Genomic DNA, 57,671 nt, shown 5'->3' on the forward strand with positions numbered 1-57,671 from the left:
TAATGGGACAGTACAGTGCTGCATTAACTGATGCCCTAGATTCAGTGAATCGGTTTTGTGGCGATTCAAATTCACCAGAGTTTCGTAGCACTGAATTAATCGTAGCTAAAGAAAACCTCTTTTTAGATGACACTATGGATATTGATGAACTCTATGATCGTCTTACTCCAACATCGGAACTTTACAAATCTCAAGTCCTTGTACATCCCATACTTATAATGTATGATGACACAACTGTGAAAAATTGTGAACGAGATAACAGTGCAACCCAAAAAGACTTGGAAGATAGTATTCGGAACGGGATAACCAAGAATAAAGATAAGATTGTTAATTTTATAAAATCAAAGGTCGCGACCTATCCTGAAGTGGCGAAAGTTTATGTTGACTTTTTTCTCGTACCCTACAATGATGTAAATAAATTCCGCGATACGATGTACTATCATATCCATGGTATAACTTATCCCCGGAAATAATGAGTGCATCGCAGAATAACTACAATAAAATTTTTAATCATCAATTATTCAATAAGATAATTGATGATCTGACTTATAATCAGTTCTTTTTTCAGTTGAAAAAGGGTAAGACACTATTAACAATTTCTTTTGAAGACTTAAAAAAATGCATTTGGTTAAGTTCAATATTGGCTGATAGTATCGATGAGAATCACCGAAAAAAAGTCCAGCTCTTTGCCAGCCTTGCCTACCTTCAAAATTTGGAAGATGTCAACATTACCAGAGCCTGTTACCTATTGTGTTCCAGGGTAGGTAATCTTACAGCAACACGACTTTTTAAAGGATTAGAAAACGGTCACTATGATGACATCTTCTTTTCTTTCGACGCTTTACTCAATTATGAACTAGCGAATGAATGGAACGACAAGCTGGTGACTTCGGGCAAAGAACATATTGTAACTTCTAAGTTTCAAAAAGGATTATGGAATACATTGAACCTTGGAGAGCGGGTAGCTATCTCTGCACCAACTTCCGCAGGTAAATCCTTTATTCTTAAAAAATATGTAAATAGATTGCTTCTGAAACATGACGCATTCCGAATTTTATATATTGTTCCTTCAAAAGCTTTAATCAACCAGGTTAGTGAAGAATTCAGAAAGGAAGTCAACCTGAAGGAAGTTGATGTAAAGACTGCTTTTATAGATGATGAGAAGAGTGAAGCCAAACAAAAAGAAATTTATGTCCTTACAGCAGAGCGTTGTCTTAGATTAATAAAGGAAGCATCGAAAGGTGAATTTGTACTTAACTTGATCTTTATTGATGAAATTCAAAATATTGAAGATGAAGAAGGAAGAGGGTCGCTTCTTGAATATGTCCTGAAAGAATTATTTACATTATTTTCGAAGGCGCAAATCATTATTGCCGGACCTAATATTGACGATGCTTCAGTCCTTTTCTCTAAAATATTTGATGTTGAGGCAGTTGCCGTTGAGACCAGTGTTTCTCCAGTATTTCAGATAAAGACCATCGTAAGGCCGGCTGAAGGAAACAAACTTAAGGTTACCCTGAAAAGCCAGTTGGGCAGAGAACAAAGCTTTGAACTGGAGACAGAAAGTAACATCTTGAAAATGATTAATAGCAGCTATGCCAGGGGCCTTGCTCCAATCATAGATTACTTTTCTACAAATGAGCAAAATATAATCTATTCGCCAAGAACAGATTATGTAGAGACGTGGGCTTTAGAATATGTTAACGGTTCTGTCCAAGACTTTAAAGGTCAGCCTGAGGAAACACAAACTAAAGAACTCATTGAATTTTTGAAAGAAGAAATCCATCCCAAGTACCATTTGATTCCCTGTTTGGAGAAGAGAGCTGCTTTTCACCATAGCAAGCTACCAGATATCGTCCGCAAAGAGATTGAAGATGGTTTTCTCGAAGGTCGAATAATAAACCTTTTTTGTACCTCTACTTTATTAGAAGGGGTAAATTTACCAGCAAACAATCTTTTTATTGTGGCACCAAATAAAATGAATGACCGTCTTTCAGCCTTTGAATTTGGAAATCTTATCGGAAGAGCCGGCCGGATCAGGGACTGCCTTTATGGTACAATTTATTGTGTGGAGAGAAGTATCAATGATACTTGGGCTGAGGAGTACTATGATAAAGTTTATTCTAAGGAGGTAAAGTCCGTGACTGAAAAATCGCTTGATGTTGTGACAGAACTTGTATCACAGCTTGATAAACCTATTGAGGAAATTGCCGAGGCTAAACACCGGAATACCTCCATATTACTTCGCCATAAATACTTGCAGGGAGAGGAAGCCCTGAATAATTATCTATTCAAGAAAAATGTTGAAGAAAGAGATGTAGAAGAGATTGTAGGAAAGCTAAGGGCACTTTTAGGTAATGTAGAAATCCCTCACGAGGTTTCAAAACTGAACCCTTCAGTTGACCCTATATTGCAAAACACCTTGTATCTTAAAATCAAGGAGGAAGGAATCTCTCAATGGGCAGTAAATCACAACTCAAATTTTTACGGAAAGATTACGAAAGAGGATAAGGATAATTATGCCTTTGATGAGACCAGTTTTTATTGGCAACTAGTAAGCATTATGGAAAGACTCGATACTATTTTTGAAATTTCAAAAGAAGCGTATTTCAGGCATAATATTTCAGCATCTATACGTCAGATATGTTTTTATGGACTTCGCTGGTTAAATAGTTCATCGTTACATGATTTGATACAGAATGATATAAAATTCTACAGCGATCACAGTAACGCAAAGAAAAAAATTGATCCTGAGAATGATGCAGATGTAAATGTCCGAATTAACGAGGTAATCAAAATTAATAGTACACTTGTATCTTATGTATTAGTTAAATATTTAAAACTTGCCAATGATATAATGGAGCCTTTGATGAACGATGACCAAAAAGAAAAATACAAATTCTCCCTTGGCTTGCCAACAATGCTTGAGTTGGGGTCTACAGAAAATGTGGTAAAACTTCTTATTTCCAGGGGGATATCAAGAAGTGTTGCTATAAAAGTTTGGGGTGAGTTTAAAAAAGTACATGGAAATGAGGCTATAGATATTTTTGACTGGTTAAAAACTAAAGATAAGCTCAATCTTAAACCAATTTACAATCGCTATTTAAGACGGTTGAAACTTCTCAAAAGCAATGAAAATGGTTCTGAATTATAACGTTTATACTTTTACTTCAAAAAACCTTCAATATCCTTTTTAGCAACATAAGTTAACTTCCCCTGTGAAAATTTACTTATGTTGTTGCGTTTTATAAGATTGTATAATGCACTACTGGAGATATTAAATTTCTTTTGTATTTCAGAGATAGTGTAACAGTCTTTAATTTCAGCCTGTTTTCTTTGCTCTGTTGGCCGTAAAACTATTTCAAAGCCAATTTGTGGCTTTTCAAATAAAAGATTGATATCACAACGTCTAATCAAGGTTTTTCTTTCTGAAAAGTTATAGGCATTTATTCTTTTGGTATTGATCAGGCGATAGACTGTTTTGACTGAAAAACCTAGAAGCAATGCAAGTTGTTTTACATTTAAAAATTCTTTGTCTTTAAGATCAATAATCGGCTGATTTTTTATTTTGATCGTTTGAAGGTTGGAGTTTTCAATTTTCTGATTTTTTAACCTTCGCTTATAATCTTTGCTCGCACATTTTAAGGAGCAATATTTTGTTGTGGTTTTCTTTGCAAGGAATTCAAAATCACAAAATCCACATATTCTATATACTGAAATATTCGAGCTCATTTTCCAATTTTATTAGTTGGAATCATAGGATAGAAAAGTAGTTAAGAATGTTTAAACAACACGTTCTGATCAAGGGAAGAAATTGTTACAAGAAGACTTTTCGATTATCTGGACTAAATATTTAACTACTCCAGTAAATATAAGGCTTTCCATACTAATAATTATGTTTTCAGGTTTGTTTAAAAAAGTTTAAAACTTGCTAATTTCGGTAAAAGTAATTAGCAAACCAGTGTTTATGGGAGTTTACAGAGTTCAGATGAAAAATTGGTACGTTTTTGAACAAAATAAAACAAAGAAAAAGTCATAAAAACTGTTAATTTCCCAAAAAATTTAATCGTTTTTGATGACTTTAAGTAGATTTAAGAGGATTTAGGTGTCGTTATTTGCCCCAAAAAGACAAAAAAATCAATTTTTCTCTCCTGAGGTACAATTCCGGTACAAAAAGTGGGTTTTTATGTTAAAAAATAGGAGTTTTTGACTTAAATTTTAACATAAAATTGGCTAAATATGTTAAAATTATGTTAATTATTTGCCGATACAGAAATTAGAGTCCAGTATTTACAGGTGTTTCCAGATTATTATGGTACAAAAATGGTACAAATCTGGCCGAAATATCACAAAATAAAACAAAGATATCCTTATTGAGATAACATAACTCATGGGAGTTGTTTAGTGCAAAAATAATATAAATTTTGATATATTTATTTGTATTATTTTCATATAGATATTCTAATAAAATATAAAGCAAAAATGTCACATCTTAGAAATTAAAATGTGAAAGTGGATATGTAAACAAAAAGTTTAGAAGAAGTTGAACTAATTTTTAGTATCCATTTTTAGGAATGAACTCCTGAATATAGGGATAAGAAAATCTTTATTGATTGCTTTTTGTAAATCACGTTATATCAAATGTTGTCTTAAATGATTGAATGGTAAAGTTTTAAATCTATCAGCTTTTAATATTTTGATCCTCAGTCATATTTGCATAAGGAAGCATAGTAAAGTCAAGTTCAAGAAAGTCTTTTATTGACCACACTGTTTTAGAATTCATTTGTTTATCAGTGAGCATTTTGTAACAGTCAATTCCGTTTTTTATTGCAAAATCTTGAATGCTGTTTATGTGCTGTGTATATTTATCTATGAACCTCTCATGTGCGGTGCCGTTTTGGAATAGGGGATCGTATTGTTTTTTTAATCCTTCAAATCCGTACGAATTTAAGGCTTCAAGTATCTTTTCCTTTATTTGGTGTGCAGCTTCATAAAGCCTCGAAAAATGCAGGATCTCAAATTTAAGGACCATGCAGGAAATCATGTTTTCCTTGTACTCCATCGTCCCATATAATTGCCCCAGCCGGTCAAGCGAGGAACATTGCTTTTCCAGCATGTGAACCATTCCTTCATTTACAGGCTGAGACAGGTCAAAATTTCTTCCCTTCCAGCAGGTGAGGTAGTGGGTGTGGAGTGCTTTTTCGTAATTCCATTTTACAGACGTAAGGGTCAGGTTTCCAACGCCTATGTGATGGCCGCATTTATCGGCATATCCGGCAATAGCATCAAGGCGTGCCAGAAATTTCTTTTCAAGTTCCAGCCATTCCAAATAGGCCCTGCTCTGGAGAGGGTCATCTACGCGACCGATGAAAAAGGTAAAATTCATTACCAGGTCATGAAAGAGAATAGTAGATTCGGCATCAACAATTTTATTATAGGCTACGGTGCGTATTACTGCGCTTTTTTCATTTTCTATAATTTTCGCCATGGAGTCGTAAAACTTTATGATGGAGACAGCAGGCGCAGCCGTGTTTGCTGATAGTTCTTCAAAGGCTCTTTCGATTTGGAAAAATGATCCCGAATCCTCCAAACTATTTATTTTGGTCATTTCCAGATCGTACTGCTCTTTGGTTATCATATCCAGTAGATATCTGGCACTTAAGATGGTGTGCGCAATTATGGCCTGTCCCTGATTGTCAAACTCTTCTGAATGCTTTTTTGCATCATTAAGTAGCTCCAGGGCCTTGTAAAGATTTCCCCGCTGAAAATAAGCAATGCCACAGAAAAGATAAAAGCTCGGAGTCGCATTGTCCCGGGGCCAGCTTCTCTTCTCTATTTCTATGATAGTATTAAAATGATGTCTGTTTACAAGATCGGCACCAAATTGATCGATAAATTCAATGTTTTCTGATACGCTATAAACCACATTATCACTATCAATGATTAGTCCCTGAGAGCTTTCCTTAACATTAGGGAATTTAAGGTATTGGTTGATACTTTTAAGTATATCACCATTGGTATATGTTTCATCATAGATTTCTAGAACTGACTGTTTATCAAGTCTTTTGGAAAAATAAAGCTTATGTTTTTCTTTTTTATGCCATTCTGGGTTTTTACTCTGTAATTGTTTTACGAAATTTTTGACATTTTCATAGTAAAATGAATGGGTCGGGTGGTGATAAAAAACATAGTAAGCTGGCATCCCATTGTTAAGAAGATACATAATATTTGAAGAGAAAATCTGCATGCCATAGTTTCCATCAGTGGTCCGCTGGATTCTATTGGTTGCTTTCAACTGTATTGCAAATCTGTAATTGGTGTACACCCACTCGCCGGAGACTAATTCTTTTTTTAACTCGATATGAAAATCAATTCCTTTATCTCTATCTGTTTCGGCTCTAATTTCAAATTTTTCAACTGGAAATAATGATCTAAAGAGATTACCGGAAATTGTTTCAAGATTTTCATTAGTATTTACCCTTGGAAGCTCACCATCCTCAAACTTTTTGTATATCATCACAACTAGATTTAAATAGTAAAGTTAGATAAAATGCAAGAAATTTTTGCAGAACTACAAAATACTTGACGCCTAGGATTTTTTGATTCAGTTTTATCATTGAAAAGAACATGTACAATCTGAAGTTGGTGCTAGATTTCTGAACTTTTTTCAATATCATTTTGGACTTCTAAATAAGTTTTTATCCGACCGGACTTAATCCATTTTATTAACTCATGTCTGAAAAAATAAATGCGTTTACCTTGTTTATTAACTGGAATTTCCCTTTTACATACTTTACTATAGATTGTTGATACCGATAGATTTAAAAGTTTTGATGTTTCTTGAATGTTTAATAATTCATCTTGATTTTCTCCAGTAGGAGAGGTTCTTTCAATAATTTTTTCCAAATGCTCTAATTTATCATAAAGCTTTTTCATCATTATTGGTATCTGGTCAAAAGTAAATGGTTTCATGATAATTTTTATTTAGATCTTAGTTAAAAGTATGTATTACCATTACATTGGTTTAATAAATTAGGTATAAATACGTACTAGGCTATGTTTTTTAATCGATATATTTGAAATTGTTTGTTATATGCTTAAAATACGGTTTTCCATAAATAAAAAATAAATTAAAAGATAATATTTGTCTTAGTGGAAAAGTTTTTAAATTCTGCTTTATCTGAAATTACTTGTGTTGTAGTGACAAGTTAAACAGCATGAGACAATAACAAAAAGGAAAATAATATATATGTATACCGATAAACCTGCATCAATTCAATCAGAAGATTGTTTTCAACGCTATGAATTTTCAAAACGTATCGCTTCGATTGTAGCAAAACCTTCAATAGACAAATCTCTTATAATTGGTTTGTATGGCAGATGGGGAGAAGGTAAGACAACTGTGATGAATTTTATTCAAAAAGAATTACCAAAAGAAACAATTATTGTAAACTTTAATCCTTGGCTTTTTTCAGATGAACAACATCTTTTAAAATCTTTTTTTACTAGTATTTCAGTTTCTTTAGGCGCTTCAGATAAGACTAAGAAAGAAAAGATTGGAGAGCTTTTAAGTGATTATAGTGGGGCTATCGGCTCTGTAACTCAATTGGTAGGTTTTAATACTGAGGGCTTAGAAAAATTAGGTGATAAACTTAAAAGTACATCTGCCGAAGAGTTAAAGAAAAGAATAGATGAATTAATTATTCAATCCGGGAAAAACATCGTAGTATTTGTTGATGATATTGATAGATTAGATATTACAGAAGTTCAATATGTTTTCAAACTAGTAAAATTAGTTGGTGACTTTCCTAGGACTTGTTATGTATTATCATTTGACGATGAGATGGTATCTGCTGCATTATCTCCAAAATATGGAGGAGATAGTAAATCAGCAGGATACAATTTTTTAGAAAAAATTATACAAATCCCTCTTAAGATACCTAAAGCAAGTAAGAAGGCTTTATCTAAATATTCCTTAGATCTTCTCAACAAGGTTTTAGACGATAGTTCCATAGACCTAAATCAGGCAGAATCTAATGAATTTCTAGAAGTCTTTAATAACGCTTTTCTACCCATTATGGACAATCCAAGATTGGGGATAAGATTTGCTAATAGTTTTTCTTTTTCATTACCGCTATTGAATGGAGAGGTTAACATTAGTAATCTAATGATTTTAGAAGGGCTTAAAATTTTCTACCCATCTTTACATGATTTCATAAGAAATAATGGGCAATTATTCTTAGAAAGAACTGATAGAGATCAATCAGATTTTAATAGTAAAAAACAAAAGCAAGATGAAATAAAAAAAGAAATTTCACAAGCGATCGTTATGTATGACGAAAAGAAGCAGAAAATAATTATTGAAATGCTTGAGCAATTATTTCCACAACTTAAAAGTATATATAGTAATTCAGGTTATGCCGATGATATGTATGTGAGATGGACTAAAGAGAAAAGGATATGTTCAAGTAAATATTTTGATCGATATTTTTCGTATTCTGTACAGGAAGGAGATATCCCTGATAATTATTTTGAAAATTTAGTTAAAGATTTTGAAGATGATAGCATTGATGAAGTTATAATAAAACTTAATGAAACCATAGAAAGATATTCTGCATTTGACTTAATTCAAAAATTAAGAATGCAAGAAGGGACATTCAACGAAAAACAATCTTATAATTTATCTTTAGCATTGGTTGAATTTGGGCACACTCTACCAAAAGATAAAGATGTATATTTTTATTCCACTTGTACTCAATCAGCAATTTTAATTACCAGATTGATAGGGATTCAATCTAAGGAAAATCAATTAACACTCTTATTAAAGTTATTTTCAATGAGTAAGTCGTTAGATTATAGTATGGAGATTCATCATTGGCTGATGTTTAAAGAGGAAAAAGATCCGGTAAATGCAATTTTTTCTGAAAAAGAAAAATTAAAAATTAAAGAATTACTAGTATCTATTTTTAAAGATATAATGACAGATGAAAACTTTTTTACTTCATTAGCTGATGGAAATTTGTGGAGAATGCTAAGTTGGTGGATAAATTCGCTTCAGCATAAAAAGACATTGACAGCTTTTTTTGACAAGCACTTAAAAAAGAAGAAAAACCCAATTTTTGCTTTGAAATTATTGAAGGTTTTTACACCGACTATTACAATGACTTCTTCCGCAGATTATATGCCAAGAACTTACAAATCTGGCTTTTTTCAGTTAAATTTTGATGCAATTAAAAGTGTTGTAGATGTAAAGTTATTGAATGATAACCTCTTAAAATTAAAAGGATTAAATATAACTGAAATAAATCCTTCTGAAGTATCAAGTCAAGATCCAATTACTGACGAAACACTTGTTTCTGTATTTCAATGGTTTATAATTAATCAATCGATAAAAGGATGATAGAAATATAAATAAAAACTTATTTTTTAATTAAAATGGATTTTTTAAAAGGAGTAATGAAACATTATACTAAAAGAAATATATATTAATAATTAAACTATTAATTGAAATTATACCCAAATGGTATAAGCATATTTGCAGTTGTTATTTGCTTTATAACTAATAAAAAAAGAAATGATTTTTAGAATTTTAGATAGCTGGGGTGAACATGATCCAAACTCCAAAAATGAAGTTTGTCTTGTTTGGGACAATTGGAATGACTTTAGTTTTTATACTTTATTCGGTATTTTTTATGTAGATGAGAAATCACAAAAGCATGATCTCGGTGGAGTTAAAATTGGTTTTGTAGGACAGGAGGAAAGAGAGAAAGTTTATCATGTTGATTACACATTTAATTATATAGGAGATAATTATTTTTCATTGGGAAATTCAGAAGAGTATTATGAGCAGCTTAATAAACTGTCAGTGGAAATTAGAGATTCGATACTTAATCAGTTAAATGATGTAGCAAAAAAGCCCGATGTTTTTAATAGTGTTAGAGAAGAAAGAGTCGTTCAAGTTTCATTTCTTCGAGATCTACATCCGGATACAATAACTGGTCAATATAGAAGAATGGCTAACGGAGGGGCAAGATTAACCCCTTATAGTTTTCGATTCAATAAAGGAAGTAAAAAAGATCAGGATGGATTAAGTCTCCTGTTTGATGTAATTCCGGAATCGCTTCCTCCAACAAATATTCATGTTTTAATTGGGAGGAATGGAGTAGGTAAAACGACTTTGATTGATAATATGATTAGTTCATTAGTTGTTCATTCCGGCCCCATTCCTGTGCAAGGCAGTTTTCATTTTAATAAAACACATATGTATGATGAAGTAAATTCCTTTGCTAATTTAATTTCCGTTTCATTTAGTGTTTTTGATGAATTGGATTTGCGATCTGATGAGAAATTTATTAATGGTATGAAGTATTCTTATATAGGTTTAAGGAAAACGAATGGACAACAATCTGAATTAGAAATAAAAGATTTAAATACTCTGTCAGCTGAGTTTTATGAGAGTTTAAAAGTTTGTAGATCGAGAGGTTTGATTTCGAGATTAGCAGAAGCTCTAGAAACGTTACAATCAGATCCTAACTTTCGAAGAGAAAGATTTGTTGAATTAATCATGCGTGATGAATTAGACAAGTTAGAAATGGTTATTTCCACGGCCTTTAGAAGACTTAGTTCAGGACATAAAATAATTTTGCTTACAATTACTACATTAGTTGAAAAATTACAGGAAAAGAGTTTACTACTTATGGATGAGCCTGAAGCTCATCTTCATCCACCGCTTTTGGCAGCGTTCATCAGATCAGTATCAGATCTCCTTATCAAAACAAATGGCGTAGCAATTGTTTCAACGCACTCTCCGGTAATTTTGCAGGAAGTACCTAGAAGCTGCGTGTGGAAATTAAGGAGAATTGGAAATATCACAGACTCATATCGGTTAAGTAGGGAATCTTTTGGTGAAAATGTTGGAGTCTTAACTAATGACGTATTTGGTTTAGAAGTTACAAATTCTGGCTTTTATAAAATGTTGGCAGAAATAGTTGAAAATAATGATTATAACTATGATCAGGTTATACACTCCTTTAACAATCAATTGGGATCTGAAGCGAGATCAATTGTAATGGCTTTAATTGCAAATAAAAGATAGAATGCGCAAAATAAATAAACCGACATTAAGGGCAGCGGTGGTATATCCAGACTGTCTTACAACAGTAAGAGATAATGGACTTCGCGGCAGACTTGAACGTTGCCAGACTCTGATAAATGATGCTGAAACAGAGTTTGAAGCTAAAATCGCCAAAGGTCAAATTTACACAATTGCGAGGGAAATTGTAGTTAATGGAAATGTAACATATAAGGAGCTAAAAAATGTTTATACAGCTCAGATGGTGCAAAACCCTAAAGGAAGGGTATATTATGATCAGCTTCTCATGGCTGCGCCAGATGGGCTTTGTCCACTTTGTTCCCATAGGGAGGCAACCACATTGGATCATTATCTGCCAAAATCTAAGTATCCGCGACTTTCAATTGTTCCGATAAACTTAATACCTTCTTGCAAGGATTGTAATACAGGGAAACTGGCAGATTATCCAATAGGACCTAATGATGAGACACTCCATCCTTATTATGATAATATTGAAAATGTAATGTGGCTAAATGCTATCGTTAATAAGACAACACCTGTTTCACTGTCTTTTAATGTTAAGGCTCCTGCAAGCTGGGATAACTTGCTAACAAACAGAGTAACTACACACCTTGATTGTTTTAAATTAAATATCTTATATGCAGCACAAGCAGCCAGGAGACTGTCTGGGATGAAATATAATTTGGAGAAAATTTATTCCAGCGGAGCTGAGCAGGAAGGTATCGAGAAATACCTGGCTGATGAGGCAGCATCAAATGCAGCAGTAAATTTAAATTCGTGGGAGACTGCAATGTTTAGGGCTTTGTCAGAAGATGATTGGTTTTGCTCAACAGGTTTTCGAATGATTGGATAGCAATATCGTTTTATTATTATTATATGAATGTCTTTAAATTTTGTTATTGTTATATTAAAAATAGTATGTTGGTTAAGCTAAACAAATACAAAAAATGATTTATGCATACATTATTGTTAATTTGAAAATATTATAAAATAAAAAAGTTTATTAAAGTACATTTGGTTTATTTTCAGAGTTAAGATTATTTTCCATTTAATCTTTTGACCATTTCATATTCAATGCCCATTTGGTATGTTCGCCAATTTTGTATAGTTGTTTTTGTTCTCTTTTGCAATGTCCTAAAGAATTTATTAATTCAGTATCTGCCCATTTTAGGTATTCAGTATCACCTTTCTCTAAGAGTTTTTCAAGCTCTTTTTCTTGTTTAGGAGTTGGAATCAAATCTAAAATATCATATTGTAATATTTCGTAAGTATCCCAGCCAGGTGTTCTTTTAACAGGAGTAGTGATGGTGCCAACATAATTATAATTCACATATGGAAAATTTTCTCTTGAAAGAATTTCCCCTTTTCCGGCAATAAGTTCTTCATAGAATTCTCGCCAATGGGAAATCTCCCTGTCTTGTTTTGTATTGAACCAATCCAGAAATTTAATTGCATTTTTTGCAGGCACATATAGTGCATAATCATGCTTCATAAGGCCACTTGTTGCCAATTTTGCATCATCTTTAGCTTCAAACTCTTTTTTTAGTAAGCTTTGCGTACCCTTCAACCTTTTGTATTTACCTCCTACAAGTTGATAATGAGGAAAATTTGAGCTTTTCACTAAAAGATACTTATCATTGACCTTGATGCGATACAAATAAGACATTGAAAATCTTATATAATGATCATTAATACTTAAATATTTGCATTTTAGTACTAGAGATACTCTCTTCCAATTAGTAATTAAATCAAAAAAGGCATCCAAAATTAGTAGGTCAACTAATAAAAGAATTCCGGCTCCTATAATTTCCGGTTGTAGATTGTCGGATACAAGATAGCATCCGACGATTATCAATGTTATTGCTAAGAAAAATTTAATTAAATATCGTATCATATTATTTTTGGACTTGGTTGAATCTTGGTTATTGTTTCGCTTAAAATTTCGTAAGTTAAAGCTTTATCAGGAAAAGAATTTGCCAAAGCTTCTGGTAGAACACGTAATCTAATGTCAGAAAAGGAATGTCCTAATCCATTATTTTTTTCTGGACCTGTTAAATTTGATAATGATTCAAGTTGTTCCTTTGAAAAATCTATTCCTTTCAAACCCATTTCAAACAATTCTATTCTTTCTTCTTTATCAGGTCTTTCAAACTCTAAAATTATTGCAGCTCTTCTGAGTATTGCTTCATCAAGAAAATGTAATCTGTTTGTCGACATAAATACAATAGCTCTACCATCCAATTCTCTAATTTCATCAATCTTTTGGATTAGTGTGTTTACAGCCGCTTTCTCTTCTTGGTGCATTTGCATTGTTGACCGTGTTGTTGCAATAGCATCAGCTTCATCGATGAGTAAAAAAGCCAATCTTTTTTTACCTGCTTGAGTTTTTAATTCTGCAAATGCATCATTTACTAGATTTCCCATCTGACCATGTAAACCTTCGCCACGCACTCTAGTACTTAGTTTTAGAAAATGCCCTTCTTTTTTTAACTCTCTAACCATTCTGTCAGCAATAGATTCCGCAGCAATAGTTTTTCCTGTTCCAGCGTCTCCGGCTAAAATAATTAGTGGATATTTATCTTTTATCTGTTCAATTACTGGTAATTGAACATTATGGAATTTTTTACTCCAACTAATTAATCCCTCTTGGTCAAGTAATAACTTAAGGTTTGTATAAATACGGTTGAATTTTTTTTCAAATCCAACTAAATTTTTTGTTTTTTCCTGTACTGATGCACTAGGCAGTACAGTTGCGTTATCAAATATTGAAGCCATTATTTATAATTTGTTTTTTGCAACTCGTACCCTTTACTGGCATATAATTGCGCATTATTACTATTTAAGTGTGGAAAGGTTGTATTTACACTGGATGAAACCCAGCCGATTTTAAATGAATGATTTTTCTGAAAGCTATTTCGGTCACTCGCAGATAAATTATGCCACTTAGAAGTGTATGATAAAATGACGGATAAGTTTGTATTACTTAAATTTTCCCAATCATTATTACTTCCCGCTCTTTCACTTGAGGTAGCGGTACCATTAGAATTAACTGTAAATTTTGCAGCTCTTATTGCTAACCCACTACTTGTATTATTCAAGGTAATTGTAACGGTATCTAAATAGCCGTTTTCAGCAAGTTCAATTATATCATGGAATAAGTCATCAACGTAACTCATCGTCCATTTACCTGTTCTTCTTGCAATTGTTCTAATATCAGCTTCGCAACCTTCAAAGGTCTTTCTGATATCAATTACAGTATAAGTTCCTGTTATTGTATTTGTTCCGTACATATTTTTATTTAATATTAAAAGTTGAACCGAAAACATGTTTCCACTCGGTTAAAGTATCTCCTTCATTTCTTTTTGATTGTGCAATGTTTAAAGAGTCAAAAGCATCGGAAGCTTCTTCAACAATTTCTTTCCACTTACTATCTATCATTCTCTTAGAAACATTATTTTCATTATTAGTGTCATCTGCAACATAAATGCTAGAAGTGTAATAGGATGGTACACTTTTAATTGCATTTTTAAACGAAATGACAGGAAAGTTTGGTCCGCTAACAAATTGAAAAAACCTAATTATTGCTTCTTCAATATTAGTTTCTATACCATAATTTATATCAAGATAAGCTACTATTAATTCTATGACGTATGAAGATAACCCAGGCTCATCATCGGTAGGTTTTATTTCCTTTTCATTTCTCCACCATTTCAATGCTCTGACAATACTCGTGTATGAAGGATTGTTTTTTCTGTTGTTCAGAGAAAAATCAAGTTGCTTGGAAATACTTGTAATGTATTTTGATCCACCTCTTCTTGAAGGCTGCCAAACATATTCGGCAGGAGATGAGATTGGAACCACAGGGACAATATCCACTTCTAATCCAGAGCCGCTAAAAATAATTGTTATAGATTTCGTATTTCCCTTGGCATCAACAACTTTTCGAATATCTTTCTGGGGATAGATTTCTTCTAGATAAGTGATGATGTATTCGAAAAGTTTGTTTAAATCATTTTGAATATTATCGTCACCACCAACGAATAATACCAAATCGATATCTATCGGATAATCTCCGGTTGGTTTTAAAATTGTATGTTTTTTCCAGGATCCAGCTAAAATGTATTTTGTCACTTTTAGACCATGGCTGTCATCGTTTTTGATTTTGCTCTCTAGTTTTTCTTTAAGATTGTTTATCTGAGTTCTGTATTTTGGCATATCCTCAGGCTTTAGTTTGATTTTATCAATAAAAAAACCTAATTCTTCGTTTGTGTATTTCATCTTATTAATTTTATGTTAAAATTTTAATCAAATATTATTCCTTGCACTGTAATGTGACATATTGACATAATAACTGCCATATTAAGGAGCATTTATTTTATCTGTAAGTAATTTATTGATTATTATCATAGTTAGACTTATTTTAATTTATAACTTTGTGTCTACTATTACTACCAAAAGCGTTACCACGGTTTTAGGTAGTATTATACAGAAGCAATACATGGCGTGGCAAGAATTACAAAATGAATCTACCGAAAATCTCATTGAATATATTCAATGGTCAAGCGATCCAGCTTATTCAAGCACGGCTGATGATGCTTTTATGGTATTTTGTTTTAGATTTCAGATTCAGCTATTGAAAAAATTAATTCCAATATGTAAGCAGTGGAATTTAGACAGAGATTATGCAACTCAACTTGGAGAGAAAGTTTTTGATAGATTTAGAAAATACGCCGGTAGTTTTAATAAGGATAAGTGCAATAAAGAGATTGATATTTGTGTTCTGTTTTTTTTGTTCAGAATCGCACAAAATCTACTACCTGGTTTTAAAAATGAAATTCTTGGAAATGATTTAAGCCCATATATAGGTGATGAAGAAATTATAAAAGATTTTCCAGATATGGAACAATCTAATATGCAACCATCAAAACTAAAAGATTTAAAACGAATTCAGGAAATTATACAAAGTGCGCTTGACAGATTATCACCAAAGCATAAAATAATTTATTTGACATATAAGATGCATGAGAAAGACGGTTATAAGCTTCCAAGAAAATTACTTGAAAGTTTAAGAAATGAACTTGATTTATCTCAAGCAACCATTAGAAGCTATAAAAAAGATTCATTTGATATTGTAGATACATATTTGAAATTGTATGGCTCAAAATAAAAAACATATAACCCCTGAGAATGTTACCGAATGGTTAGCATCAACCGGATTTCTTTTTCCAAGAAATGAAGTTGAGTTGTCTAGGTTTGAAAAACTTTTTGGAGATATTGACTTTGGTTTAACAGGATTGGAAATCGACCCTGCCAAAATTATCAGAGGTGGAGAAAGTCCAAAAAGTATTCAGATTCCAGAATCTATAAAACCAGAAGATCTTACTGAATATAGAATGGTTGCCCGTAATGGAAGCAAATTGCCAGAACACATTTTGAACAAAATAAAGAACAATCAAAACAAGTCCAAAAAAAATGGTGATACCGAATCATCGGATTAATGAAATAGAAAAGCTTGCAGAGTTTATTGCTGGAGATTTTTCAAATGGAAATCTAACTCTTTTGGAAGAAATTGCAAAAGACGAAGATATTTCACATTATTTCGACCACTATGAAGATGCTTTTGATGGAATGTTACTTTATGACACTGAAGATTTAAATTTCCATATTCATATAAATATTGATAATGGAAATGATCAATTCTCTAAAAGAGGTCGTTACACTTTTGCACATGAATTAGGGCATTTTTTTATTGAACAGCATAGATTAGGATTAAAATATGGTTTACTTGAACCTCATGCATCTTTTCATAATATTAATCAGAAAAACTTAATGGAGCTTGAGGCTGATTATTTTGCTAGTGTTTTACTGATGCCAAGAGAGAAATTTAGAAGTGTTTCTGGAGGGAAAAACTTTTCATTTGAGACTATTTTTAAACTATCTGAAGCATTTCAAACAAGTATTTTAGCTTCTTTAATTAGATTCAGTAAAATAGGAACTCATGAAATATTTGCGGTTATCTCACAAGATAATATTGCAAAATGGTTTTTAAGGAGTGATGATTTTCCTCAATGGCCCTTTAAATTTAAAGTAGGAAGTGTTTTGCCGAAAACTACTGTAGCCGGTGAATTTTTCACAATAACCGACAGTAAGTATACAGCAATTCAGGAACTTTCCCCAGACGATTGGTTTTATCCATTTGTTAATGATAATCGTGCTAATAGAACAATGTATGAACAATGTTTTTATTCGGATAATTTTAATTATGTGATTAGTTTGTTATGGTTTAAATAAAATGCATCATATAGAATAAGTTTTGTTTTTTTTCTTGTATTTATTTAGGATTAATATAAAACGTAGATACACTACTTCAAAAAACCTTCAATATCCTTTTTAGCAACATAAGTAAACTTACCCTTCGAAAATTTACTTATGTTGTTTCGTTTTATAAGATTGTATAAAGCCCCGCTTGAAATATTAAATTTCTTTTGTATTTCAGTGATCGTATAACAGTCTTTAATTTCAGCCTGTTTTGTTTGCTTTGTTGGCCGTAAAACTACTTCAAATCCAATTTGTGGCTTATCAAATAAAGCATCAATATCACTCCGTCTGATTAAGGTTTTCCTTTCTGAAAAGTTATAGGCATTTATTCTTTTGGTATTGATCAAACGATAGACAGTTTTAACTGAAAAACCTAGAAGTAATGCAAGTTGTTTTACACTTAAAAATTCTTTGTCTTTAAGATCAATAAGCGGCTGGTTTCTTATTTTGATCGTTTGAAGGTTTGAGCTTTCAATTTTCTGATTTCTTAATCTTATCTTATAATCTTTGCTTGCACATTTTAAGGAACAATATTTTGTGGTGGTTTTCTTTGCAAGGAACTCAGAACCACAAAATCCACATATTCTATATACTGAAATATTCGAGCTCATTTTCCAATTTTATTAGTTGGAATTATAGGATAGAAAAGTAGTTAAGAATGCTTAAACAACACGTTTTGATCAAGGGAAGAAATTGTTACAAGGAGACTTTTAGATTATCTGGACTAAATATTTAATTTCTCCAGTAAATATAAGGCTTTCCATGATAATAATTATATTTCTAGGTTTGTTTAAAAAAGTTAAAAACTTGCTAATTTCGGTAAAATAAATTAGCAAACCAGTGTTTATGGGAGTTTACAGAGTTCAGATGAAAAATTGGTACGTTTTTGAACAAAATAAAACAAAGAAAAAGTCATAAAAACTGTTAATTTCCCAAGATATTTAATCGTTTTTGATGACTTTAAGTAGATTTAAGAGGATTTAAGTGTCGTTATTTGCCCCAAAAAGGCAAAAAAATCAATTTTTCTGTCCTGAGGTACAATTTTGGTACAAAAAGTGAGTTTTTAAGTGAAAAAAGTAGGATTTTTGACTTAAATTTTAACATAAAATTAGCTAAAAATGTTAAAATTATGTTAATCATTTGCCAATACAGAAATTAGCGAATATATTACCCAGTAATTCGTCGTTTGAAACCTGACCTGTAATCAACCCGAATTGGTACAAAGCCTCACGAATATCAAGCGCAATAAGATCACTTGAAAGATTGGTTTCAAGACCGTGTTTTACTTTTTGTATTTCATCTAAAGCTTTAAGTAAAGAATCGTAATGCCTTGTATTAGTTACTATAGTTTCATTATTTCGAAGAGCTCCAGTATTAACAAAAGAAAGTAATTCATTCTTTAAATCGTCAACACCAATTTTCTCTTTTGCGGATATTAGTAAAAGTTTTGCATTTAAATTTTCAAGTTTAGTTGTGATATTTGAGACTTCGTCAGCAGATAATATATCTCTTTTATTCACGACAATTACTAAAGGTTTTAGCGGGTATTTATTTTTGATTTGTTCAATTTCAGAAACAAACTCAGAACTTGAAACCTGAAATTTTAATCCATCAAACAAATAGATCACAACTTGCGCCTGATCAATTTTTTCAAAAGTCTTCTTAATTCCAATACTTTCAACGACATCTTTAGTTTCGCGAATTCCTGCTGTATCTATAAAGCGAAAACCAATTCCGCCAATGACCAATTCATCTTCAATAGTATCACGGGTTGTTCCGGCAATATCAGAAACTATGGCACGTTCTTCATTCAATAAAGCATTTAACAAGGTCGATTTTCCCACATTTGGTTCCCCAACAATGGCAACCGGAATTCCGTTTTTTATTACGTTTCCAACAGCAAATGAATCGATTAAGCGCTTTAAAACAAATTCTATTCGATTTAGCAATTCATGAAACTGACCGCGGTCTGCAAATTCAACATCTTCTTCTGCGAAATCCAGTTCCAGTTCTATTAATGAGGCAAAATTTAAAAGTTCTTCTCTCAGCTTAGCAATTTCATTACTAAATCCGCCGCGCATTTGCTGCATGGCAATTTGGTGAGAAGCCTCATTGTCTGACGAAATTAAATCGGCAACAGCTTCTGCCTGTGATAAATCAAGTTTTCCATTCAGGAAAGCCCTTAGTGTAAATTCACCGGCATCCGCCATTCTGCATCCTTTTCGCAATAGCAACTGGATAATCTGCTGTTGAATATAAGTAGAGCCGTGACAGGAAATTTCGATGGTGTCTTCGCCAGTATAAGAATTTGGGCCTTTAAAAACAGATACCAAAACTTCGTCAAGTGTTTTTTCATTATCAACGATATGACCTAAATGCAAAGTGTGTGTCTTTTGTTTCGTTAAATCTTTGTTTTTGATAGATTTAAAAACAGCATTACCAATTGAAATGGCTTCTGCACCCGAAATACGAATTATTGCAATAGCGCCCGCTCCGGATGGAGTAGCCAATGCAACTATAGAATCTTGATTTATCATAATGCAAAGGTATAAAAAAAGCAGAAATCACAGAAAGAGCTTAGTATTTGAATTAAGGTTGAGAATAACTGCTTTTATTTATCCAATTAAGAAATCATTAACTGTTAAATTCCTGATAATTATCAGGTCATTTTGTTTTTATAATGTTTAAATTTGAGTAACAAACCTATAAAACTCAAATAAAATGAAAAAGATATTATTTCCTACGGATTTTTCTGAAGCAGCAACAAATGCGTTTGTACACGCTTTAGAATTTGCTAAAATTGTCAAAGCCGAACTTATTTTACTTCATACATTTGAGATTCCGGTTTATGACAGCCAGTTTTTTCCGGAGAATTACGCCTCGATTTATAGTTCAATAGAATTAGCGAAGTTTGAAATGTTTAAAGATGAAATTCCTAAACTTCGTGCTATCGCTGCCGAACGAAAGTTGGAAGATATTGTGATAAAACACCGTTTAATGGATGGTGATTTAATCTATAATCTAAAAAATGCAGTAGAAGAGGATCATATTGATTTTGTAATTATGGGAACCACAGGAGTTTCAGACTGGACAAAATTTTTCACAGGTTCCAATACAAATTCGGTTATTTCCGGAGTAAATGTGCCAGTATTATGTATTCCTGTTGATGCTGAATATAAGAAAATCAGAACAATTGGTTTTACAACCCGATATCGTGAAAAAGATAAAGACGTCCTTCGTAAAATATTAAAAATTGCAAAAAAAACTGAGGCAAAAGTAAAAAGTTTATACGTTAGAACTTCAAATTCAGATGTCTCTGATGTTGTAATGAAGGAATGGGAGAAAGAATTTGCCGGCGAAAATGTAGAGTTTCTTGTTTTACCGAGTGATGAAGTTAAGGAAACAATTCTTGATTTTATCCTTTATAAAGATGTTGATATTTTAACCACAATAACGCACAAAAGATCTTTCTTTGAATCTATTTTTGAGACAAGTTTTAGTAAAAAAATTACCAAAGAAGTTTCGATACCAGTTTTAATAATGCACGAAAATTGAATTCACTCTTAAACTCAGGTTTTTTGAAAGTGTAAAACCTATATTTGTATTTCATAAATTAAAAAAATGGAAGCATACATAAGTAAGGTTGAGCATTACTCAAAAATTTTTAATAAAATCAGTAAAAGATATAACAGCGTAAGTATTTTAAGAATTTTGAGCGTATTTTTTTGTTTGTTTATGTTGTTTTACTACATCAAAACCAATGAAGCGCTTTATATTCTGTTTGCTTTTCTATCTTTTGCTGGTTTTCTTTTTTTGATGAGAGTGCATTCAAAATTATCATTCAAAAGAGATTTAACAAAAGCAGTTATAAAAATTAATGAAGACGAAATATCTTACTTGAAAAAAGAAAAGCTTTCTTTTGAAAACGGTATAGAGTTCAACGATTTTCATCATCCTTATGCTTATGATCTGGATGTTTTTGGAGAGCATTCCTTGTTTCAGAATTTAAATAGAACAGCCACTTTTATAGGTAAAAAAACACTAGCTAATGCCTTATTGAATCTGTTTTCTACCGAAACGATTTTAGAAAACCAGGAAGCAATAAACGAATTAAAAACTAAAATAGACTGGCGTCAGGATTTTGAATCACTTGCAATTGTCAGTGGTGACAGTAAGAACTCATATGACTCATTAATTCATTGGATATCATTTAAAAATAATCCTTTACCTAAAGTTTTAATTGCACTTTCGATAATTCTTCCCGCATTGTTTTTTGGTTTCGTAATTGCCTATTTTATTACTTCAAAGACAATTCTTTTATCTTATGTTACTTATATATTTATTGCCAATTTAATTGTTTTAGGAAGATCAGTAAAACGAATTCAATCAGAAATCGCTCAAGCGGATAATATTGATAAAACGATTAAATATTACAGTTTATTAGTAGGAAAGATTGAAACTGAAAAATTTGAATCTAAAAAGTTAATTGAATTACAAAAACAGTTAGTTTCTAAAAAAGCATCGGCAAGTTCTCATTTAAAGCAATTATCAGAACTATTTTCGAGAATGGATACCATTAGTAATTTTGTGACAGCTACTTTATTTAATGGATCGTTTTTATTTAATCTGCATGTTTTAAGAGCTCTTTTAAAGTGGAAAGAAGATTATGCGGCTGAACTTGAAAAATGGATTAATATAATTGGAGAATTTGAAGCTTTGAATAGCTTGGCAAATCTTTCGTATAATAATCCTGATTTTGTTTTCCCTGAAATTAATTCAGAATATAAAATTGGATTTGAAAATTTAAGCCATCCATTATTGAATCCGATAAGCAGAGTAGGGAACGATACTCATTTTTATCCTGAATCATTTATGATTCTTACAGGTTCAAATATGTCCGGAAAAAGTACTTTTTTAAGAAGCTTAGGAGTTAATATGGTTCTTGGTGGAATTGGTTCAGCTGTTTGTGCTTCAAAAGCTAATATGCATCCACTTCCAGTTTTAGTTTCAATGCGATTGTCCGATTCTTTAGCGGATAGTGAATCGTATTTTTTTGCCGAAATTAAGCGATTAAAACAAATTATGGATGCTTTGGAAGAGGGCCCAGCATTTGTTTTGCTGGATGAAATTTTAAGAGGCACAAATTCTGATGATAAACGAAACGGAACTATTGAAGTAGTGAAAAAAGTAATTGCAAAAAAAGCCATTGGAGCAATTGCTACACATGATATAGAAGTTTGTTTAACAACAAATGAATATCCTGAGGTTTTGACCAATCAATGTTTTGAAGTTGAAATCAAAGACAATGAACTTCATTTTGATTATAAACTTCGTTCGGGAATTTGCAAGAATAAAAGTGCTACTTTTTTAATGCAGAAAATGGGTGTTATTTAAAGAAAATAATGATAAAAAAGGCCTAAAGAATTACTTTAATTCGATAGGCTTTTTTGCTTTAAATGTGTGCTTTTATGTAAGCAATAATATCATCTATTATTTGGTCTATTGCGTTTTGTTCAGCATTAAAATAAGAACCGTCAAAATATCTGGCCTGGGTGCCTTCGCCCGTAGGAGAACCATGATGAGCATCAATGGATTTTCGCCAGTATTCTGCATGATTCTTCCATTCTTCCTGATTGACTAAAGCTGGCTCAGTAAACCAGAGATTCCAGGATAATATATTTTGAGGTTGAAGCATGTTGCCGGAAGCTAAATTAAAAGCTTTCATGATAAGCTCATTAAAACCATCCACAACAGGATCTTTGGTTGATTTTATATCACCAATTTCTACTGCAATGTATGATGTTGTAAAAGCTTCGGCTGAATGTGTTGCAAAAGGAGGATTTTTGTATTCAGGCGATAGTCCTTTGTTTACCTGAAAAATGGGCTGATTTGGATTACCTGGTAAGTAAGTATTGACTCTAATGGCATTTTCTTTGTCTAATGGGAATTTTGGAAGACTATATCTCAAAAATGGCCAGACCTCATTTATTCTGTCGCCCTGATGTTCGCTTGGTGTAAACCAAATTTTGCCTTCTACAGTCATATCTAAAGCCATTTCTTTTGATTTTTCATCAACCCAGCCCCTTTGTCCGGTTACGGTTACTTCTACATTTAGACAAATTTCATCTTTAAGCCAGATACCTTGTTGAGGACAAATAACAGAATATACTCTTCCTTCATCTGTGTATCCAATTCGGGAAACATAAGGTGCAAATCGTTGGTAACATCTTTTAGTGTCAGAAGAATCTTTTTGTGTTTCCCAACTAAATTCAGGCCATTTTACACCTAGTTGACGTTGCAGGAATTTTATATTATCCATATTGCTCAACATAGGTAAAGAAGAAAGATCTCTTGTTGGATATTTCATCGGAGAGTTCGCTGGCGGGAATCCGCCGATCCAGCCATTAGGGATGCCGGAATTTTCATTGTTTTGCATAGTTTTATTGGTTGTTTATATTGAACCAGTAAATTTAATGCAATGTATAATCTTATAATTAGGTATAATTACCTGTTTTAAGTGTTTGTAAATCAATATAATGTGTTGTTTGTTTTAAAATTAAAATGGCGACAATATATTGTCGCCATTTTTTAATAAACTTTGTTTCCGTTATGAATTAATGATTTTATGGGTGACATTCTGGAGACTGCTTCGGCAGAACAACTGGCGTCTAGAAATACCAAGTTGGCTATATCCCCAGCTTTTGGCCATTGCTGTACGCCTTTGTCGTCTAAAGGGATTGGTCCGGCTGTAGCAAGTTTTAGCATTCTTGATAAACCAAATTCAGTTACTTGTCCATATAATTGTGCCGCAAGATTGGCTTTCTGTAAAACACTTCCTGTTCCAAAAGTGTTCCAATGATCTATAATGCTGTCGTTACCAGTCATTACATTTACGCCATGCTTCATTAAAGTTGGAATTGGCATGATCAGATTGCCAAATGGAATAGTTGATACGATTCCTACCTGCGCGCTGCTTAATTTTTGTGCCATTTCGTCTTGTTTAGCAGAATCCAATTTTCCAAGAGCAAAACAATGACTCAGAAAGGTCTTTCCTTTTAAATTTTTATTTTCATTGACTTTTGTAATAAGGTATTCGATGGTTTTGAGCCCTGATTCTCCTGATTCATGCAAGTGGATATCAATTCCTTTGTTATGGTCTAAGGCTAATTGGACTGTAAAATCAATTGTTTTTTCAATAGAACCATCAATAGAATATGGATCGAGTCCACCAATAAAGTCAATGTCCATTTGGGCAGCTTCTTTTAGATATGGGACTGAATCGGTATAAAAAACACCATGTTGTGGAAAAGCAACTAATTCTGCACCAAAAGTATTTTTTTTGTTTTCTAAAGCTTTTTGCAGATTTTTTAAAGACTGCAGTTTTGATGTTGGTTCTATGTTTACATGGCTGCGTGCAAATGAAGTTCCGTGAGATTGTAATAACTCGATTAATTTTTCTGCTTTATGCGTAGAATCTTTTAGCATTTCAGGTAATATTTGCTGTTCAAGCGCAATCATTCCCTTTACACCTCCTGTTCTTCTTTTTACAGCTTGCCAGTCATCATAAAATGTTTTATCGAGATGAATATGCATGTCGCGAAAAGCGGGAAGCATTAAGAAACCTTTTGCATCAATAGCATCCATATTGGGTTTGTTTGCAGAAATGGCTTTTATTTTTCCGTCGCTTATTTCAATACAGAATAATTCGGTTTTAGTGTGTACAACTTCTCCTTCTATGTATTCGAAACCTGTTTCTAGTCGGACATTTTTTATTGTATAATTTTTTCCAACCGTTATATTTATCTTAGAATCTGTTTCAGTATTTGTAGAGGCTGCTGCAGTATTTATAAAACTTGAGCCAACTGCGAGTCCGGCAACACTATATACAGAATTGCGTAAAAAATCTTTGCGGGTTATATTTGAGTTTTTCATGTAAAGTAGATTGATATACAAAAATATAACTCACATACATACAAGTTGTGAAAAATTTATTCCAAGGCTTGAAAGATTTATAACTGCTCTCGAAAATTAGTTGGAGTTATACCAGTTTGGGTTTTAAAGAAATTTGAAAAATAGGCATGATCTATAAAACCTAAATTGAAGGCTATTTCTTTAACCGAAAGTGCTGTTGTTTTAAGTTGTCGTTTAGATTCCAGAATAATTCGCTGCTGAATTAATTGTGTTGCTGAAATTTTTAAGTGCTTTTTACAGAGTATATTAAGGTAATTGGCTGAAACATGAAGTTTTGAAGCATAAAAAGAAACCAATTTTTCTTCTTTAAAAGAGTTATCAATCAACTCCTGAAACTTTGCAATACGGGGTTCAGTTTGATAAATATCGTGATCGTCAAAGATTTTTGCAGCTTCTTTGCTTATTACAGAGGCAATTACCGCAGTGCGTGAGCTAATTAATTCCTGAAGACAGTCTTTGCTTTCCAGTTCGTTTTTAATGGCATCAAACTCGTAATGTATGAGCTTATAAGATTCCTGACTGAGTTGGATAACGGGATGATTATGATACTGAACAAATGAAAAACGAAAAGCCGAAGAAAAGCTTTCAAAGAAATCTCTGTCAATCATTAATTGATAACCGGTTGTTTCGGGTTCAATACTCCATTTGTGTACTTGTCCCGGGAAAAGTAAATGAATTTGATGGTTGTTGATGTTGTAATCGACAAAGTCAATATTATGAATACCTTTTGCCTGATCAAAAAGCACGATGATAAAAAAATCGTGCTGATGTGGTTTGTCAATATGGCGTTCACCATGTAGCTCATTAAATAAAAGCTGATCGTTATGCCAGTTTTGGTTTGTTTTGAATTCCTGAAGGCCAAGAAGCGGAATGTTTTGGTCTTTTTTAACTGGCATTACATCGGGTTAGTTTCATTTAAACAATAAATTTCACAAGAGATTGTTTTTGAATTATTTCAGAACCTCATTTATTGTATTAATAAAGGCCTCTACAGGCTGAGCGCCGGAAACAGCATATTTTCGGTCAAAGACGAAAAAAGGAACTCCCTGCACACCAATTTCCTGTGCTTCTTTGATATCGTGTTCCACTTCTTTAGAAAATAAGTTTTCATCTGTCAGTACTTTCAGAACTTCTTCTTTATCTAATCCGGCTTTTTCGGCCAATTCAATTAGAGTTGGACCATTATTTAGGTCACGGCCTTCTGTAAAATAAGCTTTGAAGAATATTTCTTCCATTTTGTCACCTAACTTTTTTGTTTTAGCTAGTTGTATAACGCGATGTGCAGTAAAGGAATTTGAAATGATTGCTTTGTCAAAGTTATAGTCTAATCCAACGCTTTTTGCACGTTCTGTGACTCCTTTATGCATTTCTTTAGATTGTTCAATAGACATGCCTTTTCGCTCGGCTAAAAACGTATAAACATCTTTTCCGGACTGTGGTGTAATGGTGGGATCAAGCTGAAAGCTTTTCCATTCAATTTCAATTTCCTTATTAGGAAATTGCTCTAATGCAGTTTCCAGTTGTCTTTTTCCGATATAACAAAACGGACACATGATGTCCGACCAAATTTCTATTTTCATATTACAAAGTTAAAGAAAAATTTGTTTCAGGTTTCAAGTTTCAGGTTTCAGGTTTTCTTTGCTTAAGAAACCCGTCAGGTTTTTAAAACCTGTCGGGTTTACTTTCGATTTGCAATTCAACCTGAAACAAAAATTAATGAAAATAAAAAACCGCAAATCTTAAAAAAAGAATTGCGGTTTCTAGGTATAAAAAATGGTTGGTTAATAGCGATATTTTTTTTTTACAATGATATGTCTTTAATTTGAAACTAAAAAAAATCCTTGTAACAAAAAGAAGTTTTGATGTTAACTATTTAACATTACCGGCATAACCAGCATGGTAACAGTTTCTCCCTCTTCTAAACCGTCTACAGGTGTTAAAATCCCTGCTCTGTTAGGTAATGACATTTCTAACATAATCATGTCTGATTGTAAGTTAGTAAGCATTTCGATTAAGAAACGAGAGTTGAAACCAATTTGTAAATCATCACCTTGGTAATCACAAGTCAATCTTTCTTCGGCTTTATTTGAGTAATCAATATCCTCTGCAGAAACATTTAGTTCGGCCCCTGCGATTTTTAAACGAATTTGGTGTGTAGTTTTATTAGAAAAAATCGCAACACGACGAACAGAACTTAAAAATAAAGAACGGTCGATCATTAATTTGTTTGGATTTTCTTTAGGAATTACCGCTTCATAATTAGGGTACTTTCCATCGATTAAACGACACATTAAGATATAATTGTCAAATGAGAAAGTCGCATTTGAATCGTTGTATTCAATTTTTACTTCAGCATCAGAGCTGCCTAAAATACTTTTTAAAATATTTAAAGGTTTCTTTGGCATAATAAAATCTGCAACCTGAGATGCTTTTACATCTGCACGAGCATATTTTACCAATTTGTGAGCATCAGTAGCAACAAAAGTCAAACCTTCTGGCGAAAACTGGAAAAATACTCCAGACATTACCGGACGCAAATCATCATTCCCGGCAGCAAAAATGGTTTTGCTTACAGCAGTTGCCAAAACATCAGCAGGAACTAAAGTAACAGACGGGTCTTCAAGATTTACAGATTTAGGAAATTCTTCTCCGGCTGCATATGCTAATGCATATTTTCCAGAGTTAGAACTAATTTCAACTGTATTGTTGTCTTCAACTGTAAAAGTTAAAGGTTGTTCCGGAAAAGTTTTTAAAATTTCAAGCAAAAGTTTAGCCGGTACAGCAACACTACCTTTGCTTGTAGAATCGATTGACAATGTAGCAGACATAGTGGTTTCAAGATCTGAAGCCGAAACTGTCAATGCATTATTGTCTAGTTCAAATAAAAAGTTATCTAAAATAGGAAGTGTATTGTTGCTGTTAATTACACTACCTAAAACTTGTAATTGTTTTAATAAGTACGAACTCGATACTATAAATTTCATCTCTTTTGTTTTATTTTTTTGGTGTATTCTTTAACATTCGGACGCTAAAGATACGGATTACAAATATATCGTAAACAATCTTAGTTTCGCAATTTTTTTATTAACATCTATTTACTGTATTTTCTTTTTCTGATGAAGGTAAATGCAACTCCAAAAACCAATAAAATTAGAATTGGAAGTCCGATAGTTATGAATTGCGTCACAGTGTAATTCTCGTAAACTTTTTCTTTGTCAAGTAAAGGCAGTTCTACATCTTTACTTCTAATGTTAATAAGTCCTGTATCGTCCAGAAGATAATTAACACAATTCATCATAAAATCCTTGTTGTCATAAAGATTTCCGGTCCTTTGATCGTAACCTAACTCAACCGGCATCATGTTTTTGTCTAACTGGTTTCGGGCAATATCTCCATCAGAAACTACAATCATTTTGGTTGGTTTTCCTTTTGGCAGAAAAGAATTGTCTTTGAAAGGTAAAACACGATTTTCAAAAACAGAATTAAAGCTACCTTCCAATAAAACTGAAAGTATCAGGTTTCCTTTGTTTAAATAGTCATCAGGAGAAGTCTGTTCTGTTACGATGTTTAAATTTATTTCGGCTGGTGTTCCAATTTTCTTTGAATATTGGGATGACTGCATTAAAACCGTTTTTTTGATTCCGTTTTTCAAAGTGTCAATTGGACTGGCAAAATCAAATTTAATTCCACCTAAATTTTTTACAATAGGGTGTAGGCTTGTTGGTGTAACTACAGGAGCAAATTTCCATATAAAATCCTGATATTGAGTTGCACTTCCTTGTTCGCCTGTAGCCAGTTTTATTGGGCTTCCTTGTTCATCTTTTACTAAATCAGGATTAATTCTAAATCCGTATTTAAAAAACATATCGTTTAAATTCAGGTCTCTTGGATATGCAAGAGTCGCACCGGCCTGATTGTACAAACTATCCATATCTGCAGCAACCTGATCTACTAACCATAAAGTTTTTCCGCCATTGATGATAAACTGGTCTAAAACTTCTTTTTCTTCATCAGAAAAATTTTGGGTAGGCTTAGAAATAATTGCTAAATCATAGTTTTTTAAAGCTTTTAAAGTTCCGTTTGGATCTTTTGCAACAGAATCTAAAGTAAATGGACCAATATAGTAACTCTCCTTTATTTGTCTTAATAATTTACCGATATGAATTTCAGATAATTCACCATTTCCTTTAATAATAGCGATTTTTTTCTGTCTGTCTTTTGTGATTTTATTGATGGCATCTGCAATCGAATATTCTAAATGCTGAATAGATCCGGTTACTTTTTTAGTAGTCGAAGCGCCCATTATGTTTTTCAATAAGGGAATATTGACTTCTTTGTTGTTATAAACTGCAACAGCCCACGGAAAAACCATTGCCTGAGATTGCTTTCCTTTGTCGTCAACAGTAATGTTTATTGGCGTTAATCCTTTTTGATATAGTGATTTGACGATTTCCATGCTTTCATCTTCGTTCTCCATCGGATTTACGAATTCAAAAACAATATTGCCATTATACGCCTGAAATTCTTCCAGTAATTGTTTGGTTTCCTGTTGTAAACGTCTAAAATCTGCAGGAAGTTCTCCTTGCATGTAGATTTTTATTGACAACGGATTTTTAACCTGCTTTAAAATATTTAAAGAGGTTTCAGATAATGTATATCGTTTGTCTTTTGTTAAATCGAAACGGTGAAAAAATAAGCTTCCGAGTACATTTAAAACAATTAAAACAAAAATGGTAATGCCTAATGTTTTTAAATTTAATTTATTAGATATTTTCATTACGCTTTAAAAGATTTTAATTGATAAACAGTAAGAGATAAAAATAATACGGTAATGCTTAAAAAATAAATAACATCACGTGTATCGATGACACCACGGCTGATACTTTTAAAGTGATCCTGCATTCCAAAAGCCGAAATTATGGTAGATTGTCCGGGTAATAAAGTAGCAATACCTTCAAAACCAAAATAAAAAACAAAACATAAAAAGACAGCAATAATAAAAGCTACGATTTGATTTTCTGATAGAGTTGAAGTAAAGATTCCAATGGCAGAATAAGAGGCAATCAGGAATAATAATCCAAAATATGAACCAATGGTGCTGCCCATATCGATATTTCCTTCAGGTAAACCTAAATTAGAAATTACTTTTACATAGATAAAAGTTGGAATAATTGCCAGTATAATTAATAAAAAAGAACCGAAGAATTTCCCGTTTACAATTTCCCAAACAGATAATGGTTTGGTTAAAAGCAATTCAAGGGTTCCTTGTTTTTTTTCGTCAGAGAAACTTCTCATGGTAACTGCCGGAATCAGGAAAATCAGGATCCAGGGAGCTAATGTAAAAAAAGGAGTTAAATCGGCATAACCTGTATTTAGTATATTATAATCTCCTTCAAATACCCATAAAAATAGTCCGTTGCTGATTAAGAAAATCGCAATGACCAAATAGCCAATAGGAGATCCAAAAAAAGATTTTATTTCTCTTAAAATTATAGACTTCATATATTTTGTTTCAAGTTTTTTTTATAACCGCAAAGAACGCAAAGTTTTACGCTAAGTTCGCAAAGTTTTTTATCAAAGCTTTGCGAACTTAGCGTTTTTATAAAGCTTCTTTGAATAAAACTTGCGCTCTTTGCGGTTAAATTGGTTTAATTTAGGCTCACTAGTTTATCTACACTCCAGGCTTCAGGCTTGGCGTTGAACAGTTTTTTTGTAAAACTCCAAACAGTATCAAAAAGTTCAGATTGTCTGTAATTTTCTAAATCTTGTTCGGTTTCCCAATAACTGTAGGTAAAAAATATGCATTTATCGTTTTTGTCCTGATACAGTTCTAGAAAACGATTTCCCTCTGCATTTCGTATTTTATGTTTTATGGATTCAAAATTCTCCAGAAAATCCGGAATTTTTTCTTCATGAAAACTCATTTTTACTATTCTTACGAACATATATTCAATTTTAGATCTCAGATATTAGATTTTAGATTTACTGAAGCTTAAAAGCATTTCAGGTGCGCAAAAATACCAAAATTGATTGTTCTTTTTATGAAAATTTAAAATAATCTAAAACGCAATTTTTTGTCGTAATAATGCTAAATATAGCCCGTGGTTTCAACTATGGGAACGCAATGTATATCACGTACCAAATTACGTTCCCATAGTTGAAACCACGGGCTATGCTTATAATGTAATGAATGATTTTCCTCGTCAGAATAACAAAAAAACGCATGGTAATGTAAAAAATCCGCTCGATCAATAAAATCTGCGGGCAATTCTTAAGTAAATTTAATCGTAATCACATCTCGATAATTCAATCCCAATAAACTATTTGCAGAACCCACTTTAGAAGGATTACTTCTGAAAATCGCAATTTCCAGAAAACCGGCTTCGTTGAAAATAGCCAGTTTTTCTCCTTCATAGGTTTTAATCGGATATTTATCTGAAGTGGCGATGGACGAATAATTTGGCAATATCGTTTTGATACTTTTCGGCTTCATTACGATCTCATAAGGACGACCACGAGAAATTTCTAAGAATTGTTTTTTTGAAATATTGGTAACCACGTTTCCAAAATGATCAATATATATAACGTATCCTTTTAGCGAATTTCCGTCGGCAGCAACAACAGCCTGTAGTTCGGTTACTTCTTTAACAGCCGGAATTTCTTTTCCAATAACATTTAGTAAACCACCTTTTGCTAAATGAGAAGCAACCTGAATAAAAATATCCAAATCGGAATATTCAGTAGGGAAACGGTCATGTATATTGATGGCGACAATTTTTTGCGGAACAATCTTTTGCGTAAGCATGCTTAGAATTCCGTTATCGGCACAAATAAAGAAATGATCGTTCCATTGCATTGCAATATGCTGATTCTCTTTATTGCGTTCAATATCCACTCCAATCAGGTGAACTGTTCCTTTTGGAAAACTTAAATAAGAGGCGCCAATAACATAACTTGCTTCGGCAGTGTTAAATGGGTCAATGTCGTGCGAAATGTCAATAATCTGAACCTTTGGATTTTCAGAAAGTATTTTACCCTTCAGCGAACCAACAAAGTGGTCTTTCAAGCCGTAATCAGTAGTAAGGGTAATTATTGACATCATTTTGTTTATAACTATTGGTAGTATTTAAACCTAATTTTCATTAAATTTGAGAAATGCAAATCTAGTAATAGTAAATACAAATTGAAAGAAAGAAAATACAATTTGCGTTTAAAGATATGAACATACCCGACAACAATAGATTTACAAAACAAATTTAGTTTTAATTTAAATTTATCTCAATTTGAACGAAAGAATTATAGAGCTTATAGACATCGCTCCAAAAGACTTTTGGGGCGCACAGGATTCTCATCTTGAAATAATAAAAAAGTACTACCCAAAGCTTAAAATCGTAGCGCGAGGGACAACTTTAAAAGCTTTTGGCGAAAAAGAAGTTTTAGATGAATTCGAAAAAAGATTTCAAAGGCTTATGCTTCATTTTACCAGATACAACAACATTGATGATAATGTAATTGAACGTGTAATAATGAGTGATGGTCAGGAAGAAAAAAAAGCTTATGATCACCACAAAATATTAGTTCACGGGGTTGGCGGTAAAATTATAAAGGCTATGACGCCAAACCAGCAGTTACTGGTAGATACTATCAAAAAAAATGATATGGTATTTGCAATAGGTCCTGCCGGAACCGGAAAAACTTATACGGGCGTTGCAATGGCTGTAAAAGCACTTAAAGACAAAGAAGTAAAAAGGATCATATTAACACGTCCGGCGGTAGAAGCAGGGGAAAACCTGGGATTTTTACCCGGAGATATGAAAGAAAAACTAGATCCTTATATGCAGCCTCTTTATGATGCTTTACGCGACATGTTGCCTAATGAAAAACTCGAAGATTACATTTTAAAAGGAATTATTCAGATTGCGCCACTTGCGTTTATGCGTGGACGAACGCTTGATAACGCCTTTGTAATTCTGGATGAAGCGCAAAATACAACGCATTCGCAAATGAAGATGTTCTTAACCCGTATGGGGAAAAACGCTAAATTTATGATTACGGGAGATCCTGGTCAGGTCGATTTACCAAGAAGAACTATTTCTGGTCTTAAAGAAGCGATTTTGGTTCTGAAAGATATTGAAGGTATCGGAATTATTTATCTGGATGATAAAGATATCGTACGCCACAGATTGGTGAAAAAGGTAATCGATGCTTATAAACAAATAGAAAACAACGACTAAAGTTTTATTTTTTAGCGAAATGTTGAATGTAAATCGTGAAATGTGTTTTAACATTTATTAATATTCGTTTTGTACTTATTTCTTTTTGAAAGGTGCAAAACGAATATTTTTTTTAATTATAAATTGCTATTCAATGAAGTGTAAAGAATTCTATTTTTTATTGTTTATCAGTTTGATTTCATGTAAAAAAGTAGAAACCCCTCCAAATAAATTTCTCGGAACTTGGTATGATACGGAATATATAGTTCCTGGTAAATCAAGTATTAGAATAAACTCTGATAGTACTTTTAATTATAGAAGCCGTGGTTGTGATTGGGGAGCATTTTCGAAAGGAAAATGGAAGATGATAGGAGATTCTATCGAATTGAGCAGTACAAAAATAGATACTTGTTATGTAGTCTTTCCTTTTGCAGATTGTGCTTTCTTTGATAGGAAGGATAAAGCATCTTTACCATTATTAACAATTTCAAATTGTGAACCAGATGGAACAAAAAGTTTTTGTCTTTTCACAAAAGAAATATTTTACATCAAAAACGATTCTTTACTTTATAGATTAAAAATAAGTTCTAAATGTCCTGATACTTTAAAAATTGCTTTCGCAAAAACTCAAAAGATTAGAAAATGAAACAATTAGACGATTTCTACTTAAACCTGGAAGAACCTATAAAAGGGACATTTCTTGCATTACGGGAAATTATTCTAAAACAAGACAAAGACATTACCCACGTTTTGAAATACGGAATGCCTTTTTTTTGCTACAAAGGAAAAATGTTCTGCTATTTATGGAAGCATAAAAAGAATAACCAACCTTATATTGGAATTGTAGAAGGAAAACATTTTGATGAACCTTTTTTGCTTCAGGAAAAACGATCGAGAATGAAAATTATGATACTTAATTCTGATGAAGACTTACCTTTAGAAGAGATTGAATTAATAATTCAAAAAGCTATAAATTTATATAAATCAGGAATTGTAAAGATTTGAATTTATTTAAGGAAATAGTTAAATAAATAATAAACTTGCCGTATTTCTGCCCTGAAAAGCTTCTAAACTTTGGTCTTCCCATCTTAAAGCTGTAAATTTGCACATCAAAATATTTGACAATTAATATGACAAAACTTAAAAATATAAAAGTTGTAGTAAGTGACCTTGATGGAACTTTGCTCAACCCTCAGCATAAGATTTCAGAATATACCAAATCTATTTTTCAGGAACTTCACAATCAAAATTATCTTATCGTTATAGCCACAGGACGTCATCATCTTGATGCATTGTCTATTATAGATACCCTTGAAGTGCCAGTTTACCTTGTAAGTTCTAATGGAGGAAGAATTCATTCGCCAAATAAAGAAGAACTTTTCGCTTTTAATTTAGACAGCGATGTGGTTAAAGCGGCATTAAACATAGAAATCGATCCAGATGTTACGGTTGTGTTATTCAAAGAAAATGTTTGGCAGACTAATAAATGGAATGAACGATTAAACTCTTTTCAAGCCGATTTAAAATATCGTCCTGAATTGGTAGATTACAAAACAATAGAAGATTTTAAAGCGATTAAGATTTTCTTCTCTTGTGAGAATCATGAGAAATTGGTAAAAGTAAGAGATGCTGTTTTGGCAAACTCTTCAGAACATTTGCATCACGCTTTTAGCTTGCCAACTTGTTTAGAATTTATGGACAAATCTGTAGACAAGGCAGTTGCAATTGAAAAAGTATTAGAAAAAGAAGGCTTTACTTTGGATGAAGCTATTTCGTTTGGCGATGGTTTTAATGATTTACAAATGTTGTCTGCAACCGGAAAAGGTTTGATTATGGGAAATGCACCTTCAATTTTAAAAGATGCTTTGCCAGATTTGGAGGTAATTAAAACAAATGCCGAAGATGGCGTTGCAAAGTATATTGTGTCTAAAATTTTAGATAAAGAATTTGCAACAAGTTAATTAATAGTATTTTATGTTCAGATTGTTGCTGAATACTAAATAATAGTTATTTTTATAAGAGCTAATTCACAAAGAGTTAGCTCTTATTTTTTTAACCTTTAATTACGCAACCATGAAAAAATTTCTACTTCAAGCTGAACGAAACTTGATTTCGGGGGCATTAGTTTTATTACCGCTTTTAGTTTTTTTTATTCTATTGGGAAAAGTCTGGAAGTTTTTTCAGAATTATGGAGAAAAATTTGCACACTTCCTGCGATTAGATTTGATATTGGGAAAATACGCGACCGATATCGTGGGCGGAATGATTTTGGTGGTTCTAATTTATTTAAGCGGTTTTTTGATGCGTTTATCTATTTTAAAAAGATTTACCAATTGGGTAGACGAGAAGCTGATGATTTTTTTGCCAGGTTATGAAAAAAATAAAAAAGAGGCAGAAGAAAAACTTTTGAAAAGAAATCATGAGCCAAAACCTGTTACAGATTTGCCCATTCTGCTTAAAAACGGAAATTTTTGGCAGCCTGCACATTTAATTGAAGAAGGAGAGGACGGAAGAGCTGTAATTTTTTTGCCAAATGCGCCAGCTCATAATGTGGGACAAATTCTAATCGTGCAGCCTGAGGATTATAAAAAAATGAACGATACCACATTGGCAAGTTTAGATGATTCCATTAAATCTTTTGGTAAAGGAATTTTAAGCTTTAAATAATTCGCTAAAATTGAAGTAATTTTTTCTTTGTTTGCTCTGTCAAATAGTTTTAAATTTGCATTCATAGAAAACAACACAACTAGAGAATAATGAGTAACACCATCACAACTACAAATTTTAATTTTCCTAATCAGAAATCAGTTTACCGCGGAAAAGTTAGAGAAGTTTATAATATTAACGACGAACTTTTGGTAATGGTTGCAACCGACAGACTTTCGGCTTTTGATGTAGTTTTACCAAAGGGAATTCCATACAAAGGACAAATCTTAAATCAAATTGCAACAAAATTTATGGAGTTGACTCAGGATATTGTTCCAAACTGGTTAATAGCTACTCCGGATCCAAACGTTGCTGTTGGACATTTGTGTGATCCTTTTAAAGTTGAAATGGTTATTAGAGGTTATGTTTCTGGTCATGCCGCACGCGAATATGCTGCAGGAAGAAGACAAATTTGCGGGGTAACAATGGCAGAAGGTTTAAAAGAAAATGACAAATTTCCTGAACCAATCATTACTCCAACAACAAAAGCAGATAATGGTTCTCATGATGAAGATATTTCTCGTGAAGACATTTTATCAAAAGGAATTGTTTCTAAAGAAGATTACCTGGTTTTAGAAAAATATACTCGTGCTTTATTCCAAAGAGGAACTGAAATTGCTGCTTCTCGCGGATTAATTTTAGTAGATACTAAATACGAATTTGGAAAAACTAAAGAAGGTGTTATTGTTTTAATTGATGAAATCCACACACCGGATTCTTCTCGTTACTTTTATGCTGACGGATATGCAGAAAGACAAGAAAAAGGAGAGGAGCAAAAACAATTATCAAAAGAGTTTGTACGCCGCTGGTTGATCGAGAACGGTTTTCAAGGACAGGAAGGACAACAAATTCCAGATATGACAGATGCATATATTGAATCTGTTTCTGAGAGATATATCGAATTATACGAGAATATTCTGGGAGAAAAATTTGTAAAAGCTGATATTGACAATATTGACAAACGTATTGATAAAAACGTATTAGATTACCTTTCTTCTAAATAGTATTTTTCAGGTTTAAATTTATTATTTAAACCATAAGAATTATAACAACAAAAAATGCCCAACTGTTTCTTTTTATAACAGTTGGGCATTTTCTTTTTTAGCAAATTGACAAAAAAGGAACAGACATAAAATCGGTCAGCTGTTCACATCCTGCAGTTGTTGGCATAGATTTTAGTGGTTTTTCTGGTCTGCCAAAAGATGCCATTGACAAAACAAAAGAAATTTACAGTTTCTCATTTGCGCGATACATAGGTGTACATATTTCAATTATTTTGATTGCGTTTTTGGATTGTTCTAGAACACTTTTAGATTTTTTTTCATTTTTGATGCAACGTTTTATACATAATGTGCGTCTAATAATAAATCATCACAATCATTAATCATAAAACAAGTAATCAATCATGAAAAAAACAGTAATTATTTTGGGAACGGCATTTGTGCTATTTGCGAATTTAACAACAGCTTCCAATGCGAAGTTAGAAAGTAAAAATTTAATCGAAATTCCTTTTTATTTATCATCGCCTTTGCATATTGCAGTTTGTAACGGAGATATTGATAGTGTAAAGAAAAGCATTCAATACGGCGCAGATGTAAATAAAATTGTGCGAAATATGACTCCTTTAATGCTGGCAGCTCGTTTTAATAATGCAGAAATTGTAAATATTTTATTGGCAAACGGAGCTAAACCTTCAATAGAGAATACGCATGGACTTAAGGCATTAGATTATGCCAGATATGCAAAAGCAACGGAATCTGAAGCTATTTTAAAAGGACTTTGATAAAATTTTGAAATAAAAAAAAGAAAAGCATCATTCTTCTAAAAGATGATGCTTTTTTTTTTGGAAATAATTTATTCCTTTTCAAGCTTGTTTTTTAAATTCTCAAGGCCTTTTTGCAAATCATTTCCAATCATTTGATCCATTTTCATCATCGGAAGCATGATATTCATTGGATAGGGGATAATGCCATTAATTCCCCATTTGACTTTGGTTTGATTTCCTGCTATAGTTTCGGTAGACATAAAACCTTTTGCAGTATCTTCCATAGGTTTTTTGAAGCGCAGATCAAAATCAATTCTTTTGCCTACTGCAATTTTTGTAATTTCCTGTTCTCCGACACCTACTTCTTTTACTTCACTTTCCCAGGCCGAAATTGATCCAATATTTCCATCTGTTCCTTTATAAGTAGTTTTCATTTTTGGGTCAATTTTAGCCCAATAACTAAATTCGTTTTGATTCTTTAAATATCTGACATAGTTAAAAACAGAATCAACAGGTTTATTGATTGTGACTTCACGTTGTACAGCATATTCTTTTGGCATGAAATAAGCTCCAATTAGCACTGCAGATACAACAAAAATAAGGACGAGTAAAATAATTTTGACAATTCTCATAATTTGTGGTTTTTAAGGTTAGAATGATTACTTACTGGTTTAAAAAGGCACGTATTTTAAGTGGATTTACGGTAATGTGTTAGAGTTCAGTATAGTAAAGTTATTAAAGTTACCAGTCTAATTTACTATCTGGAACACTTTTATAAGGTTTTTTTTAATTTTTTTTGCTTTAAAGTGTAACATTTTGATTTTTTAAGCGTCTATTAGAAACAAAGAATTTACAATGAGGCCTAATTCTCAATCTTATTATTAATGGAATGTTAAGAATTAGTTAAAACATGGTACTTTGTTATGCATAATACATGAAATAGAATTACATTTACATAGAAATTAAAAATCATCAATCAATTTAACAATCAATCAACATGAAAAATTCAGTAATTATTTTAGGAGTAGCTTTAGTAGCTTTTGCCAATGTATCAATGGCAGCAAATCACGTATTAGAAGTTAAAGATCCAATTGTTGTATCAACATATGATGCAACTCCATTAAATGTTGCCGTTCTTAAAGGTGATATAGAAATCGTTAAGAAATTTATTGAGTATGGTGCTAATGTAAACGAAATGACGGATGATATGACGCCATTAATGACAGCAGCCCGCTACAATAAAGTTGAAATTATTAAAATTTTATTAGCAAAAGGTGCGCATGCTTCTGATAAAAACGAAAAAGGTTTTACAGCATTAAAATATGCACAATTATCAAATGCAACAGAAGCAATTGCAATTTTGAAAGATTTAAAATAAACAGTTTAAATCTAGTTTGAGTTAGAGTTAGTATAAAAACGACCTTCATTGAGCAGAAGGTCGTTTTTTTATTAGTACTATTTGTGAAATAAAAATTTCGGGATATTTTAAAAATGGCCGTTTTTTATTTGCTGATCCTGAATTTTAGAGAATAGTATCAGGGCCGTGATAGCTCCTATTGTAGCAAATAACATATCAGACTGTGTGTCCCAGATATAACCCTGAGTTCCTAAAAACGAATCTCCTCCTTCGCCAGTAGCAAGCGAAACAAACCATTCTATAAATTCGTATGCGGCACTAATAGCCAAACAAATGCAGACAATAATAAAGTTAAAAAAGCTTTTATTATTGATCACTTCTTTACGAATGAATAGTTCTCTTATAATCATTGCAGGAACAAAACCCTGCGCAAAATGTCCTATTTTATCATAGTTATTTCTGCTTTGATGAAATATTTCTTTTATGTAGTCAAATAGCGGAACTTCTGCATAGGTATAATGGCCGCCAATAAACAGAATAATGCAATGTATTAGGATTAATGTATAGGTAAAATTGGTAAACCTGAATTTCTTAAAAGTAAAAGCTAAGATCAGGAAGCCAATAATAGCTGGGATAATTTCAAGAAAACAAGTAAATCCTTCTTTTGAATTTATAACCGAGGCTACTAAAGATATACAAAAAAGGGATATTAGAAAATAGATATATTTCATGTACAATTTTTATGTTATAGAATCTAAGATAAAAATTAAAATGAATTGAAATCAAAAAAGCATCATTAAAAATAATGATGCTTTCTCTTTAATCGAATTAATTTAACCTGCTTAATTTATTTATTCAAGAGGAACATTCTTTTTTCGATTGAATACCCAAAATATAATTGGGAATATTAATAACGTCAATATTGTTGCTGTAATTAAGCCTCCAATAATTACAATTGCTAATGGTTTTTGAGATTCAGAACCAATTCCGGTTGAAATTGCAGCTGGCATTAAACCAATGGAAGCCATTAATGCGGTCATTACTACAGCTCTTGTTCGTGCTTTTACTCCTTTAAAAATGGATTCTTCGAGTGTAAACTTGGCTTTTATATTATGATGAAATTCTGAGATTAAAATCACACCGTTTTGAATACAAATACCAAGTAAAGCAATAAAACCAACACCGGCTGAGATTCCGAAATTCATTCCTGTAATGTGCAATGCCATAATTCCTCCAATAATTGCAAAAGGTACATTGGCCAGAACAAGCAAAGAATCTTTTATATTTCCAAATAAAATAAAGAGCAGAACAAATATTCCAAGTAAACTAATTGGAACAACCTGAGCCAGACGTGCACTGGCACGAACTTGATTTTCAAATTCACCTGTCCATCCGGTAGTATAACCTGCTGGCATTTTCACTTCTTTTACTTTAGACTGTGCTTCGGCAATTGTACTTCCTAAATCACGATCACGAACAGAGAATTTTACACCAATAAAACGTTTTGTGTTATCTCTGTAGATAAATGCCGGTCCTGTGACTGTTTTTATATCACAAATTTCTTTTAGTGGAATTTTGGCGCCATTACTCGTTGGAACTTTAAGCTCGGCTAAATCTTCTTCATCTTTACGATATTCTTTTGAAAAACGAACTCTTACATCAAATTTCTTTTCATCTTCATATTTTTGAGTGGCAGTTTTACCTCCAAATGCTAATTCCAAAACAGCTTGGGCATCACTCAAAGTCACTCCGTAAGCAGCCATTTTTTCTCTGTCCAGAATTACACTAATTTCGGGTTGGCCAACATTTCTTAGGATTCCTACATCTTTGATTCCCGGAATATTTTTGATTTTTGCTAAAACTTCATTCGAAAGTTCGTCAAGTTTATCTAAATCATCACCATAGATTTTTACTGCATTTGAGGCTTTAAATCCAGCTACAGACTCAGCAACGTTATCAATTACCGGTTGAGAATAATTATAGGTAATTCCTTGGTGAACTTTTAGTTTATTGTCCATTTCATTAATCAGATCATCCATAGAAATTTTTCTTTTCCATTCTGATTTTGGTTTTAAATCAACCTGAAGCTGAATAAACCCAAAACCATTCGGATCTGTTCCGTCATTGCTTCGGCCAGTTTGAGAAAGAACGTTTTTAACTTCAGGGAAACTTTCGAGATCTTTTCTAATTATAGCAGCTGTCTTTACACTCTCAGGAAGCGAAGTACTCATTGGCAATTCTGCTGTTACCCATAAAGCTCCTTCATTTAACTGCGGTAAGAACTCGGTTCCCAGAAATGATGCAGAGAAAAATACCGCAACAATGATTCCAACAGAAGCTGTTAGAGTTTTGACTTTATGCTTAAACGTCCAGGCAAAACCTTTTTCGACAATTCTATCCCAGAAATTAACGAAAGGATTGTGTTTTTCTCTTACATTTTTATTTAATAAGATGTGTGATAATACAGGAACCAAAGTCAAAGTAAAAAGTAAAGCTCCCATTAATGCAAATCCTAAAGTAAAAGCAAGAGGAGAGAACATTTTTCCTTCTACTTTCTGAAATGAAAATATTGGTAATAAAGCTGTAATAATAATCAATTTAGAAAAGAATATGGCTTTACCCATTTCTGTTCCGGTTTTCTTGATAATGCTTCCTTTTGCAATTTTATTATAAGCCGTCATTCCTAATTGATGCGCCCTGTGATCCAGTACCACAAACAATCCCTCGACCATAACTACCGCTCCATCAATGATAATTCCGAAATCGACTGCACCCAAACTTAATAAGTTGGCACTCATTCCCATCATTTTTAAGCATAAAAAGGCAAATAGTAGTGAAAGCGGAATTACGATTGAAACCGTAAAAGTGGTTCTCCAGTCTGCCATGAAAAGAAATACAACACAAGTAACGAGAATGATTCCTTCAAATAAATTATGCATTACAGTTTCTGTCGTGAAATTCATCAAATTATCACGATCATAAAATGTCTCAATTTTTATGTCTTTTGGAAGGACATTGTCATTTAAATCCTTGATTTTGTCTTTGATTAAAGCTAAAGTTTCCTGTGCGTTTTCACCTTTACGCATTACTACAATTCCTTCAACAGCATCATCATTTTTTCCAATTCCGGTTTGTCCAACGCGTGGCATTGCACTTTCATAAACCGAAGCAACGTTTTTTACTAAAATTGGGTTTCCACCAGCATCATCAACGATAATATTTTCAATATCCGGGATAGATTTTAAAAGACCAACACCACGAACAACAAATGCCTGACCGTTTTTTTCTATAATATCTCCACCAACATTTAAATTTCCACCATTAACTGCATTGTAAACTTGTAAAGGTGTAATATTGTATTTAGCCAGTTTTATAGGATCAACTCCAACTTCATAAGTTTTTGTCTGACCTCCAAAAACATTTAAGTCGGCAACACCCGGAACTGCACGAAGTTGTTTGTCGATTACCCAGTTTTGGTAAGTCAGTAATTCTCTGCTGTCTCTGCTGTCACTTTTTACAATATATCTGAAAATTTCTCCTGTTGGCCCGTATGGTGGCTGTACATCTGGTTCTACATCATCAGGAAGCGATACATTTTTTAATAAATTGTTTACCTGCAAACGCGCAAAGGTATCATCGACACCATCATCAAAAATAATCTTGATTACAGATAATCCAAACATTGTTATACTGCGAACACTGGTCTTTTTTTGAACCGAGTTCATCGAGATTTCAATTGGAGACGTTACAAAACGTTCTACTTCTTCAGCACTTTTACCATTCCATTGTGTAATGATAATGATTTGGGTATTAGTTACATCAGGAAAGGCGTCAATGGGCATATTTTTAAAGGAAATAAATCCTGCAACTGCCAATATTCCAACCCAAAAAAAGGTAAATGCTTTATTCTTAAGAGAAAAAGCAATAATGTTTCGAATGAATTTGTTCATGTCTTAATCGTTTAAAGCGCGATAAATAAATAACTGATTGTTGGTAATGACTTTTTCATTTTCTTTTAAGCCACTAGATATATAAGTGGTCTTTCCAACAACTCTGTAAACTTCAACCTGTCTTGTTTCGATATTATGACGATCTTTAAATATCATTACAAAGTTTTTACTTTTGTCAAAAACAATGGCGTCGCTAGGAATTGCAATCATCGAATTATCTTCGTTTATAGATAATTTAATGTTGGCATTCATATCAGGTTTTAATAAATATCCCGGATTTTGCAATTTAATTCGTGCCTGCATCGCTTTGGTTTCCGGATCGATTACGTTAAAGATTTTATCTACTTTTCCTTTAAAGACTTTATCTGGATAACTTAGTGTCGTTACATCTGCATCAATACCAAGTTTTACTTTGTTGATGTCAATTTCATTAATGTTAGCCATTGCCCAAACCTCGCTTATTTCAGCAATATCAAATATGTTTTCTGAACGGTCAGATCGCAATAACATATCCTGATTAATGCTTTTTTGAATGATAAAACCACTAATTGGCGCCGTTACTTCATAAATTGAACCTGCTTTAATGTTGTAGATTTTATAAGTTTCCTGAATTTTGCTTAATTGAGACTGTGCTTTTGCAACTTCAGATTTTGCCTGTAAAACATCGCTCTCAGAATTTAATTTTCCGTCAAATAATTCCTGAGCTACTTTCAGATTGTTTTTGGCTACAAGTAAATCACTTTTAGCATCAAGAGATTGTTTTTCAAAATCTGCAATATCAGTACTTTTTATAGTGGCTAAAATTTGTCCTTTTTTTACATAATCACCAAGTTCAACATTTACCTTAATGACATTTCCGCCAACGAGCGGGTATACATCAATCATTTTGTTATTATCGGCAGTGATTTTTCCGTAAAAATTTAATTCATTTTTTACCTTCTCTGTTTGTGCAGGAGCTGTTGTTGTAGTTTTCAGCATATTATCACTTAATGCAAAAGAGGTGTTTGTTTCAGGGTTATCTACTTCTTTTTTGCAGCTGGTAATTGAAAGACTTACAAGTGCAATTCCTATTATTAGTATATGTTTCATCATTAGTTTAGTTTTAAAATAAATCTTTGTTGATTGTACTATTTAGTTCCTCGCCGGAAAGAGCCAGTTTTTTCTTTAATTCATTTACCAGAATAGTAGCCTGATTGTAGCTTTCCATAAAATCTGTAAATTCTAATAAACTGACATTTCGCTTTTGAAAATTGGTTAACATTCCATTATAAACAGCTTCAAAATCAGCATTAACTGTAGGTTTAATTACGGAATAGTTTTTACGGGATTCGTCCCATTTATTCCATGCCGATGTAATTTCGGTTTGCAATTGCAGATCAAAGTTCTGTTTTTCGATTTTTGATTGCTCCAGTATGGTCTGTGCATATTTGATGTTTCCTTTATTTTTGTTCCAAAGTGGTAATGGAATTCCTAAGGTTAAATTGGCTTCTTTGTTGAAAGCACCACTTCGCTGATCATAATTTGCACCTAAAGTAAGATCAGGAACAGAAAGCGATTTTTGATATTTAACATTAAGAGTGTTCGAATCAATTTCTTTTTGCTTGGCTAAATAATCAGGTCGATTAGCCACAGCCTCGTCTGTTAAAGATTTTAAATCAAAACCTATAGTTTTTAGATATTTATTGAACTCTTCTTTTGAAACTTCCGGAACTATATTCTCTGTTGAATTCAGTAGTAATTTTAAATTGCCTTGCTCTTCAATATTGTCATTCACCACTTCCATTCTTTCATTTTTAAAATTTAGATACAATGATTGCAAACGAACAACATCCTTTAAAGGGACATTTCCTTTTTGCGCCTGAATAGAGTAGGAGTTGATAAGATCTTCGACATGAGCGATTTGCTGATCTGTCGTTTCCAGACTTTTTGTATTATAATAAACGGTATAGAAACTTTTACGTAATTGAAGTTTTAATGTTCGCAGAAGATCATTAAATTGTAATTCAGCCAATTGTTCATTGGTTTGAGCTAATTTAACTTCATTGCGTTTTTTTCCGCCTAAATAAATAAGTTGCTCAATACCAAATGCTTTTTGCCCGTCTTTTCCAATATCAAAATACTGATTTCTTTCCGGGTTATAAGCATTTAATTCTGCGGTAAGCATTGGATTATCCCAAATTCGGGACTGAATGGTTAGCGCTTTTGTCGCATCTATATTATATTGAGATGCTAACAAAAAAAGATTTTTTTTAAGAAACTGACTCTCGCAATCTTGAAGTGTTATTGCTTTCTGAGCCATTATTGTCTGATTGAGTAACACAAACAGAAATAATGCATATAGTTTTTTCATTGTATCAATTTTAAGTGGTACAAATATGCTATTCGTAGACTTTAAGACGCCTTAAATTCTACCTTAAAAATACCTTAAAAATATTTATTAATGAAAAAAGAGTTGAAATAAATTTATGTTTCTTTCTGGAACACTGTAAGTTATAGTGGAATTGTGTAGCGTTAGGATGCGCTGTACAATGCGCAAACCGAGTCCAAATCCAGATGTTGCTTTGGCATTTTTGCCACGCATAAAAGGTTGGAAAAGATTTTTTTGCTCATTTTCGGTCAGCGTATTTCCTGTGTTGGAAACTGAAATAACAAGATGACCTTCATTGGTTTTTATTTTTACTTTGGCTTGTTTGTTATCAGAGTATAAGCAGGCATTTTTTAAGACATTGCTTATTGCAATTTCTAAAAGATTTTTATTTCCTTTAATCTCCAAAGCCAAATCTAAATTGTCACTTTCCTCCATTTCAAAAAGAATAACAAAATCAGGAAAGCTTTTATTTAAGTTTTCGATAGCAGAAAACAAAATTTCATCCATTCTCTGAACTTCGTTGTTTTCATGATTTTTATTATCAATTTTTGAAAGAATTAATAAGGAAGTAATCAGTTCTGTTAATTGATTTACATCAGACAGAATCGTTTTTAAAAAAGTTTTTCCTTTATCAGACGTTGAAGAATCTGATATTACATTTTCTATTTGGGAGGTAATTCGCGATAGTGGAGTTCGTAACTCGTGTGAAGCATGAGCTGTAAATTCTTTTTGCTTCTGATATGAAATCTCGATTCTGTCCATCATGAAATTAAATTCATTTGCAATCAGATCAATTTCATTTTTATTACTTTTTGATTGCACACGCGTATCAAGATTATTTTCGTTTATGTTCTTTATTTTTTGATGAAAAATACTCAGAGGGTTCATCGCTTTTTTTACCATAAACGAGGTTAGAACCCAACAAATACAAGTAAAGAATATATAAGATATAACTAGAGTATATCTTAGAAAAAGCAGTTTTCGTTTGCCATAATCGTCTGTTGCCGAAATTAAGGCATAGAAATCTTTGTCTTTTGTGTCATAAAACACACCATAAACTTCATAATCCCCTTGTTGTTTAAAAAAAGTTTTATGTTTTTTAAGATACTTTAAATCTTCTACAGACCAGTTTATTTTAGCATCGTCAATACTGCTGTAAATAAGTTTGTAATGAGAGTCAAATACTAAAGTTTTTTCGTCATATAGTTTATTTATAGTATTTTGGTCGATCATTTTTAAAAGCTGGTCATCAACTTCTTTAACATTCACCAAAAGCTTGATGTTTGAAAGGGCTTTAATTTCCAGACGATCTCTAAATTCTTCCTTTCTAAAATTCGAGTACAACACAAATATCACTGTCGAAGCCAGTCCAAAAAGAATGGTAAACAATAAACTTACTAAAAGTGATATTCGGTTTTTTAATGTCATTCCAGATTGCTTAAATAATATCCATAACCAACTTTGGTTTTAATAAGTTTTGTCTCGTGATCCTTGTCGATTTTCTTTCGAAGAAAATTGATATAAACTTCGATCGTATTTTGATTTGTTTCAATATGATAATCCCAAAGCTTTTCGGCAATAAATTGCTTTGACAGAACTTTTCCTTTGGCATGAGCCAAAATCATAATTAATTTAAACTCTTTAGGGGTCAGTTTGATTTCTTCTCCGGATCGAAATACTTTCATTTCGTCTTCGAGAATTTCTAAATCTTCAATAGTAATCTTTGTTTCTGTTTGCTGTGGAATTTCTTTTCGTCTTAATAAAGAAGAAATTCGGGCAAATAATTCTTCAAAATGAAAAGGTTTTACCAAATAATCATCGGCGCCATTATCAAAAGAAGCCAGTTTGTCTTCGATATCACTAAAAGCAGTGAGCATTATGATGGGGGTTTTTTTGTCTATTTCCCGAATACCTTTGCAAACGTCTATGCCATTTGTTCCCGGAACATTAATGTCCAGAATAATCAAATCATATTCATTAGGAAAATATTTCTTCAATAATAATGATCCGTCATAATAAGGAATACACTCGAATTCTTTTGAAGTAAAGAATGCAGAGATCTCTTTTGATAAAGTAAAATCATCCTCGAGTAGTAAAATTTTCATATTATTTTGATTTATAAATTAGGCTATTTAGTAAACAGCCTAATTTATGTTTTTGGTGTTTTTATTTAAAATAAGAGAAAGTTTGATTATTCTCAATTTTTAATAATGATTCGTAAATCAGTTTAATCACATTTTCAACATCTTCTTTATGTACCATTTCAACTGTTGTATGCATGTAACGTAAAGGCAATGAAATCAATGCAGAAGCAACGCCACCATTACTATAAGCAAAAGCATCAGTGTCAGTTCCTGTTGAATTTGATGTAGCATTACGCTGAAACGGGATTTTGCTTTCCTCGGCAGTATCAACAATTAAATCACGTAATTTATTCTGAACAGCAGGTGCGTAGGCAATAACTGGTCCTTTACCCATTTTTAGATCGCCCTCAACCTTTTTATCGATCATTGGAGTGTTGGTATCGTGACAAACATCTGTTATAATTGCGACATTTGGTTTAATGGTTTGTGCAATCATCTCGGCACCACGAAGACCAATTTCTTCCTGAACAGAGTTTACAATATACAAACCAAAGGGAAGTTTCTTTTTATTCTCATGCAATAAACGCGCAACCTCGGCAATCATAAAGCCGCCCATCCTGTTATCAATAGCTCTGCAAACAAATTTATTCTCATTTAGAATCATAAATTCATCTGGATAGGTCACTACGCAACCTACATGAACACCCATTGCCTCAACTTGTTCTTTAGTTTCGCAACCCAGATCAATAAAAATATTACTAAGTTTCGGGCTTTCTTCTTTGTCACGTAAACGAGTATGAATTGCAGGCCAACCAAAAACGCCTTTTACAATCCCTTTTTTAGTATGTATATGAACCCTTTTTGAAGGCGCAATCTGATGGTCAGAACCACCATTTCTTATTACATATAATAATCCATCATCAGTAATATAATTTATATACCATGAAATTTCATCAGCATGTCCTTCAATCACAACTTTATAAGGTGCATCAGGATTAATAACTCCCACAGCTGTACCATATGTATCTGTTATAAATGTGTCAACATAAGGCTTTAAATAATTCATCCAAAGTTTTTGTCCTTCACTTTCATATCCGGTAGGTGAGGCGTTATTAAGGTAGCTTTCCAGAAAAGCGATTGAAGTATCTTTTAAGATAGAATCTGAACTCATAAAAATATTTTTTTGCTAATTTATAAATTTGGTATTAGAGTTGTATATAAATATATAATTTTACATTTAAATTAAGACTTAATGAGATCTACCTACTTTTTTTTATTTTTTATAGCATTATCATTTTCATCTCACGCACAGGTGACTCCAAAGGATAATACACCAATGGGATATACTCTGACGGAAAGAGATTCGATTTTGGGTGATACAATTGAATTGCCTGAGATTATTATTACGAAAGAAAAACTGGATCCTGAAGCACAAAAGCAGTTTTTGATTCTTCAAAACAGAGTGTATAAGGTTTATCCTTATGCAAAACTGGCGGCAGATCGTTTAACTGCCTTAAATAAAGGAATGGCACGTTTAAAAACGAATCGTGAAAAGAAGAAATATTTTAAGATCGTAGAAGATTATCTTAATAACGAATTTGAAGAGCGATTAAAAAAACTCTCAAGAAAACAAGGTCAGATTTTAGTAAAACTGGTGCACCGCCAAACCGGAATTACGACCTATGAATTAATACGTACTTTGAAAAGTGGTTTCAAAGCGTTTGTCTCTAATACCACAGCTAATTTATTTGATATAAGTCTCAAGACAGAATATAAACCCTATGAAGTGAATGAGGATTATTTGATCGAAACAATTCTTCAACGTGCTTTTGAATCTGGACGTCTGGTAAATCAGAAAGCTGCAAATCCAGTTGATTATGATGATTTAATGAATCAATGGGAAGAAAAAGCAAAGCAGCAGAAATCTACAAATTAAAAAGTTTTAACCATTATAAAAAAAGACCCGTAAATAATTTGCGGGTCTTTTTTGTTGTAGGAATAATCTTTATTTAATCTTTAAAATAAAAATGTAAGAATTAACTTGTTATTTAATTTATCCAGTGAATTTAAAGGAATTGCGAAAAGCTGTGATTTTGTTAGATATTTGATGTCTTTCAAGGTTTTATGTTTTGTTTTTAACAAATAATTGGCAAATATTATTTGTTATGTATGGTTTAATTTGTAGGTTTATTTTCTCATAACCATTTATTAACAAAAATATTACCTCTATGAAGAAAAAACTACTTAGTGTATTTATGTTATTACTGGCCATTCATTTGTGGTCGCAGAAAGGATCTGATTTAGATTATACAATTTCAGTAAATGGACATAAAATTACTACTACAGCAAACTTTAAACAACAGTTTAAAGCAAAGAAAAGTACAAGTAAACAGAATCCTGCAACGGAATATACGTTGTTACAGTTCACAAAAATTCTTTCAGTAGAAGAACAGGAGAAGTTAAAATCTCAAGGAATAACTTTATTGAGTTATTTATCTAATAATGCTTATTATGCAGCGATAAATTCTGATTTTTATAATAAGAACAGTGTATCTGATAATATAAGAACGGCAATAACAATCGACCCTAAATACAAATTAGATCCAATGATTGTGGATAATGCAATACCGGATTATGCTACAGAGGGTATAAATGGAATTAAAGTGGTTATTAGCTATTTTAAAGGTGTAGATGCTAAAGTTATTTCGCAGGATTTAGCGAGTCTGTTTTTAAGAGACAGTAAAAATGATACTACTTTTAACGAAGTTTATGTTCAGGCAAGCAAAGAAAAACTGGAAGAAATAGCAAAGTTTAACTGGGTACAAAATATCGAGTTAGTTGCTGCTCCGGTTGAAAGTGATAATAAACCGGGTGTGAGTTCGCACAAAGCAAATATTTTGGGTTCTTCAATTTCTGGGCTAGGTTACGGATTAACAGGTAAAGGGGTGAAAATTGGTGTTTGGGACGGAAATCTTGAACAGCATAAAGATCATACAGGAAGAGTTATAAATAGAGAGTATCAATCAAATTCTTCACATGGTGATCACGTTTCAGGAACAATTGGTGGTGCCGGTTTATTAGACCCAAAAGCGAGAGGTATGGCACCAGAAGTGCAAATGTTTGGATGGAATTTTAACACACAATCTAATGGTTTGACAGTTCAGCAGGAAAGAGTAATAGCTGCTAATCAGGATGGTATCGAACTTACCTCAAATTCATTTGGAGTAAATTTAACTTCAGGGTATAATACCGGAAGATACAATGTAGGAGATCGTGGAGATGATAATGTTACCACTTTGTTTCCTTATCTTTTAACGATTTATTCTAACGGAAATGCTCAAACAGCTTATCCTGGAGGGTTTAATACATCGACAAAAAATTCAAAGAATGCTTTGCATGTTGCTGCAAACAATCCAGATGATTTAATTAGTAGTTATAGTAGTTTTGGACCTACTATAGATGGTCGTTTGGTGCCTCAAATTGCTGCAGTTGGTACAGATGTATATTCTTTAGATTACAGTAATTCGTATCAGATCATGAGTGGAACATCAATGGCTACACCTGGAACAACGGGTACAGTGGCTTTACTTTATGAAAGATATAAAAATATTTATGGGACAAAACCTTTAGCATCCTTAATGAAGGCTTTGGTAGCAAATACTGCAAAAGATGCTGGGAATCCTGGTCCTGATTACAAATATGGCTTCGGTAATTTAAATGGTTTGCGAGCAGTTAAAGCTTTGGATAATAAAATGTTTTATACCGGAACTGTCGCAAATGGAACCAGTTTTGAAAAAGAGATTGTGGTTCCAGCCGGCTTAGTTGGTTTAAAAGTTATGCTTGCTTACTCTGATGTACAGGGAACTCCTGGTGCAAGTTCGATTCAGGTAAATGACCTGGATATTAAAATTGTAAAAGACGGAGTAACTACTTTGCCATGGGTTCTAAATCCAACTACGCCAAATGTAAATGCGGTACGTGGAGTTGATAACATGAATAATATTGAGCAGGTAACTTTAGATCATCCTGGAGCCGGAACATATAAAATTATTGTTACAGGTACAAAAGTTCCTTTGTCAACTCAGGAATTTTCTGTTGTGTATGATTATGTAGCTCCTGAGTTAATTTTGACTTATCCTGTAGGTGGAGAAAAATTTAACACAGAAACTACAGAGTATATTCGTTGGGATTATGAAGGCGAAGCAAAAAACTTTACAATTGAATATTCAGTAGATGGTGGAGTGACTTACCAGTTAATAGCAAATGGCGTTCCTTCAGCCGCAAGAAATTTTGCATGGAAAGTACCTGCGGGTATTGTGGCTAATGCAAAAATAAGAGTTAGTGCTGGTGCAAAGGTAGATGTTTCTACTGCAGTTTTTAATATTATTACGGAACCTAAGAATTTAGTTATTGCACCTTCTGCATGTGGCGTTTCTTCTTACAAAATGGACTGGGATCCAATTGCAGGGGCAAAGTATGAAGTTCTTAAAATGAATGGTTATAAGTTTGATGTTGTTGCAACAGTAACCGATCCAACATATACTTTTGCTAATGTAACTCCGGGAGATGATAACTGGTTTTCGGTGCGAACAGTAGATATTACAACCGGAATTGTTTCCGAAAGGGTAAGAGCTATAAATGTAGAGCCAGTTTCTGCACCAGTACTTAGTGCGGTAACGCTTCCATTTTCAGAAAATTTTGACGCAAGAAAAGCAACTAATTATGTATTCTCTAAAGGAACAACTGGTGTTGTGAAATATGAATACATAAACCCAACATTCTTAGATGGGGCAAAAATGGCGGGATCAGGCGATGTGTCTTCATCTCCATGGGTAGCAAGTACAGCTGTTAATGCTTTTGCAAACAACCCAAATTATATTAAAAAAGTATCTTTTTGTGATATAGATGCAACAAGTCTTGCTGGAAAATCAATTCGTGTAAAATTTAATATGATTTGGAATAGCGTTGGACCAGCAAATAAAAACTTTTTCAGACTTACAGTAAATGGAGCTCCTTTAAATAGCCATGAAAATGTGGGAGTTTATGGAGGAGCTGTTTTGTCAGGAAGTAAAGAGTTAATCTATGATTTATCTGCTTATGCAGGAACAACATTTAGTATTGCTTTTGAATCCGTTATTGATAATGATGTTATTGTAGTAAGCAATGATAATGTTTATAGTTCAGTGTTTATAGATAATGTTTCAATTTTTGAAGCAACTGCTACAGATCTGGAATTATCTTCACTTACTTCTAATATTGGACTTACAGCTGCCGAAACCGTAAAGGTGAAAGTTTATAATCATTCTCCGGTCGCCATAAGTAATATTCCGGTTTCTTATAAAATTAATGGAGGGGCAGAAGTAATTGAAACTATTCCCGGTCCTGTAAACCCACTTAGTGAAGTGACTTATGATTTCGTGCAAAAAGCAGATTTTTCTGTTCCGGGCGTATATAACGTAATCGGAAAAGTAAATTATCCGGATGATGCGGTTATTGCAAATAATACAATTAACAAAGTAGTTCAGAATGTTGGATCTGATATTGTAATGGGATCTAAAGCTTTGGAGACTACATGTTCAGCTATATTTACAGACGACGGAACCCGATATGGCAACTATGGAGATCAGCTTACAAAAGTTATAACTTTTAAACCAGATACAGCTGGTAGCAGTATCAATGTAAACTTTACTGATTTTGATTTGGAGCAGGATTATGACTATTTATATGTTTATAATGGTCCAACAACGAGTTCTCCTTTAATGGGAGCATTTACGGGAAGTAATTTACCTGCATCATTAACTTCGACAGCTACTGGAGGAGAACTTACTTTTAGATTTGTTTCAGATCAGATTGAAAACGGAAGAGGATGGGTTGCAGATATTACTTGTGTTGCGAAACCATTAGTTAATGATGCAGCTATAGCTTCTATTGTTACACCTGAGGTTTTAGGAAAAAAAACTAGTACTCATGATGTTACAATCAGAGTTACTAATTTAGGACCTAATGACTTGATAAATTATCCTGTATTTTATCAGGTAAATGGCGAAACAAAAGTTACCGATGTTGTTCCTGCAATTGGTGCTTATGCTACAGTTAGTTTTACTTTTGCAACCAAAGCAGATTTATCTACTATAGGTGCAACTTATACAATTAAAAGCGGGGTTGATGTAGCAGATGATAATGCTGCAAATGATACACGCGAAAAAATTGTTTACAATCGAAATGAGCTTCCAGTTCATACAAACACAGATGGATATGCAATTTCAAAATTAAAATGGAACGATGTTGTAAACAATTCCGGAACTACAGCTTATTCTGATTTTAAAAATATCAAAATTCCGGTATATGCTGGATTTACCTATCAGCCGGAAGTAACAATAACTAAACCGGAAACTCCGATTACAAGAGATCAGTCAGCAAGCGCAGTTGGAGTTTTTACAATGATCGTGATCGATTTAAATGGAGATGGTAATTTGACAGATGAATTTTATGCAGGAACATTCTGGGTTAATACAGTACCAGCTTCTGTATTGCCAATAATTGCATCAACAACAAGCACACATTATTTTAGAAATAATTTTACTTTGACAGGAGGGCTAACTATTCCTGCGGGTACAACTTCAGGTGAAAAATTGATGCGAGTAATACATATGTTCCGTTCTCCATCAGAATATTATAATGTTAATCTGGGACCAACTTTTGATGGGTTAACAAGTTCAAGAAGCGATTTTGAAGTAGAAGAATATACCATTAATGTGTTGCCTTATACAGCTGCTAATGCAAGTGTAGAAAGTATAGTAGCACCGATCAAACCGGGTAACGCACCAGTTTCTGTAACAGCTTTGATTCGTAATTATTCTAATACGGCAATTGCAAATTTCCCGGTAGCATACAGAATTAATAATGATGCAGAAGTAATTCAAAATTTCACTGCTTCAATTGCTGCAGGTGGAACTGCCAACTTTACATTTACTACAAAAGCTGATTTAGGTGTTCCCGGAGATTATACAATTGCAGTATATACAAAATTGCCTGGAGATACTGATCCTACAAACGACTCAAAATCAATATCACTTTCACATGCCGCAAATTATCCTGTAAATGTAACCGGAACTTTTGACGGAGTGAACGATTTTATAAAAACAGATGTTACACCAGCTTTAAATCTTACTAATAATTATACCTATGAGTTGTGGGTGAATCAAAGTAAACCATCAGTTTTTGGAAGACTTTTGGATAAGAGTACAGCACTGGTTTTTATACATAACAACAATAATTTAGCAACATATAAAGAAAACAGTTTAGTAATTTCTATTACAACCGCTGGTGGCTCTTATGTAATAAATACAGGGGTAAACTCTATCAAGCAAAACACATGGCACCATATTGCTTATTCAGTAAGTGCTGCTAATGTTTATGCTGTTTATATTGACGGAGTTTCAGTTCCTTTTACAAGTACTGGTACAGCTGGCGCGGCCGCTTCAAATTCGGGAGCAGCAGCCTATATTGGTAATAATGCAGGTTTGGCCCGCGGTTTAATAGGTAATATAGACGAAGTTCGTATATGGGCAGGAGTCCGAAATCAGGCAACAATTGCGGCAAATGCTATGACAAAATATGTTGGAAACGAACCTGGTTTATTGGCTTACTACTCGTTTTCAGAAGGAGATAAACAATTTGTTTACGATAGTACAATAAGCGATAATACCGCTGTAGTCACAAATGCAGACACCGATGGTGTAGGAGCAGGCAAATTCTGGAATAAACCAGTATTGTTGCAAAAAATAGAGTTTGCAAATCAGTTATCTTCATCTTATGATGCTGCGACCAAAACATTTTCAGTTCTGTTAAATGATGGAGCAGATATAACCACTGCAGTTGCTAATTATTCTTTAGGAATGAAAAGTATTGCAATAATAAATGGTATCACGCAAGTTAATGGAGTAACACCAAACGACTATACAAGCCCTGTTACTTTAACAGTAGCAGGTGTTGGGTTTAATACCGGAATTCTTGAAACCTATACTATTAAAGTAATTACAGGTTTGAGTAATGAAAGTAAATTGCTTACTTATGATTTTAAAACAGCTTCGAATCCTGGATTGGCTCAAGAAATTAATACAGATATTGTTGGAAACAATGCTAGCAAAACAGTACCATTTGGTTATAATGTCTCAAACCTAATAGCTGATTTTAGCGTTTCTCCGGGAGCAGAACTTTATGTAGATGGAGTAAAACAATTAAATTCAAAAGTAACTGCTTCAGATTATAGAAATAGCCTTTTTGTAACAGTAGTTTCAGAAAATAAACTTTCTCAGACCAATTATGCAGTTACAATTAATGCGAAAAATGCTGAGGCAAGTATTCTTAATTATACAGTCGCAAATCAGGTAGGGGCAACTGTGATTGATCCTATAGCGAAAACAGTAAAAGTTCTGGTAAACAACAATGCAAATTTAAGCGCTTTGGTTCCTAATTTTCAGCTTTCAGATTTTGCAACATTACGTATAGGGACCTATCTTCAAAATAGCGGGGTAACTACATTAAACTATACTGCTCCAGTTGTTTATAATGTAACGGCTCAAAACGGAACTATAGAATATTGGACAGTAACTATCGAGGCAGCTAAGCCAACGATTACTTTATTAGGTGATGCAATAGTTTCAATAGATAAAGGTTGTGTATTTACTGAGCCAGGCTATACTGCTACAGATAATTTAAATGCAGATATTAGTGCTTCAGTTATTGTTTCAGGTAGTGTTGATGTAAACACAACAGGACAATATGTAATAACCTATACCGCAAAAGATGCCTTGCAGAATCAATCTGTTGTTTCACGTACCGTAAATGTATCTGCTACAAATTGTACTTTAGGATTACCTGAGAACACTATTAAAGGTTTTGTATTGCATCCGAATCCAGTTGTAGAAGGTAAAGTATATATAGAAACAGCATCTGGTAGCTCAAAGAACATTTTAATATCTGATATGTCTGGTAAAAAACTGATTTCAGTTCAAACAGATAAAAAAGAAGTAAATGTTTCTGGTCTTTCAAGAGGAGTATATATAATAAAGGTAGAACAGGATGGGAACACAGCTATTCAAAAACTAATTATTAAATAAGAATCTTTTTTATATACTATATATAGTATAAGAGAGAATAATATTTACAACCCGACAGGTTTTAAAAACCTGTCGGGTTTGTTTATATATGTATATGCAAAATTAATCAAATTCCAATTTTCTTTAGAAATGCACAGCAGTGCGTCTTATTTTACATATAGGAAGAAAGTTTATATTGTCTGGCTGAGCGAAGTCGAAGCCCTTTTAAATAAGCTTTGGGATTCAAAATTAAGCTGCACAGTTTTGTAATTTGGAATTTGGAATTTGGAATTTCTCCCGAAGACTTGGAATTTTCGTGATTTGGAATTTAATAAGGAGTTTAATGCTGCTATCGGCGACAATCTTTTATTTAGAACCCCTAAATAAAAGGATTTCCACGACTATCGTGGCTATTTGGATTGTTTTGAGAATAGATTACAGGATTAGTTGGTATAAGAAAGAGATGAAAAGATAGAAAAAAGCGAGGCTAAGGATTAAAAAACATGAAAACTCTGCAAAAGGGGATGGACAAAACAGGCAAAAATTACCAAAACCACAGCTAAAACAAGAAAAACCCTACGCATAATAGAAAAAGTATGATTTGTAAAGTATGTGTTATCAGAGTATTAAGAAAAAGGATAAAAAAAGGGCGAAAAAAAGTGGTTAAAAAGTATTGTAAATGCGGATAAAGGTTCTACTTTTGCACCCGCAACAACGACAAACGTTCCCTGAAATACTGACAAGCT

At 32.7% G+C, this 57,671-nt stretch carries 46 protein-coding genes (1 of these 46 cut by a window edge); 20 read left to right on the forward strand and 26 right to left on the reverse strand.

Translation table 11 applies throughout. The features are described from left to right. Positions 1 to 473, forward strand: partial view of a DUF1837 domain-containing protein gene (locus tag OLM51_RS11615; RefSeq protein ID WP_264550783.1) — the 3' portion only. The gene continues 466 nt to the left of window position 1, outside the view; the window shows 473 of its 939 coding nt (coding positions 467-939); its start codon lies beyond the left edge, outside the window; its stop codon occupies positions 471 to 473. After that, positions 473 to 3,154 carry a DEAD/DEAH box helicase gene (locus OLM51_RS11620; protein WP_264550784.1) on the forward strand — a complete coding sequence of 894 codons (2,682 nt, stop codon included), beginning with the start codon at positions 473 to 475 and terminating at the stop codon, positions 3,152 to 3,154. Before OLM51_RS11615 ends, OLM51_RS11620 begins: the two co-directional genes overlap by 1 nt. An 11-nt stretch (positions 3,155 to 3,165) precedes the next feature. On the opposite strand, the gene OLM51_RS11625 is transcribed toward OLM51_RS11620, so the two are convergent. The 3 genes from OLM51_RS11625 to OLM51_RS11635 all read right to left on the reverse strand — a co-directional run bounded on the left by OLM51_RS11625 (position 3,166) and on the right by OLM51_RS11635 (position 6,972). After that, positions 3,166 to 3,732 carry a helix-turn-helix domain-containing protein gene (locus tag OLM51_RS11625; RefSeq protein WP_264550785.1) on the reverse strand — a complete coding sequence of 189 codons (567 nt, stop codon included), beginning with the start codon at positions 3,730 to 3,732 and terminating at the stop codon, positions 3,166 to 3,168. Between the two features lie 949 nt (positions 3,733 to 4,681). Next, entirely contained in the window at positions 4,682 to 6,517 is a 1,836-nt protein-coding gene (locus OLM51_RS11630; RefSeq protein ID WP_264550786.1) for a DUF4365 domain-containing protein, read from the reverse strand. A 131-nt stretch (positions 6,518 to 6,648) separates the two neighbouring features. Next, a complete protein-coding gene (locus OLM51_RS11635) occupies positions 6,649 to 6,972 on the reverse strand; it encodes a helix-turn-helix domain-containing protein (protein WP_264550787.1) in 324 nt (107 codons plus the stop codon). A 277-nt stretch (positions 6,973 to 7,249) separates the two neighbouring features. Here OLM51_RS11635 and OLM51_RS11640 point away from each other — a divergent pair, with 277 nt between their 5' ends. The 3 genes from OLM51_RS11640 (at position 7,250) to OLM51_RS11650 (ending at position 11,945) form a co-directional block, all read left to right on the forward strand. Then, a complete protein-coding gene (locus OLM51_RS11640) occupies positions 7,250 to 9,400 on the forward strand; it encodes a KAP family NTPase (RefSeq protein WP_264550788.1) in 2,151 nt (716 codons plus the stop codon). Positions 9,401 to 9,574: 174 nt separating this feature from the next. Next, entirely contained in the window at positions 9,575 to 11,095 is a 1,521-nt protein-coding gene (locus OLM51_RS11645) for an ATP-dependent nuclease (protein WP_264550789.1), read from the forward strand. A gap of 1 nt (position 11,096) precedes the next feature. After that, on the forward strand, positions 11,097 to 11,945 hold the full coding sequence (locus OLM51_RS11650; RefSeq protein WP_264550790.1) for an HNH endonuclease: 849 nt from the start codon (positions 11,097 to 11,099) through the stop codon (positions 11,943 to 11,945). A gap of 195 nt (positions 11,946 to 12,140) precedes the next feature. Here OLM51_RS11650 and OLM51_RS11655 read toward each other — a convergent pair whose 3' ends face one another. From OLM51_RS11655 to OLM51_RS11670, 4 genes are read right to left on the reverse strand one after another with little or no spacing between them, the layout of a single operon-like run. After that, positions 12,141 to 12,986 (reverse strand): hypothetical protein, encoded by an 846-nt coding sequence (locus tag OLM51_RS11655; RefSeq protein WP_264550791.1) that lies wholly within the window; start codon positions 12,984 to 12,986, stop codon positions 12,141 to 12,143. Continuing rightward, entirely contained in the window at positions 12,983 to 13,867 is an 885-nt protein-coding gene (locus tag OLM51_RS11660) for an AAA family ATPase (RefSeq protein ID WP_264550792.1), read from the reverse strand. The genes OLM51_RS11655 and OLM51_RS11660 overlap by 4 nt, the downstream gene beginning before the upstream one ends. Continuing rightward, positions 13,867 to 14,382, reverse strand: a complete 516-nt coding sequence (locus OLM51_RS11665) for a hypothetical protein (protein ID WP_264550793.1) — start codon at positions 14,380 to 14,382, stop codon at positions 13,867 to 13,869. Before OLM51_RS11665 ends, OLM51_RS11660 begins: the two co-directional genes overlap by 1 nt. 4 nt (positions 14,383 to 14,386) lie before the next feature. Next, positions 14,387 to 15,370 (reverse strand): CBASS oligonucleotide cyclase, encoded by a 984-nt coding sequence (locus OLM51_RS11670; RefSeq protein ID WP_264550794.1) that lies wholly within the window; start codon positions 15,368 to 15,370, stop codon positions 14,387 to 14,389. Positions 15,371 to 15,590: 220 nt separating this feature from the next. On the opposite strand from OLM51_RS11670, the gene OLM51_RS11675 reads away from it, so the two are divergent. From OLM51_RS11675 to OLM51_RS11685, 3 genes are read left to right on the forward strand one after another with little or no spacing between them, the layout of a single operon-like run. Next, the gene (locus tag OLM51_RS11675; protein ID WP_264550795.1) at positions 15,591 to 16,259 is read left to right on the forward strand and encodes a hypothetical protein; all 669 of its coding nucleotides are present in this window, start codon (positions 15,591 to 15,593) and stop codon (positions 16,257 to 16,259) included. Further along, positions 16,246 to 16,590, forward strand: coding sequence for a hypothetical protein (locus OLM51_RS11680; protein WP_264550796.1), 345 nt, complete (start codon positions 16,246 to 16,248; stop codon positions 16,588 to 16,590). Before OLM51_RS11675 ends, OLM51_RS11680 begins: the two co-directional genes overlap by 14 nt. Beyond that, on the forward strand, positions 16,565 to 17,383 hold the full coding sequence (locus OLM51_RS11685) for an ImmA/IrrE family metallo-endopeptidase (RefSeq protein WP_264550797.1): 819 nt from the start codon (positions 16,565 to 16,567) through the stop codon (positions 17,381 to 17,383). Before OLM51_RS11680 ends, OLM51_RS11685 begins: the two co-directional genes overlap by 26 nt. 71 nt (positions 17,384 to 17,454) lie before the next feature. On the opposite strand, the gene OLM51_RS11690 is transcribed toward OLM51_RS11685, so the two are convergent. Both OLM51_RS11690 and mnmE read right to left on the reverse strand, forming a co-directional pair. Next, entirely contained in the window at positions 17,455 to 18,021 is a 567-nt protein-coding gene (locus tag OLM51_RS11690) for a helix-turn-helix domain-containing protein (protein ID WP_264550798.1), read from the reverse strand. 525 nt (positions 18,022 to 18,546) lie between these two features. Beyond that, positions 18,547 to 19,947 carry a tRNA uridine-5-carboxymethylaminomethyl(34) synthesis GTPase MnmE gene (gene mnmE, locus OLM51_RS11695; RefSeq protein ID WP_264550799.1) on the reverse strand — a complete coding sequence of 467 codons (1,401 nt, stop codon included), beginning with the start codon at positions 19,945 to 19,947 and terminating at the stop codon, positions 18,547 to 18,549. Positions 19,948 to 20,131: 184 nt separating this feature from the next. Between mnmE and OLM51_RS11700 the strand changes: the two genes are divergently transcribed. Both OLM51_RS11700 and OLM51_RS11705 read left to right on the forward strand, forming a co-directional pair. Then, positions 20,132 to 20,965, forward strand: coding sequence for a universal stress protein (locus OLM51_RS11700; RefSeq protein WP_264550800.1), 834 nt, complete (start codon positions 20,132 to 20,134; stop codon positions 20,963 to 20,965). Between the two features lie 66 nt (positions 20,966 to 21,031). Continuing rightward, the gene (locus OLM51_RS11705) at positions 21,032 to 22,804 is read left to right on the forward strand and encodes a MutS-related protein (protein ID WP_264550801.1); all 1,773 of its coding nucleotides are present in this window, start codon (positions 21,032 to 21,034) and stop codon (positions 22,802 to 22,804) included. Positions 22,805 to 22,862: 58 nt separating this feature from the next. Here the strand turns inward: OLM51_RS11705 and OLM51_RS11710 are convergent, their stop codons facing one another. The 9 genes from OLM51_RS11710 to OLM51_RS11750 form a co-directional block, all read right to left on the reverse strand. After that, positions 22,863 to 23,846: a hypothetical protein gene (locus OLM51_RS11710; RefSeq protein WP_264550802.1), complete on the reverse strand. Its 984-nt coding sequence runs from the start codon at positions 23,844 to 23,846 to the stop codon at positions 22,863 to 22,865. Positions 23,847 to 23,998: 152 nt separating this feature from the next. Continuing rightward, complete coding sequence (locus tag OLM51_RS11715) at positions 23,999 to 25,342, reverse strand: amidohydrolase (protein ID WP_264550803.1); 1,344 nt, start codon at positions 25,340 to 25,342, stop codon at positions 23,999 to 24,001. A gap of 77 nt (positions 25,343 to 25,419) precedes the next feature. Then, positions 25,420 to 26,277 (reverse strand): helix-turn-helix domain-containing protein, encoded by an 858-nt coding sequence (locus tag OLM51_RS11720; protein ID WP_264550804.1) that lies wholly within the window; start codon positions 26,275 to 26,277, stop codon positions 25,420 to 25,422. Between the two features lie 54 nt (positions 26,278 to 26,331). After that, positions 26,332 to 26,961, reverse strand: coding sequence for a DsbA family oxidoreductase (locus OLM51_RS11725; protein WP_264550805.1), 630 nt, complete (start codon positions 26,959 to 26,961; stop codon positions 26,332 to 26,334). A 285-nt stretch (positions 26,962 to 27,246) separates the two neighbouring features. Further along, positions 27,247 to 28,365 (reverse strand): DNA polymerase III subunit beta, encoded by a 1,119-nt coding sequence (gene dnaN / locus OLM51_RS11730; RefSeq protein ID WP_213260223.1) that lies wholly within the window; start codon positions 28,363 to 28,365, stop codon positions 27,247 to 27,249. 107 nt (positions 28,366 to 28,472) lie between these two features. Further along, positions 28,473 to 30,158, reverse strand: a complete 1,686-nt coding sequence (gene gldG / locus OLM51_RS11735; protein WP_264550806.1) for a gliding motility-associated ABC transporter substrate-binding protein GldG — start codon at positions 30,156 to 30,158, stop codon at positions 28,473 to 28,475. After that, a complete protein-coding gene (gene gldF / locus OLM51_RS11740; RefSeq protein ID WP_264550807.1) occupies positions 30,158 to 30,883 on the reverse strand; it encodes a gliding motility-associated ABC transporter permease subunit GldF in 726 nt (241 codons plus the stop codon). The genes gldG and gldF overlap by 1 nt, the downstream gene beginning before the upstream one ends. A gap of 146 nt (positions 30,884 to 31,029) precedes the next feature. Then, complete coding sequence (locus tag OLM51_RS11745) at positions 31,030 to 31,326, reverse strand: putative quinol monooxygenase (protein WP_264550808.1); 297 nt, start codon at positions 31,324 to 31,326, stop codon at positions 31,030 to 31,032. A gap of 326 nt (positions 31,327 to 31,652) precedes the next feature. Further along, the gene (locus OLM51_RS11750; protein WP_264550809.1) at positions 31,653 to 32,480 is read right to left on the reverse strand and encodes an S-adenosyl-l-methionine hydroxide adenosyltransferase family protein; all 828 of its coding nucleotides are present in this window, start codon (positions 32,478 to 32,480) and stop codon (positions 31,653 to 31,655) included. A 184-nt stretch (positions 32,481 to 32,664) separates the two neighbouring features. Here OLM51_RS11750 and OLM51_RS11755 point away from each other — a divergent pair, with 184 nt between their 5' ends. From OLM51_RS11755 to OLM51_RS11785, 7 genes are all read left to right on the forward strand, one after another. Next, positions 32,665 to 33,615 (forward strand): PhoH family protein, encoded by a 951-nt coding sequence (locus OLM51_RS11755; protein WP_264550810.1) that lies wholly within the window; start codon positions 32,665 to 32,667, stop codon positions 33,613 to 33,615. A gap of 133 nt (positions 33,616 to 33,748) precedes the next feature. Continuing rightward, positions 33,749 to 34,240, forward strand: a complete 492-nt coding sequence (locus OLM51_RS11760) for a hypothetical protein (RefSeq protein WP_264550811.1) — start codon at positions 33,749 to 33,751, stop codon at positions 34,238 to 34,240. Next, complete coding sequence (locus tag OLM51_RS11765) at positions 34,237 to 34,599, forward strand: DUF1801 domain-containing protein (RefSeq protein WP_264550812.1); 363 nt, start codon at positions 34,237 to 34,239, stop codon at positions 34,597 to 34,599. Before OLM51_RS11760 ends, OLM51_RS11765 begins: the two co-directional genes overlap by 4 nt. Before the next feature lie 125 nt (positions 34,600 to 34,724). Next, positions 34,725 to 35,555 carry a Cof-type HAD-IIB family hydrolase gene (locus tag OLM51_RS11770; protein ID WP_264550813.1) on the forward strand — a complete coding sequence of 277 codons (831 nt, stop codon included), beginning with the start codon at positions 34,725 to 34,727 and terminating at the stop codon, positions 35,553 to 35,555. 112 nt (positions 35,556 to 35,667) lie between these two features. Beyond that, entirely contained in the window at positions 35,668 to 36,261 is a 594-nt protein-coding gene (locus OLM51_RS11775) for a hypothetical protein (RefSeq protein WP_264550814.1), read from the forward strand. Between the two features lie 89 nt (positions 36,262 to 36,350). Beyond that, positions 36,351 to 37,304: a phosphoribosylaminoimidazolesuccinocarboxamide synthase gene (locus tag OLM51_RS11780; RefSeq protein ID WP_264550815.1), complete on the forward strand. Its 954-nt coding sequence runs from the start codon at positions 36,351 to 36,353 to the stop codon at positions 37,302 to 37,304. A gap of 401 nt (positions 37,305 to 37,705) precedes the next feature. Then, complete coding sequence (locus tag OLM51_RS11785) at positions 37,706 to 38,083, forward strand: ankyrin repeat domain-containing protein (protein WP_264550816.1); 378 nt, start codon at positions 37,706 to 37,708, stop codon at positions 38,081 to 38,083. 71 nt (positions 38,084 to 38,154) lie between these two features. On the opposite strand, the gene OLM51_RS11790 is transcribed toward OLM51_RS11785, so the two are convergent. Beyond that, entirely contained in the window at positions 38,155 to 38,697 is a 543-nt protein-coding gene (locus OLM51_RS11790; protein WP_264550817.1) for an SRPBCC family protein, read from the reverse strand. A 365-nt stretch (positions 38,698 to 39,062) separates the two neighbouring features. Here OLM51_RS11790 and OLM51_RS11795 point away from each other — a divergent pair, with 365 nt between their 5' ends. Then, positions 39,063 to 39,443 (forward strand): ankyrin repeat domain-containing protein, encoded by a 381-nt coding sequence (locus tag OLM51_RS11795; RefSeq protein WP_264550818.1) that lies wholly within the window; start codon positions 39,063 to 39,065, stop codon positions 39,441 to 39,443. Between the two features lie 107 nt (positions 39,444 to 39,550). Here the strand turns inward: OLM51_RS11795 and OLM51_RS11800 are convergent, their stop codons facing one another. The 7 genes from OLM51_RS11800 to OLM51_RS11830 form a co-directional block, all read right to left on the reverse strand. After that, positions 39,551 to 40,153 carry a DUF2238 domain-containing protein gene (locus OLM51_RS11800; protein WP_264550819.1) on the reverse strand — a complete coding sequence of 201 codons (603 nt, stop codon included), beginning with the start codon at positions 40,151 to 40,153 and terminating at the stop codon, positions 39,551 to 39,553. Between the two features lie 120 nt (positions 40,154 to 40,273). After that, complete coding sequence (locus tag OLM51_RS11805) at positions 40,274 to 43,372, reverse strand: efflux RND transporter permease subunit (RefSeq protein WP_264550820.1); 3,099 nt, start codon at positions 43,370 to 43,372, stop codon at positions 40,274 to 40,276. A gap of 3 nt (positions 43,373 to 43,375) precedes the next feature. Next, positions 43,376 to 44,461, reverse strand: a complete 1,086-nt coding sequence (locus tag OLM51_RS11810; RefSeq protein WP_264550821.1) for an efflux RND transporter periplasmic adaptor subunit — start codon at positions 44,459 to 44,461, stop codon at positions 43,376 to 43,378. 13 nt (positions 44,462 to 44,474) lie between these two features. After that, on the reverse strand, positions 44,475 to 45,722 hold the full coding sequence (locus OLM51_RS11815; RefSeq protein WP_264550822.1) for a TolC family protein: 1,248 nt from the start codon (positions 45,720 to 45,722) through the stop codon (positions 44,475 to 44,477). A gap of 87 nt (positions 45,723 to 45,809) precedes the next feature. After that, on the reverse strand, positions 45,810 to 47,168 hold the full coding sequence (locus OLM51_RS11820) for a sensor histidine kinase (RefSeq protein WP_264550823.1): 1,359 nt from the start codon (positions 47,166 to 47,168) through the stop codon (positions 45,810 to 45,812). Further along, complete coding sequence (locus tag OLM51_RS11825; protein WP_264550824.1) at positions 47,165 to 47,845, reverse strand: response regulator transcription factor; 681 nt, start codon at positions 47,843 to 47,845, stop codon at positions 47,165 to 47,167. The genes OLM51_RS11820 and OLM51_RS11825 overlap by 4 nt, the downstream gene beginning before the upstream one ends. Before the next feature lie 61 nt (positions 47,846 to 47,906). Then, on the reverse strand, positions 47,907 to 48,995 hold the full coding sequence (locus OLM51_RS11830) for a M42 family metallopeptidase (RefSeq protein ID WP_264550825.1): 1,089 nt from the start codon (positions 48,993 to 48,995) through the stop codon (positions 47,907 to 47,909). Between the two features lie 81 nt (positions 48,996 to 49,076). Between OLM51_RS11830 and OLM51_RS11835 the strand changes: the two genes are divergently transcribed. Beyond that, positions 49,077 to 49,760: a DUF4294 domain-containing protein gene (locus tag OLM51_RS11835; RefSeq protein ID WP_264550826.1), complete on the forward strand. Its 684-nt coding sequence runs from the start codon at positions 49,077 to 49,079 to the stop codon at positions 49,758 to 49,760. Between the two features lie 292 nt (positions 49,761 to 50,052). Next, positions 50,053 to 56,946 carry a S8 family serine peptidase gene (locus OLM51_RS11840; protein ID WP_264550827.1) on the forward strand — a complete coding sequence of 2,298 codons (6,894 nt, stop codon included), beginning with the start codon at positions 50,053 to 50,055 and terminating at the stop codon, positions 56,944 to 56,946. Positions 56,947 to 57,671 lie beyond the last annotated feature (725 nt).

It is taken from the genome of Flavobacterium sp. N2038 (assembly GCF_025947185.1).
In the GTDB taxonomy this organism is placed as follows: Bacteria; Bacteroidota; Bacteroidia; order Flavobacteriales; family Flavobacteriaceae; genus Flavobacterium.

Excerpts from the sequence above, each read along its gene's own strand:
- OLM51_RS11660 (WP_264550792.1), bottom strand. The coding sequence starts at position 13,867 with ATGGCTTCAATATTTGATAACGCAACTGTACTGCCTAGTGCATCAGTA.
- OLM51_RS11765 (WP_264550812.1), top strand. The coding sequence starts at position 34,237 with ATGAAACAATTAGACGATTTCTACTTAAACCTGGAAGAACCTATAAAA.
- OLM51_RS11640 (WP_264550788.1), top strand. The coding sequence starts at position 7,250 with ATGTATACCGATAAACCTGCATCAATTCAATCAGAAGATTGTTTTCAA.
- OLM51_RS11805 (WP_264550820.1), bottom strand. The coding sequence starts at position 43,372 with ATGAACAAATTCATTCGAAACATTATTGCTTTTTCTCTTAAGAATAAA.
- OLM51_RS11790 (WP_264550817.1), bottom strand. The coding sequence starts at position 38,697 with ATGAGAATTGTCAAAATTATTTTACTCGTCCTTATTTTTGTTGTATCT.
- OLM51_RS11835 (WP_264550826.1), top strand. The coding sequence starts at position 49,077 with ATGAGATCTACCTACTTTTTTTTATTTTTTATAGCATTATCATTTTCA.
- OLM51_RS11725 (WP_264550805.1), bottom strand. The coding sequence starts at position 26,961 with ATGAAAATAGAAATTTGGTCGGACATCATGTGTCCGTTTTGTTATATC.
- OLM51_RS11675 (WP_264550795.1), top strand. The coding sequence starts at position 15,591 with ATGGCGTGGCAAGAATTACAAAATGAATCTACCGAAAATCTCATTGAA.
- OLM51_RS11750 (WP_264550809.1), bottom strand. The coding sequence starts at position 32,480 with ATGTCAATAATTACCCTTACTACTGATTACGGCTTGAAAGACCACTTT.
- OLM51_RS11680 (WP_264550796.1), top strand. The coding sequence starts at position 16,246 with ATGGCTCAAAATAAAAAACATATAACCCCTGAGAATGTTACCGAATGG.
- OLM51_RS11825 (WP_264550824.1), bottom strand. The coding sequence starts at position 47,845 with ATGAAAATTTTACTACTCGAGGATGATTTTACTTTATCAAAAGAGATC.
- OLM51_RS11625 (WP_264550785.1), bottom strand. The coding sequence starts at position 3,732 with ATGAGCTCGAATATTTCAGTATATAGAATATGTGGATTTTGTGATTTT.
- OLM51_RS11715 (WP_264550803.1), bottom strand. The coding sequence starts at position 25,342 with ATGAAAAACTCAAATATAACCCGCAAAGATTTTTTACGCAATTCTGTA.
- OLM51_RS11620 (WP_264550784.1), top strand. The coding sequence starts at position 473 with ATGAGTGCATCGCAGAATAACTACAATAAAATTTTTAATCATCAATTA.
- gldG (WP_264550806.1), bottom strand. The coding sequence starts at position 30,158 with ATGAAAATATCTAATAAATTAAATTTAAAAACATTAGGCATTACCATT.
- OLM51_RS11720 (WP_264550804.1), bottom strand. The coding sequence starts at position 26,277 with ATGCCAGTTAAAAAAGACCAAAACATTCCGCTTCTTGGCCTTCAGGAA.
- OLM51_RS11645 (WP_264550789.1), top strand. The coding sequence starts at position 9,575 with ATGATTTTTAGAATTTTAGATAGCTGGGGTGAACATGATCCAAACTCC.
- OLM51_RS11830 (WP_264550825.1), bottom strand. The coding sequence starts at position 48,995 with ATGAGTTCAGATTCTATCTTAAAAGATACTTCAATCGCTTTTCTGGAA.
- OLM51_RS11770 (WP_264550813.1), top strand. The coding sequence starts at position 34,725 with ATGACAAAACTTAAAAATATAAAAGTTGTAGTAAGTGACCTTGATGGA.
- OLM51_RS11665 (WP_264550793.1), bottom strand. The coding sequence starts at position 14,382 with ATGTACGGAACAAATACAATAACAGGAACTTATACTGTAATTGATATC.
- OLM51_RS11745 (WP_264550808.1), bottom strand. The coding sequence starts at position 31,326 with ATGTTCGTAAGAATAGTAAAAATGAGTTTTCATGAAGAAAAAATTCCG.
- OLM51_RS11760 (WP_264550811.1), top strand. The coding sequence starts at position 33,749 with ATGAAGTGTAAAGAATTCTATTTTTTATTGTTTATCAGTTTGATTTCA.
- OLM51_RS11785 (WP_264550816.1), top strand. The coding sequence starts at position 37,706 with ATGAAAAAAACAGTAATTATTTTGGGAACGGCATTTGTGCTATTTGCG.
- OLM51_RS11800 (WP_264550819.1), bottom strand. The coding sequence starts at position 40,153 with ATGAAATATATCTATTTTCTAATATCCCTTTTTTGTATATCTTTAGTA.
- OLM51_RS11710 (WP_264550802.1), bottom strand. The coding sequence starts at position 23,846 with ATGCAAAACAATGAAAATTCCGGCATCCCTAATGGCTGGATCGGCGGA.
- OLM51_RS11655 (WP_264550791.1), bottom strand. The coding sequence starts at position 12,986 with ATGATACGATATTTAATTAAATTTTTCTTAGCAATAACATTGATAATC.
- OLM51_RS11840 (WP_264550827.1), top strand. The coding sequence starts at position 50,053 with ATGAAGAAAAAACTACTTAGTGTATTTATGTTATTACTGGCCATTCAT.
- OLM51_RS11795 (WP_264550818.1), top strand. The coding sequence starts at position 39,063 with ATGAAAAATTCAGTAATTATTTTAGGAGTAGCTTTAGTAGCTTTTGCC.
- OLM51_RS11780 (WP_264550815.1), top strand. The coding sequence starts at position 36,351 with ATGAGTAACACCATCACAACTACAAATTTTAATTTTCCTAATCAGAAA.
- OLM51_RS11700 (WP_264550800.1), top strand. The coding sequence starts at position 20,132 with ATGAAAAAGATATTATTTCCTACGGATTTTTCTGAAGCAGCAACAAAT.
- gldF (WP_264550807.1), bottom strand. The coding sequence starts at position 30,883 with ATGAAGTCTATAATTTTAAGAGAAATAAAATCTTTTTTTGGATCTCCT.
- OLM51_RS11685 (WP_264550797.1), top strand. The coding sequence starts at position 16,565 with ATGGTGATACCGAATCATCGGATTAATGAAATAGAAAAGCTTGCAGAG.
- mnmE (WP_264550799.1), bottom strand. The coding sequence starts at position 19,947 with ATGATAAATCAAGATTCTATAGTTGCATTGGCTACTCCATCCGGAGCG.
- OLM51_RS11650 (WP_264550790.1), top strand. The coding sequence starts at position 11,097 with ATGCGCAAAATAAATAAACCGACATTAAGGGCAGCGGTGGTATATCCA.
- OLM51_RS11670 (WP_264550794.1), bottom strand. The coding sequence starts at position 15,370 with ATGAAATACACAAACGAAGAATTAGGTTTTTTTATTGATAAAATCAAA.
- OLM51_RS11635 (WP_264550787.1), bottom strand. The coding sequence starts at position 6,972 with ATGAAACCATTTACTTTTGACCAGATACCAATAATGATGAAAAAGCTT.
- OLM51_RS11820 (WP_264550823.1), bottom strand. The coding sequence starts at position 47,168 with ATGACATTAAAAAACCGAATATCACTTTTAGTAAGTTTATTGTTTACC.
- dnaN (WP_213260223.1), bottom strand. The coding sequence starts at position 28,365 with ATGAAATTTATAGTATCGAGTTCGTACTTATTAAAACAATTACAAGTT.
- OLM51_RS11810 (WP_264550821.1), bottom strand. The coding sequence starts at position 44,461 with ATGAAACATATACTAATAATAGGAATTGCACTTGTAAGTCTTTCAATT.
- OLM51_RS11690 (WP_264550798.1), bottom strand. The coding sequence starts at position 18,021 with ATGAGCTCGAATATTTCAGTATATAGAATATGTGGATTTTGTGGTTCT.
- OLM51_RS11705 (WP_264550801.1), top strand. The coding sequence starts at position 21,032 with ATGGAAGCATACATAAGTAAGGTTGAGCATTACTCAAAAATTTTTAAT.
- OLM51_RS11630 (WP_264550786.1), bottom strand. The coding sequence starts at position 6,517 with ATGATATACAAAAAGTTTGAGGATGGTGAGCTTCCAAGGGTAAATACT.
- OLM51_RS11775 (WP_264550814.1), top strand. The coding sequence starts at position 35,668 with ATGAAAAAATTTCTACTTCAAGCTGAACGAAACTTGATTTCGGGGGCA.
- OLM51_RS11815 (WP_264550822.1), bottom strand. The coding sequence starts at position 45,722 with ATGAAAAAACTATATGCATTATTTCTGTTTGTGTTACTCAATCAGACA.